Annotated in this window: 46 protein-coding genes (1 of these 46 only partly in view); 2 read left to right on the forward strand and 44 right to left on the reverse strand. The window is 37.7% G+C overall.

The genetic code is table 11. The features are described from left to right. Positions 1–12 precede the first annotated feature (12 nt). The 3 genes from BMX21_RS07700 to BMX21_RS07710 are packed head-to-tail and all read right to left on the reverse strand — an operon-like array spanning position 13 to position 2938. Positions 13–891 (reverse strand): alpha-1,2-fucosyltransferase, encoded by an 879-nt coding sequence (locus BMX21_RS07700; RefSeq protein WP_092043070.1) that lies wholly within the window; start codon positions 889–891, stop codon positions 13–15. Beyond that, positions 888–1970, reverse strand: coding sequence for a glycosyltransferase family 2 protein (locus tag BMX21_RS07705; protein ID WP_092043073.1), 1083 nt, complete (start codon positions 1968–1970; stop codon positions 888–890). The genes BMX21_RS07700 and BMX21_RS07705 overlap by 4 nt, the downstream gene beginning before the upstream one ends. A gap of 17 nt (positions 1971–1987) precedes the next feature. After that, on the reverse strand, positions 1988–2938 hold the full coding sequence (locus BMX21_RS07710; RefSeq protein WP_092043076.1) for an NAD-dependent epimerase/dehydratase family protein: 951 nt from the start codon (positions 2936–2938) through the stop codon (positions 1988–1990). A gap of 147 nt (positions 2939–3085) precedes the next feature. On the opposite strand from BMX21_RS07710, the gene BMX21_RS07715 reads away from it, so the two are divergent. Further along, on the forward strand, positions 3086–4336 hold the full coding sequence (locus BMX21_RS07715) for a glycosyltransferase (protein WP_092043079.1): 1251 nt from the start codon (positions 3086–3088) through the stop codon (positions 4334–4336). A gap of 3 nt (positions 4337–4339) precedes the next feature. Here the strand turns inward: BMX21_RS07715 and pseI are convergent, their stop codons facing one another. From pseI to BMX21_RS07795, 16 genes are all read right to left on the reverse strand, one after another. Continuing rightward, positions 4340–5395, reverse strand: coding sequence for a pseudaminic acid synthase (gene pseI, locus BMX21_RS07720; RefSeq protein WP_027203333.1), 1056 nt, complete (start codon positions 5393–5395; stop codon positions 4340–4342). A 29-nt stretch (positions 5396–5424) separates the two neighbouring features. Beyond that, positions 5425–5862 carry a GNAT family N-acetyltransferase gene (locus BMX21_RS07725; RefSeq protein WP_177173969.1) on the reverse strand — a complete coding sequence of 146 codons (438 nt, stop codon included), beginning with the start codon at positions 5860–5862 and terminating at the stop codon, positions 5425–5427. Between the two features lie 50 nt (positions 5863–5912). After that, positions 5913–7958: an asparagine synthase (glutamine-hydrolyzing) gene (asnB, locus tag BMX21_RS07730; protein WP_092043085.1), complete on the reverse strand. Its 2046-nt coding sequence runs from the start codon at positions 7956–7958 to the stop codon at positions 5913–5915. Positions 7959–7974: 16 nt separating this feature from the next. Continuing rightward, on the reverse strand, positions 7975–9858 hold the full coding sequence (gene asnB, locus BMX21_RS07735; RefSeq protein ID WP_092043088.1) for an asparagine synthase (glutamine-hydrolyzing): 1884 nt from the start codon (positions 9856–9858) through the stop codon (positions 7975–7977). 4 nt (positions 9859–9862) lie between these two features. Beyond that, positions 9863–10954, reverse strand: coding sequence for an SGNH/GDSL hydrolase family protein (locus BMX21_RS07740; protein ID WP_242952893.1), 1092 nt, complete (start codon positions 10952–10954; stop codon positions 9863–9865). Beyond that, a complete protein-coding gene (locus tag BMX21_RS07745; RefSeq protein WP_092043091.1) occupies positions 10951–12495 on the reverse strand; it encodes an MBOAT family O-acyltransferase in 1545 nt (514 codons plus the stop codon). The genes BMX21_RS07740 and BMX21_RS07745 overlap by 4 nt, the downstream gene beginning before the upstream one ends. A 5-nt stretch (positions 12496–12500) precedes the next feature. Beyond that, positions 12501–12905 (reverse strand): VOC family protein, encoded by a 405-nt coding sequence (locus BMX21_RS07750; protein WP_027203327.1) that lies wholly within the window; start codon positions 12903–12905, stop codon positions 12501–12503. 17 nt (positions 12906–12922) lie between these two features. Beyond that, positions 12923–13162, reverse strand: a complete 240-nt coding sequence (locus BMX21_RS07755) for an acyl carrier protein (RefSeq protein ID WP_027203326.1) — start codon at positions 13160–13162, stop codon at positions 12923–12925. A gap of 67 nt (positions 13163–13229) precedes the next feature. Continuing rightward, complete coding sequence (locus BMX21_RS07760) at positions 13230–15020, reverse strand: HAD-IIIC family phosphatase (protein WP_027203325.1); 1791 nt, start codon at positions 15018–15020, stop codon at positions 13230–13232. Between the two features lie 18 nt (positions 15021–15038). Next, on the reverse strand, positions 15039–15791 hold the full coding sequence (locus tag BMX21_RS07765; RefSeq protein WP_027203324.1) for a polysaccharide deacetylase family protein: 753 nt from the start codon (positions 15789–15791) through the stop codon (positions 15039–15041). Between the two features lie 2 nt (positions 15792–15793). After that, positions 15794–16906, reverse strand: coding sequence for a glycosyltransferase (locus BMX21_RS07770; RefSeq protein ID WP_092043094.1), 1113 nt, complete (start codon positions 16904–16906; stop codon positions 15794–15796). A gap of 8 nt (positions 16907–16914) precedes the next feature. Next, complete coding sequence (locus BMX21_RS07775) at positions 16915–17847, reverse strand: methionyl-tRNA formyltransferase (protein ID WP_092043097.1); 933 nt, start codon at positions 17845–17847, stop codon at positions 16915–16917. Positions 17848–17911: 64 nt separating this feature from the next. After that, a complete protein-coding gene (locus BMX21_RS07780; RefSeq protein WP_092043100.1) occupies positions 17912–19114 on the reverse strand; it encodes a glycosyltransferase in 1203 nt (400 codons plus the stop codon). A 9-nt stretch (positions 19115–19123) separates the two neighbouring features. After that, positions 19124–20569, reverse strand: a complete 1446-nt coding sequence (locus BMX21_RS07785) for a glycosyltransferase family 1 protein (protein ID WP_092043103.1) — start codon at positions 20567–20569, stop codon at positions 19124–19126. 164 nt (positions 20570–20733) lie between these two features. Next, positions 20734–21519: a DUF2334 domain-containing protein gene (locus BMX21_RS07790; protein ID WP_092043106.1), complete on the reverse strand. Its 786-nt coding sequence runs from the start codon at positions 21517–21519 to the stop codon at positions 20734–20736. Between the two features lie 132 nt (positions 21520–21651). Beyond that, the gene (locus BMX21_RS07795; RefSeq protein WP_022752707.1) at positions 21652–22626 is read right to left on the reverse strand and encodes an SDR family oxidoreductase; all 975 of its coding nucleotides are present in this window, start codon (positions 22624–22626) and stop codon (positions 21652–21654) included. Positions 22627–22754: 128 nt separating this feature from the next. On the opposite strand from BMX21_RS07795, the gene BMX21_RS07800 reads away from it, so the two are divergent. After that, positions 22755–24281 (forward strand): hypothetical protein, encoded by a 1527-nt coding sequence (locus BMX21_RS07800; protein ID WP_027203320.1) that lies wholly within the window; start codon positions 22755–22757, stop codon positions 24279–24281. On the opposite strand, the gene BMX21_RS07805 is transcribed toward BMX21_RS07800, so the two are convergent. The 25 genes from BMX21_RS07805 to BMX21_RS07925 all read right to left on the reverse strand — a co-directional run. After that, positions 24237–26852: an O-antigen ligase family protein gene (locus BMX21_RS07805; protein ID WP_092043109.1), complete on the reverse strand. Its 2616-nt coding sequence runs from the start codon at positions 26850–26852 to the stop codon at positions 24237–24239. The two genes, BMX21_RS07800 and BMX21_RS07805, sit on opposite strands and share 45 nt — an antisense overlap. Positions 26853–26856: 4 nt before the next feature. Beyond that, positions 26857–28656: a DUF6020 family protein gene (locus BMX21_RS07810; RefSeq protein WP_092043112.1), complete on the reverse strand. Its 1800-nt coding sequence runs from the start codon at positions 28654–28656 to the stop codon at positions 26857–26859. Positions 28657–28682: 26 nt separating this feature from the next. After that, complete coding sequence (locus tag BMX21_RS07815) at positions 28683–29999, reverse strand: nucleotide sugar dehydrogenase (RefSeq protein WP_092043115.1); 1317 nt, start codon at positions 29997–29999, stop codon at positions 28683–28685. A 143-nt stretch (positions 30000–30142) separates the two neighbouring features. Beyond that, positions 30143–31654, reverse strand: coding sequence for a hypothetical protein (locus tag BMX21_RS07820; protein ID WP_092043118.1), 1512 nt, complete (start codon positions 31652–31654; stop codon positions 30143–30145). A 93-nt stretch (positions 31655–31747) separates the two neighbouring features. Further along, positions 31748–32854 (reverse strand): glycosyltransferase family 4 protein, encoded by a 1107-nt coding sequence (locus BMX21_RS07825; RefSeq protein ID WP_092043121.1) that lies wholly within the window; start codon positions 32852–32854, stop codon positions 31748–31750. A gap of 11 nt (positions 32855–32865) precedes the next feature. Then, a complete protein-coding gene (locus tag BMX21_RS07830; RefSeq protein ID WP_092043124.1) occupies positions 32866–33498 on the reverse strand; it encodes an HAD family hydrolase in 633 nt (210 codons plus the stop codon). 33 nt (positions 33499–33531) lie between these two features. Then, positions 33532–34506 carry an ATP-grasp domain-containing protein gene (locus BMX21_RS07835; RefSeq protein WP_092043127.1) on the reverse strand — a complete coding sequence of 325 codons (975 nt, stop codon included), beginning with the start codon at positions 34504–34506 and terminating at the stop codon, positions 33532–33534. A 60-nt stretch (positions 34507–34566) separates the two neighbouring features. Beyond that, positions 34567–35187, reverse strand: coding sequence for a sugar transferase (locus tag BMX21_RS07840; protein WP_092043197.1), 621 nt, complete (start codon positions 35185–35187; stop codon positions 34567–34569). A gap of 6 nt (positions 35188–35193) precedes the next feature. Then, positions 35194–36483: a DegT/DnrJ/EryC1/StrS family aminotransferase gene (locus tag BMX21_RS07845; protein WP_177173970.1), complete on the reverse strand. Its 1290-nt coding sequence runs from the start codon at positions 36481–36483 to the stop codon at positions 35194–35196. A gap of 107 nt (positions 36484–36590) precedes the next feature. Further along, on the reverse strand, positions 36591–38540 hold the full coding sequence (locus BMX21_RS07850; RefSeq protein WP_092043129.1) for a polysaccharide biosynthesis protein: 1950 nt from the start codon (positions 38538–38540) through the stop codon (positions 36591–36593). 23 nt (positions 38541–38563) lie between these two features. Next, on the reverse strand, positions 38564–40213 hold the full coding sequence (locus BMX21_RS07855; RefSeq protein WP_092043132.1) for a DUF6020 family protein: 1650 nt from the start codon (positions 40211–40213) through the stop codon (positions 38564–38566). 11 nt (positions 40214–40224) lie between these two features. Beyond that, on the reverse strand, positions 40225–41235 hold the full coding sequence (locus BMX21_RS07860; protein WP_092043135.1) for a glycosyltransferase family 2 protein: 1011 nt from the start codon (positions 41233–41235) through the stop codon (positions 40225–40227). Between the two features lie 6 nt (positions 41236–41241). Then, complete coding sequence (locus BMX21_RS07865) at positions 41242–42981, reverse strand: hypothetical protein (protein ID WP_092043138.1); 1740 nt, start codon at positions 42979–42981, stop codon at positions 41242–41244. A gap of 84 nt (positions 42982–43065) precedes the next feature. Further along, positions 43066–44211 carry a dTDP-4-amino-4,6-dideoxygalactose transaminase gene (rffA, locus tag BMX21_RS07870; protein WP_092043141.1) on the reverse strand — a complete coding sequence of 382 codons (1146 nt, stop codon included), beginning with the start codon at positions 44209–44211 and terminating at the stop codon, positions 43066–43068. 4 nt (positions 44212–44215) lie between these two features. Next, positions 44216–44686 carry a GtrA family protein gene (locus BMX21_RS07875; protein WP_092043144.1) on the reverse strand — a complete coding sequence of 157 codons (471 nt, stop codon included), beginning with the start codon at positions 44684–44686 and terminating at the stop codon, positions 44216–44218. Between the two features lie 32 nt (positions 44687–44718). Continuing rightward, positions 44719–46509, reverse strand: coding sequence for a hypothetical protein (locus BMX21_RS07880; RefSeq protein ID WP_092043147.1), 1791 nt, complete (start codon positions 46507–46509; stop codon positions 44719–44721). Then, entirely contained in the window at positions 46499–47626 is a 1128-nt protein-coding gene (locus BMX21_RS07885) for an acyltransferase (protein WP_177173971.1), read from the reverse strand. Before BMX21_RS07885 ends, BMX21_RS07880 begins: the two co-directional genes overlap by 11 nt. Before the next feature lie 51 nt (positions 47627–47677). After that, positions 47678–49429 carry an ABC transporter ATP-binding protein gene (locus tag BMX21_RS07890; protein WP_027203304.1) on the reverse strand — a complete coding sequence of 584 codons (1752 nt, stop codon included), beginning with the start codon at positions 49427–49429 and terminating at the stop codon, positions 47678–47680. A 10-nt stretch (positions 49430–49439) separates the two neighbouring features. Further along, entirely contained in the window at positions 49440–50486 is a 1047-nt protein-coding gene (locus BMX21_RS07895; protein ID WP_092043152.1) for a glycosyltransferase family 2 protein, read from the reverse strand. Positions 50487–50603: 117 nt separating this feature from the next. Beyond that, positions 50604–52244 (reverse strand): MBOAT family O-acyltransferase, encoded by a 1641-nt coding sequence (locus BMX21_RS07900; protein WP_092043154.1) that lies wholly within the window; start codon positions 52242–52244, stop codon positions 50604–50606. Then, the gene (locus BMX21_RS07905) at positions 52244–53182 is read right to left on the reverse strand and encodes a UDP-glucuronic acid decarboxylase family protein (RefSeq protein ID WP_027203301.1); all 939 of its coding nucleotides are present in this window, start codon (positions 53180–53182) and stop codon (positions 52244–52246) included. Before BMX21_RS07905 ends, BMX21_RS07900 begins: the two co-directional genes overlap by 1 nt. Before the next feature lie 84 nt (positions 53183–53266). Continuing rightward, positions 53267–55408, reverse strand: a complete 2142-nt coding sequence (gene pseG, locus BMX21_RS07910) for a UDP-2,4-diacetamido-2,4,6-trideoxy-beta-L-altropyranose hydrolase (RefSeq protein WP_092043156.1) — start codon at positions 55406–55408, stop codon at positions 53267–53269. Positions 55409–55411: 3 nt separating this feature from the next. Beyond that, complete coding sequence (gene pseF / locus BMX21_RS07915) at positions 55412–56110, reverse strand: pseudaminic acid cytidylyltransferase (RefSeq protein ID WP_092043158.1); 699 nt, start codon at positions 56108–56110, stop codon at positions 55412–55414. A 13-nt stretch (positions 56111–56123) separates the two neighbouring features. Next, entirely contained in the window at positions 56124–57224 is a 1101-nt protein-coding gene (locus tag BMX21_RS07920; RefSeq protein ID WP_027203299.1) for a glycosyltransferase family 52, read from the reverse strand. 2 nt (positions 57225–57226) lie between these two features. Further along, positions 57227–57671, reverse strand: partial view of a hypothetical protein gene (locus BMX21_RS07925; RefSeq protein WP_092043160.1) — the final stretch only. The gene runs 1238 nt beyond the window's last position; the window shows 445 of its 1683 coding nt (coding positions 1239–1683); its start codon lies beyond the right edge, outside the window — the gene reads right to left on this strand; the stop codon is at positions 57227–57229.

Consider the following 57671-nt stretch of genomic DNA (forward strand, 5'->3'; position numbering starts at 1 on the left):
ATCCATCCATGCTCAAATTCTGGTCATCCATGAGGCATAGATATCTTTCATCTGTCTTGTATTAGTCCATTTAGATGGAACTATGTTAAGCCTATCGCGATCATCTGCTGATCCCAAAAAAGCTGCCCACCAGCTAAAGCTTGAGTTAGCAAGTATATGGTGTCTGCACTCTGACATAAGGAAGAATTCCATAATATCACTGTCATCTCCTGAAATATTTACAAAGCTTATATTGTCTGTATCTTTATACTTAGCTCTGCACCAGTCTATATCATTGGAAAAAATATAAAACTGTGCATCAGGATAACTAGATCTTACAAGTTCCATAGCCTTGGCATAATAGTCATCTGTGCATATTCCGCCATAGGTCTTTCTGGAAACAGGTGTCAGATAATCACCTCTTCTGATATGCATGGAGACAGAATTGGAAGATCTTATCGCGTTCCTTATATCTGTCACATCCTGATCGCCAAGATACAGATCTTTATTCTTGCAGATATCAGCTATAAGTTCCTGCCTGACCTCATCATCTTTAAAATAATCATCAGACTGGAAATAACCATTAAGATAAATATCATCTGCCTCAAGTACATGCTCATCAAAATTCCCGTCAAGAGCCTCATAATAGTCTTTATTCTTCCGACCGGTAATCTTTCTTCTAATGCGGCTCAATGGATCCATATAGGAGTCTCGCATAGTCCTAATCTCACCATCTTCTGCTATATCATATGATATTCCAAGCTTATAAAGAGAAGGACTTCTCTGAGGATCATCTTCAAATCCGGAGATGTTATCCATTTTAACTTCTCTCCCAAGGTATAGAAGTTCTTTGTAAAGGCCATACAGAAACAGCTGGTTGCCAAGACCTCCCTGCATCTTAATTATAATCATACGTGTCCTCTTAACCTTCTAACCTTATAAGGAATGATAAATCTGTCATTTATAGCCATGACAATAAGGTATATCCTTGGTGAAAAGAGGAATATATCCATCTTTTTCTTTTCATTAGGATTAGCGCCATTACTGCTAAAAGCGGCATTAAAATGATCCTTTTCACTATAAATAGCAGCTTTGATGCGGTTCATCTTGGACCTTTTTATATCTCTTTGATCAGGGCCTCGATATGCCTGAGTATAGTAGATCATCAGCCTTTTATAAAAATAATAATTGTGTGTATCCGCAAGATCATCTCTGCCTATCGACCTAAGATAAGCTGTGCGTTCCTTGTAGATAGGGATAAGATCAGTGATAATACGCTCACTTATTCCCTGATTCATATAACTTCCTGATCTGTCACAGATATAATTGTGACTTGCATGATCAAGGAAGACAACCTTGCTGGCTTTTGAGATAAGCTTTGTAGTAAAAATAACATCCTCATACCACTTGCTTTCATCAAAACGAAGATCTCCAAGAAATTCTTTACTGTATAGTTTATTCCAGGCACAGTTCTGAATCTGTATATCATCATTTTCATGAATATACTGTTCAAGGGCTTCCTGATCTTCCATGATATAAGCCTTGTCAGTAGACGGATCCTCCGTTCTGTCCTCATAAACCCAGCGATATCTTGTTATAGCCACATCTGCCTTATGCTCTCTGATTGCAGCCATAAGGCGCATATACATATCCGGATCTACCCAGTCATCGCCATCCATGAATCCAAGATATGATCCTGTTGCTGCTGCTATCCCGGCATTTCTACCGGAAGCAAGTCCACCATTTTTCTTATGCACAACTTTTACTCTGGGGTCTTTTTGGGCATACTCATCACATATAGCCGGACAGCTATCTGTAGAACCATCATCTACAAGTATCACTTCTATGTTCTTATAAGTCTGAGCCAGAAGTGAATCAACACATTTATTAAGATATTTCTCTCCGTTATAGACAGCAACTGATATGCTGATCTTATCTGTCTGATCAGCTTCAGGTATTATCCCCGGAGTATATTTTTCAATTATTCTCATTTATCAAACCTTAAATATCACAACTGCGATTTTAGAAACTGCGCAGTAAGCTGTATTCCTTCTTCAAGAGACAATAAATGCGGATCTCCAAAATCCGCTTTATACCTGCTGATATCAAGTACATTTACAGGAACATCCACAAGTCTGGCAGGAACCCGGTTGACTATAGCTTTCTTGCCGGTAATCTTCTCGATTGTCTGTATAACTTCAAGGACACTTGTTCCCTGACCGCTTCCAAAGTTATAGAGTTTGTTGGAAGCATCGTCCTGTGATATTCTAAGGATTCCTTTAACAACATCAGCTATATATATATAGTCTCTGACTACGCTTCCGTCTCCGGCCAGTGTCAGCGGCTCATCCTTAAGTACTCGGTGGAGAAAGTTAGTAACTACCCCCTGTACGCCATTGGTTCTCTGATATGGACCATAAGGATTAGCAAGTCTTATGATACGATAGTCTATACCATGAATATAATTGTAAAGATACAATAATTTCTCAATGGTCAGCTTCTGAATTCCGTATGACGAAATTGGGAATGCATCATCATCTTCTTTACAGATACCCGTATGATCCTTGCCATAAACAGTCCCCCCTGAAGAGAGGAATATCACACGTGAAAGCGAACCTATACTAGCATCAAGCAGCCTTGTTGTAGGCAAGACGTTGTCTGTATACTCAGCTGCTATATTCTGATTAGAGTTAGTCGGACAGGTAGTGCTGATAAGGTGGAAAATAAGATCCTGCCCCTTTACAAGATCATCTGCAAAATCAGCTATTTTGGAAAAATCCCCGGTTACAAGCTTTGCACCATTTTCTTCCCATCTCTTAGACCTTGTTTTTTCAAATGAAGCATCAAAAAGAGTCAAAGAAGCACCACGGGATATAAGCTCATCAGTTAGATTGGTTCCAATAAAACCACCTGCTCCTAATATCAATATTTTTTTGTCACTATAATAATTATCTGCCATTCGGCCTTGTATTCTCCAGATATTATAATATGGTTGTAATTGGCATATCGGGACTTGTGTTCACAAAAAACACAGACTTCCCCTTATAGCCTTTAACATTATATCCTAACCAATAAAAAAAGTCGAATTATGTGATATACTGATTCTATGAATCAGAAAAACACTACAAAAACAAAACATATTGCTTTATATATTGGATCTCTGTCAAAGGGCGGTGCTGAACGAGTATTTGTGAATCTTGCAGAATATTTTGCCAAGAGAGGATACAGAGTCAGCTTCGTTACTATCTTCAGATCATCTAATGAGTACGATCTATGCGGAAGGCAGGCTCCAAAAACGGGAGATGAAAAACTGATCTCCGGGACTGATATTCGATATGTTCCTATGAACGAAATAGCAGAAAATGCCCTTTCCACTTCTATATGGAAAGGAAGCGTAACAAGATACTATTCAGACATCAATGATAATGCTGCGCTTGAGATAACATCGCAGGGCGGCGGATCTCGAATATCTGATTTTATAAAACGTACAGACAAGCTTCGCAGGATCTGGAAGATCTTAAAACCGGATCTGATTCTCTCCTGTAATGGCAAAAACAATCTTATGGCTCTTGCATCTGCAGCAGGGCTTTCTATTCCAGTTGCTGCATATGTTATCGCCATGCCTGAGCTTGAATATCCGGGACGCGTGATGAGAGCCGGTGTTAAAATCCTTTTTCCAAAAGCCAAAGGTATTATATTGCAAACTGAAAGAAGCCGTGCCTTCTTCCCAAAATCTGTCCAGAAGAAAGCTAAGATTCTTCACAACATGGTTCGTGATGAGTACTTAAACGGCGATATACCTGACTATGAATCAAGGCAGAAACTCATACTTGCGGTTGGACGGGTCGATGAAAACAAGCGTCACGATCTTATGATCCGCGCTTTTGCAAGAATCAGCAAGGATTTTCCTGATTATAGACTCCTTATCTGCGGAGATGGTCCTGACAGGCAGAAGATGCTGGATCTTGCTGCATCGCTTAATATAAGCGATAAGATATCAATGCCTGGTGTTGTTACAGATATAAGAAGTAAGCTCTGCAGTGCATCTCTATTCCTGCATACGTCTGATACAGAAGGTATGCCTAATGCTCTCTTGGAAGCTATGTGTACAGGGCTTGCCTGCATAGCTACAGACTGCCCATGCGGCGGTCCTGCAATGCTTATTGATAATCATAAAAATGGAATCCTCATTCCTGTTGGAGACGAGGATTCCCTTGTACATGAAATGTCTGAAGTTCTAAAAGACGTAAGCTATGCAAAGTCATTGGGCCGTGAAGCTCTTAAGATCCGGGATGAGTACTCGGCTCAAAATGTATTCAAAGAATGGGAACACTATGTTGAGGATCTCATGAACTAAGTCTTATCTGATCAGGTCCCAGCTTAGAGGAGTTCCCTTCTCAATATCATTAACTGCAGTCATTCCAAGGACCTGGTCATAATACTTGGTATGCATTCCATTTCCGGGTCTAATGGATCTGACATTATCGGCAGTAAGCTTCTCTCCTGCCTTTATATCCTTGACTACAAATAAAGATCTGCTTAAATGTCTTTCTGCAGCTTGCTTGTCTGAAAGAGCATATTCTTTACTTCCAAGTGCCTGTTCCATTATTCTGACGTTTCGAACCATTTCTGCAAATTCTTCCGGCTCCATTGAGAATGCATCATCAACTCCTCCGGCTTTCCTGTCCAGAGTCAGATGTTTCTCTATCATCTTGCCGCCAAGAGCTATACTTCCGGTTGCTACTACGCTACCAAGTGTATGATCAGAAAGTCCTACAAGACAGTCATATTTCTCAGCAAGATCCTGCATCATGCGAAGGTTGACCATGTCATAAGGAGTGGGATATGCGCTTACACATTTTAGCAATATAACATCCTTGTTGTCCTCTTCAAGGCAGGTATCAAGCGCAAGCTTAATATCCTCTTCATAAGCTATACCTGTAGCAAATATAATAGGCTTATGGAGTCTTGCAACCTTCCTGATCAGAGGAATATCATTGATCTCAAAACTTGCTATCTTATAGGCAGGAACGTTAAGATTCTCCAAATAATCAACTGCTGTAGGATCAAACGGAGATGAGAAGCATTCAAGACCAAGTTTACCAGCTTCCTTCATAAGATCTTCATGCCACTCCCAAGGTGTATATGCTTCCTTATAAAGATCATATAGGGTTCTTCCTTCCCAAAGACTTCCATCCGAAGTCATAAACCACGGCTTATTACAATCTATTGTAATAGTATCAGCTGTATAAGTCTGAAGTTTTACAGCATCAGCTCCAGCCTCGGCAGCTGCATGGATTATCTCTATGGCTCTGTTGTAATCACCATTATGATTGCCGGAAAGCTCTGCAACAATAAATGTTTTTTCATTCTGACCTATTTTTTTGTTTCCAATCCTAAAGTTCTTATTGAACATATCTATCACCATTCCTGATATACTAACTTCTATATATTCTTGATATAACAGTAAATATCACCAGCAGACAGCTTGGCATAGCGATTATTTTCAAAACACTTAGCTGACGCATGGTTTTCGCCTATTACAAAGCCTGCCATTGTCTTTATTTCAGAATTGTGCAACTCCTCTTCTGCAAGTTTTAGACTTTTAGTACCATAACCTCTGCCACGCCTTTCAGGTGCAATCATATAACTTACTTCACCAACATCTTTGATAACATCCACTCTTACGCAGCCAGCAGGTCCCTCTTCATCTTCAAGTATAAAAAAACGACATGATTCATCAGTTAGTTTCTTCTTAAACCACCTGATATGATCTTCCTTAGATATAACTTCATGATTAAAGGAATTCATCCTTGCTGTTTCGTCGTTTCTCCATTCTAAGACCAAGAGTGCATCATCCATATCAGCTTTTCTTAAATGCATAAAAATCTCCTCAATTAAAGCCTGGTTCCATAATGCCATTTCATACCTTATTACAGTCCGACATTTTCAAGCCATTGCTGGAACATGAGAATATACCATATCTGCGGACGCCACTCTTTCTTAGTTACAAAATCCTTCCAGAGCCTTGTAACTTCATTCTCATTAAGGAATCCTTGATTTTTAATCTTTACAGGATCCACAAGATTTTCCGCCCATTGTCTTAGCTGCGGCTCTAGTAACCATTTCATTATAGGAATCGAAAAACCCTTTTTAGGCCTGTCCATCAGTTCTTTGGGAACATATCTATATAATACGTTTCTAAGAACCTTTTTGCCTATCTTATCATCTCTCAAGTAGTCTATAGGAAGCGTCCATGCGAACTCAACTACATCCCTATCAAGGAATGGAACTCTGGTCTCGAGTGACACCGCCATAGCAGTTCTGTCAACCTTAACAAGTATATCATCAGGATGATACATGTTCATATCAAGAAGCATGATGTTATGATTGACTTCACTAAGATAGTTTCCTTGTGTATTACCTGCGTACAAAGTTCCTTTAAAGTGTCGATTACATGGTCCTGACCTATCTATAATCGGAATCCTTCTGCCATATCCATAAGGGTCCTGCTCTATCATATGAAGATCAGCCGAATCAGAAGCTCTAAGAAGGGCTGCTCGTACAGCGTTATCTCCACTTGCTATAGAAGAAAGAACTGCTCCGGATGCTTTACGGATAGGTGCAGGGATCCTACTTGTCTTATTCCAGATTCTCTCTATAGACCTATATGATGTGTAACCGCAAAAAAGTTCATCTCCTGCATCCCCTGAAAGAGATACAGTTACATGCTGACGTGTCATCTTACTTACAAGATAAGTAGGAATCTGACTGCTGTCTGCAAATGGTTCTCCAAACATATCTGCAAGTTTGGGGATTACAGCCTTAGCATCATTGTCATCTATATACATCTGCGTATGTTCTGTTCCTAGAATACCGGCTATCTCACCTGCTATATCAGCTTCATTAAAGCCTTCCTCATGCATTCCAATAGTAAAGGTCTTAACCCTGCCAGGTGCTACCTGCTGCATAAGTGATACTATAGTACTGGAATCTATACCTGCGGATAGGAATGCTCCAAGTGGAACATCTGATATCATCTGTCCTTTAATAGATTCCTTGATAAGTCTTTCAAGTTCATATGCAGCTTCCTGCTCTGATCCTGTAAAAAGATTATTCTGGCCCTTGCCTGCGACTTCTTTCATCGACCAATATATTGTATATGCATGGCCAGTTTCACTACATAGATCACCTGTATTCTTTTCTATATCTTTATAGTTAGAAGCATCGAGATAATCAGATGAATTAAAACAAAAGCCTGATCTTCCACACTTATAATACGCAGCAAGATCGCCGTCTGATATAGGGTTAAAATATGCATACGGATCATCAATTGTCAGGATTGTTCCCGGCATGAGTTTATAAACATCTTCATATATACTGTAAGGTGCAGGTATATATCCATGTGCGAAATAAAGTGGTAGTACAGCTCTGTTTACATTTTTTTCAAATTCAGGAATACATGTAAAACAACCTATATCAGAAGCAAATGCAAAGCTGTCTCGTCCAACAAAGCCGTAGTATAAAGGCTTTTCTCCTACTCTGTCTCTTGCAAGCTGAAGCCTTCCTGTGACAGTATCATACACAGCTATCGCAAACATTCCCTTGCATACAGACAGTGTTTCATATACCCCATAAGCTTCGATACCTTCTAGCAGAATCTCTGTATCTGAAGTTCCTCTAAAATCTGTATCTTTACAAAACGACTCTTTAATAAGGCGTTCTCGAAGAACTGCTGCATTATAGATTTCTCCATTATAGACCATCCAAAAGCGTCCGGAATGAGATCTCATGGGCTGGGCGCCATTGGCAGACAAGTCGCGAATCGCAAGTCTCCTATGCCCCAGTGCAATCTTGCTATCAGGACTTATCCATATGCCCTCTGCATCCGGTCCTCTGTCCTTCATATGATCGTTCATACCTGATATAACTGCACGAAAATCGCCTTTATAATTAATTAGCCCTGAAATTCCACACATATCTACGTCCTATTCATCACAATCCAAAGTACTGATACCACTGCTGAAATACAAAGAAACTCCATGCTATTTTGGAATAGTTACTTCCTGATGCCCGTCCTCCATCTCCGGTAGCTATATAATCACCTATAAATTTATTGACATAGGCAGCATCAAATAATCCCTGTTTTTTTAGAAAATCCTGATCTGCATAGCTTAAAAGCTGTTCTTTTAACGGTCCTCTCATCCACTTATCAAGCGGCACTCCAAAGCCAACCTTTGGCCTGTCAAGGAGTTCACGAGGAATATAATCATATGCTATATCCTTTAGAATATGCTTTTTGTCTCCCTTATAATATTTAAACTCATGAGGGATTCTAAATGAATACTCCATTACTGCTGTATCCATAATAGGGCATCTGTTTTCAAGTGAATATTTCATAGATGCTCTGTCCATCTTGCATAGAATATCTCCGGGAAGATATGTATCCATATCAAGGAGCATGCGCTTTATCTGCCAGTTACTTCCTGGATATGAAGTTTCAATAGGATACTTACAAGGAAGCCCTTCTTCATTATTCATAAAAGCCCTAGCTGCTCTAACGTATCCTTCTGATGAAAGCTGGCATTTAGTCTCCTTGTTATGATTCTCTGCAATTGCTCTGACTTTGAAAGGATACTTATTTAGAAGTTTATTGCCTGATCCTAACGGTATCTGGCCTATCCCGTATGCTATATTGCCAAGAAAGTCCAGCTTTCTTGCAAGTGCAAGATCTGCATAGATATTGTATCCGCAGAAAAACTCATCACCACCATCTCCTGACAGAGCTACTGTAACCTTCTGTTTTGCAAGCTTGGATACAAGCATTGAAGGAATCTGCGATGAGTCAGCAAAAGGTTCATCATAAAACCTGGCCATACTATCTATCTGATCAAACATCTCTTTTTCATCGATATAGAGTTCTGTATGATCAGTACCAAGATGAGAAGCTACAGCTTTAGCAAATTCTGCTTCATTATAATTTTTTTCGTTAAAACCTATTGAAAAAGTCTTAACCGGTTCAACTGAATTGTCCTGGGCAAGAGCTGTTATAAGGCTTGAATCAAATCCGCCTGACAAGAATGTTCCAAGAGGTACATCTGCTATCATTCTATCAGCTACAGCCTTTTTAAGAAGGTTTTTGAGTTCCGCCTTAGCCTGATCATAATTTGTTACAGGATTCTGGCTATTTGCTGCATAAGCCTTTCTTATATCCCAGTACTTCCATATCTGCCTTTTCCCTTTAGAAAATTTAAGAACAGCTCCGGGCTCTAATTTGTATACATCCTCGAATATACTATCAGGAGCATTAATATACTGCTGATAAAGGTATCGTGCAATAACTTCACGTCTTATCTTTCCTTCAAATCCGGGACATTTCATAATAGGCTTTAGTTCTGAAGCATATACAAGATTGTCTCCATCCAGCCAATAGTAAAGGGGCTTTTTGCCTATTCTGTCTCTTACAAGATATAAATCTTCTGTCTCTCTATCATAAAGGGCTATTGCAAACATACCATGAATATGATCTGTAAAGTGTATGCCCCATTTTAAATATGCAGCTATTATTACTTCAGTATCACAAGTCGATTTGAAAGGATAATCCGAAAGCTCTTTTTTAAGGTCAAGGAAATTATATATCTCTCCGTTAAATACAACTGTTACTCGCTTATCTGCAGAGTGCATCGGCTGATGGCCAAGCGGAGACAGATCAACAATAGAAAGCCTGCGCTGAGCCATTCCAATACAATATCCATCCGGGCCATCGTATATCTCTACTCCATTATCATTGGGGCCACGATGTATCATCGTGTCATTCATGATACGAAGTTCTTGTTCATTTATTCTTTTTCTTGATACATATCCACATATTCCGCACATGGTGTCATTCCTCAATTTCCGGTTCGTACCAGTTCTTGTCCGCTATTGTCTGATCTATAGTTTCCTTGGCATTAGTATATTCTTCCTGCCAGAGTTTATAGGCATCATCCCATGAACTATAATTACCATCAAGCCTATGATCATCAATGAACTGATAATGAGTTACAAGATACTCTTCCAGATAATCTGTGACCTTGACTGCGCCAAGAGCATTGGTATGATTGCCGTAATCACGAAAATCAGTTTCAAAGTCAATACCGATCTCCTCATAATAATCGTTCATGTTAAGGAAGTTATAACCATAAGACTCAATAATGGTTTTCATATAGTTATATTTCTTCTGACTATCTTCTGTCATCAGTTCAGGTAACACTATAAAAAGCCCCTGAAGATCATTATCCGAAAGATATTCAAGAAGATCACGAAGTGCTTTCTCCTGCTTGTCCTGAATAGGTCTATCTCCTTCGATATCTGATACATCCACAGACTGAGTAGGTCCAACCTGGTCATATACAACATACCCTTTAAGATCATCTGGATATTCATAATTGAAGTCCCTAAGCTGAGACCACATAAATAGTGTCTTCCAGTTAGAATGATACTTGAATATGTCAAAATAGTAAGTCAGCCTTTGACTCTTATCATCTACCATTGCATTGATCGTATCTATTCTGTTCATGGAATATTTCATGTTGTCTGTAACTTCTCTTGTATGAGCCATATTGCCGATAATGTCTTCTTCATTGGCTGTATACATTCGCATTTCGAAGATATAGAGCTCTGGAGACTGAGTCTTCTGGGCCTCTTTGACAAGGTACATACCTGCAACCGGGCGCTGCATATTACTGGACAGGGGATATACTGTAATACCTGTATCTCCATAAATCTTGGGTGTAACAATAGCAGGATATACAGGGCTAGAACCAATCACGACAGCATCAATAGAGTTGTCTGGTTCAGCATAAAATCCCGTAAATCTATCTTTTACATCACCATTGGTCCTTAATACATAGGTGACAGATCTTATTAAGAATATGAATATGATGGCAAATACTGCCGCTTTTAAAATCTGCTTTTTATTCATAATATCAATCAAAAGCCCTCGTAAATAAATTCAGCCGCGCTATATCCAGGGCCGTATTCTCCAAGGAGTATAACATACATAATAAGCGCAAACCATATAGCCCAGCGAAGAATAAGGTGTTTTGAAGCTATAAGCTGTCTTACATTCCTAGGCCCTACGTAGTTCTTATCGGCTTCTGCTTTCTGATCCATTTTGTACTGAAGTACTGATACTACTATCAATACTGCTATGGATACAAATGCAACTGTCATCTCTACAAAATCAAGTCCCAAATCAAATATATGACCATTAAACAGTTCTGTAATATTAAAAGTACTAACACCTGCTACCAGAAGTTTTATAGCATGGCCTGTTGAACTAGCTCTAAAGAATACAAATCCAAGGTTTACAAGGAAAAATGTCCTGATAACTCTAAACGCATCTGCTGCCTTACCTTCCATGTTGATATGTAACTTCTCTCCAAAAAGCCATGTAAAAAAGGGAAGGGTTGCTTCGCCAATAACTATATAAGACCAGTGAAGTATACCAGATCCAATCACATACTTAAGGTCTCCACCATGCCACAAACCAACAGCTGTCCATAAGATCAGCATTGCTAGCCAGGTATTAAGCTGTTTGCCAAGTTTTTTGCCAAACTTCTTTTTAAATTTCTTGGCCTGATTCATGAAAAACTTAGTTCTAAGCAGAGGATAAAAAAGGTTGTCCTTCATCCAGATTCCAAGAGTTGCATGCCAGCGTCTCCAATACTCTGAAATGTTTTTGGCAAGGAAAGGCGTTCTGAAGTTCTCAGGCATTACTAGTCCAAAGGTCTCTGAAAGACCTATTACTATATCCATGCAACCTGAAAAGTTAGTATAAAGCTGAAATGCAAAACAAGCTGTTGCAAACCAGACATATATTCCGGCATAACTAGAATCTTGTGCATATACAGTATCAACAACCTTGCCAAGCCTCTGGGATATAACAAGCTCTTTGAAAAATCCCCAAAGCATTCTCTGCATACCAAATGTTATATTATTGTACTCAAGCTCATGCCTTTCAAAAAACTGTTTTCCTCCTTCTCTTAATTTTACGATAGGGCCGGAAGTCATAAGCGGAAAATACATTCCATAAAGGCAAGTCTTTAGTAGATTGGTCTGTGGCTCACATATTCCATTGTATACGTCAATAAAGTAGCCAAGGAGCATAAATGTATAAAAAGACAGTCCTAGCGGTACAGCAAGACTTATAGTATCAACATATACAAATCTTATATATTTCAGACCTACCAGGATTCCGAGAAGTATGAATAATTCCAGAATCAGCACGCTGCGCCTTGCAGCAATCTGCTTCTTATCAAGCTTGGTCAGTACCATAACAAGGGTCCATGTAACAAAAGACGCAAAAAAAGGGTACAGAAGAAGCTTCCCGCCTTCAGCCATATAGTAATAACTTACGCTGGCTGCAAGCAGTACCACCCACTGTCCCCTGCCTTTGAATATTACAGGTACGATATAATACAGTATTAAAACTGCAGCATAGAAGCACAGAAAGTAGAAAGATGTAAGTTCCATAAAAATCAGGTTGCCCTTTCAAGTAGTTCAACAATGCCTGCTGCTGTGTTGATCATAAATACCACCCTGCCATTTTCTATACAGGGGGCTTTTTCAGGGCTCTGAAAAATAGTATAGCCCTTATTCTCTAGTTCCTTAGTTGCCTCTTCAAGATCTTCTACTTCATAGCAGAAATGATAAGGAGTATTCTTATATCTTGAAAGAAGCGGATACATAGGTGATTCCTTATCAGACGGCTGAATAAGTTCTACTCTGTAGCCACTGTTCACAAGGAATTCTATATATATTTTTCTGATGTCATCGAAGGCTTTCTCCTGCTCAATAGAATACCCGAGTTCCAAAAATTTAGCTCTTGATTTCTCAAGATTCTTGCATAGAAAGCCAACGTGATGAACATTAAATTTTATCATAAAAGTCCTATCCCTATTTACAGCTGTGCCATGATGATATTGACCATCTCACCAACATTCTTCATGGAAACAATCTGTCCCATATCAAACTTTACGCCAAATTCCTGTTCGACTGCGTTTACAAGGTTAATATGCTCGAGTGAATCCCATCCATCGATATCATTAGATGTTGTTTCATCATTTACAGTAATGTCTTCTTCATCAAAAACATCGCGGAACACTTCGTTAAGACGTTCGTATACTTCTTCTCTTGTCATGTTAGTACTCTCCTATAATTACACTTATGCTATTGTCTTGTCACTTCATTTTAATAGTCACGACCGCTTACTTCAAGTCGTTATCTATAGCAATATATCTGTTTTTATTTTCATATCCTGATGATATGTCAAGTTTCCATATTGTATTGCCATCAGCATCTTCTTTTATTCTATCAAAACCCTGTATGGAATAAAAATCTCTGACCATTTTATTCTTAGCTGTTGGATAATAATATCCTATGATAGTTTTGATGCCACGTTTTATGCATTCATTTACAAGTGCATCCATCATGGCAAATTCCATATCGCGCTTTAATACTCTGCAGCTCATGAGCCAAAGATCTACATGGCACTCATCATTCTCAAGATGTCCCATAACAAGCGATACTATTCCGTTATCACCAAACTTGTCCATAAGACGGCCATACAATGTAATATTAGATGCATCAGCTGCTGCCTTTGCAATCTCTTCCTGCGTAAAACGCTTAGTAGTCAGATTGAACTGATTACTCTTATTGGTAAGCTGAGCAATCCTGGCCATATACAGATCTTCAAACGGTCTGATCACAGCCTTCATATCTAGAGATGACAGGTACTGTCCGTAATCTTGAAAGCTTTCTTCGAGCTTTTCGCGTTCACGATTAGCCTTGTACATATCATTACGCTTCTTATCATCTTCAGACAGATTTGTAACTTCAAAAAATCCGGAATGATCTATAACTCTTATATAATCTTCGGGCTTGCCTATTTCAGGAGCCGGAGCACCTATAACCTGCTGCTTTATGATCTCTCTTTCTGCCGGGTTATCATCAACAAAAACCATGGACTCCGGAAGGATATTCATACTCTTAGCAATTGCCTTGAAATTCTCACTTTTAGGTTCCCAATTGGCTTTGATGTATATAAAATCATCCGGTTTAAGCACTCCATCAGGATGATTTAAACCTGCGATAGCATTCTCTTCATCATTCTTGGAATCTACGTTGAGCATAACGCCGATATCCTTCTGGGCTTTAAGGTATGTCTGTATCTCAGAGTATACCTGGCCGAGATTGGTCTCTTGTCCTATCTCAATACCATCTACTCCATCGTCTCCGACAACTCCGCCCCACAACGTATTGTCAAGATCCAGAACCAGAGCCTTTTTGTTCTTGCCATAAACTGATTTAATAATATTGGCAACATTAAATGCCAGATACGGAATAGCCGGAACGCACAAGCAATACTTGTACATATGCCAGTACAAGGGATCCGACCAGGCATCAAGTCCATAACAGGAAGACAGATAATTAATATCGTTTATATAAAAGCCCTCATGAGCAGCCGCATAGTCACACAGTTTCATATTAAGCGCATTAACAAAATGGAGTCGTCCATGTATATCGAATACATCACGATTTCCAAGCAGTCTGTAAAAAGGCGCTTCAAAATTGTTCTGTATTATAGGACAGTTAAATGTTGCTGCCAGTTTATCCCACATAGTTGTAAAGTGTGAGTATTCATGGCTAAGCTTATCTTCTATCTGCGCTTTATCATCTGACATTACAGGATAATCTGTAATGTTCCTGTTTGATGTATGAATATATACAATATCAGGAGCAAAAGAAATAAGCTCATCTGAAGGAAACATTGCATCCTGCCAATACTGACCATACTCTGACTCATAAAACTCAGGTTCGATGCCATTATCAAGAAGAAAAAGCTCCATAATACGGATTATATCATGAGTAGTAGAGCCGCCAAGAACAGCAATCTTCTTATGTATGCGTGATGAACCATCTTCCAGGAGCTGCTTTTTTATTCTTTTTGATCTTTTCAGTATATATGCTGAATCAAAAGGGTATTCTAATTCTTTCAAATCTGCCTCTTTTTCACCTTAGTGTTTACGCTCAAACTTGTCACGGAACTCTGCAAAGTCCTTACACTCGTTATCTATAGAGTCAACCATCTCATCATATTTCTCATCAATAAGGGTTCTGTAATTATTGAAATTGTCGTAACCTTCCTTGGTCCAGCCAAACGGATGAACTAGAATCTGTACTTTTTTATTGTTTAAAATGTTCTCTTCATCAGGGTATCCATATCTCCAGATGTGGTTAGCATCTGACATATACTTAACATCAAGCTTTGCGCCTTCTGAAGCTTTTGGATCAAATGTAAAGAACTCATCCTGATATGCATTGATAATACCGGGAAGCTTAATATTCTCTGCAAGTACAGCAGGTGAAGGTCTGTGGATTGAGAATGTGGTTATCTCAAAGCCAAGCATATTACTAAGCATGTCTATCTCCTGCCTGATTCTGTCTCTGATAAGATTCATATCCGTCATACCGTTGAGGGCAAAATGAAGTCCGATTTCCTGACCTCTTTCATGCATATCTGTCAAGATATCTCTATTCTTTCTTGAGAGAATATTGTATGAATTATTGGTCCACTGGAAAAAGAATGTTGATCTGAAATCCATACTTTCCTCAACCTTAGAAAGCTTATAGGCTCTTTCAACAGAATACTCCACATCATGACGCATTATAATAAAGTCATCTTTATTGAGAGCTTCCTGATATGTAGCCTGACGGCCTGACTCTTTTATAATCTTCAAGATCTTTTTATAATCATCGTAAGAAAACATCGTTAATTCCTCCCGCATCTTTTTAGGACAAGTTCTATATAATCCTTCCATTGCTCAAATACCGCATCGGCATTGGCACGTTCTCTAATCTTTGAAGCCTCTCTTCCAAGACGTTCACAAAGTTCCGGGTCCTCAATCAGCTTATTAAGCCCATCTACCAATGCATCTTCATCTTTGATAGGGATAAGAAGTCCACTTACCCCATCCTCCATAACTGTTCTGGGGCCGCCGCATGGGCAATCTGTTGAAACAATAGGCATTCCAAGTGCCATCGCTTCAAGAAGAGAATTGGGGAGTCCTTCCCAATCGGATGTGAATGCGTATACTCTGCCTTTGACTATCTCCTTCTCAAGAGTCTCACTATCACCCATAAGGAATATATAGTCTTCAGCGTTATTTTCGCTGATCAGGCTCTTAAGGATTTCAAGTGTTCCATCATGTGAATCATCGCCGTAGATTCTAAGTACCCAGTCAGGATGCTTCTTGTGAACTTTTATAAACGCTCTTATCAGCATTGGCTGGTTCTTGAAATCCACAATCCTGGCATGATGTACAACAGCCTTTTCACGTTCTTTCGGATAAGGAACATCAAAAAACTTAGGATTTATCGGATTTATAATTATAGTTGAATTGTCTTGAAGGTAAGGTCTGAAAAACTCTTTCTGTCCTGTTGTCTGAAATACACATCCTGCAGCTTTTGGGAACAGCCATTTTATCTGAATCTTGTCAGATATAGCATCATAATGTCCTGTAGGATTGGTTCTTATGGATATAACAACAGGAACATCCGTACCTTTTTGCGCTGTAAGTGCTCTATAATTGGCTCTTTGCGCAAAAGCTATCAAAAGATCCGGATGATACTCCTTCATAAACTGCCTAAGGTATTTAATCCTAAGAAAGAACTTCGTAATCCTGCTTTTGTTCTCATCCTCCTTACGAAGACCTACATGGACACGGGTTACGCGCTCATCTAGTACAAATTCATTCTCATCATACCATTCAGTTGCAACATAAACTTTATAGCCTTCCTGGGCAAACTTGTTGGCAAGGTTGCTTACAACCCTTTCAGCACCGCCCTTAACAAGGCAATTTAAATGAAATGCTATCGTTCTCATATACTATCTCAGTGAAGTACTGTTCCTTTTATGACTTCTATATTACACTCATATTTATCTATCAAAATCGATCCATCTACTGTTCTGATAACAAGCTTATCATCAAAGATATCAATAACCTCTCCCGGTTCATATGCTGAGAAATCTATCATCTCATCAAATGGATGCGCTTGCCAGATCTTCATTTCATGACTTTCGCCTTCTCCCACATAACATACAGCTCCAGGGAAGGGCGCCGCAACACCTCGGATAAGATTATAAATGTCGCGTGTTCTTGCATGCCAGTCAACTTTACCGTCAGCAGGGGTTCTTTTTTCATACCAGCTGTCAAAGTCTTTGGAATCCGTCCTTATTTTGATCTCCTCACCTGATAAATAGGTTGTCACCAGTTTTTTGATGAGTCGTTTTGAACATATCATGTTCTTGTATTGAGCAGTTCTTATGTCATCATGAGGATTTATAGAAAACATCTCGGTTCCAAACACATTAGGGCTATCTGCCTTCTCATCATATCTGAATAGATTAAGATTAAATCTTGTATCTCCTAATATCATGGACCAATTAAGAGGAGATCTTCCTCTTCCAAACGGAAGGTATCCGCAATTACCGTGGAATCCATATATTCCCTTAGAAAAAGCATCAAGAACATGCGCCGGGATAAGCCTCTGCCATCCCATCACTATGCCTATATCAAAAGTATTCTCACTTATGAACTTAATAGTCTTCTCATCTTTAAGATAGTAACTGTCTGCTTCATATACAGGTATTCCATACTTATCAGTCAGAAAAGATAGTCCCTTGAAGCCCGAAACCTGATTTTTCTCAGTAACTTTAGGTGCAATTGTTATAACAAGATCAACCGGGCAGAGCTCCTTTTGTATAAAATCTATTATATTCTCAGAGGTATCTTTAACTCCGAAAACAACTAGTTTATAATGCATATTCATCCTCTTTCAGGCAAAACTGGCCATATTATTTTACTATGTTTTACTAATTAATGCCACCTTAGTGGAATTTACGTAAAATGCCGGCGAGTTCTTCGCGGTATTTTAGTGGCTTGTAGCCCTTGGCTCTCTCAAAAGCTCTTTTTCCATAATCAGATAGTCTGTTATTATCTGAGAGCATTTTCAGTATCTCACCGGCAAGGATTCTCTCTCCTTCTTCTATGTTAGAAGCTTCAAGATTAACCTCCTGGCTCATATCTGGAACGATAACACCAAACTCGCCCTCTATCACAACATCTGTAGAGCTGCCATCAGGAATTCTTGCAATAAGATCGTCGTAGCTTGATTCTGACAACAGGATCTCTCTTGGGCCAGTCTTACAATCAGCTGCCACACATGGCTTGGCAAGAGCCATAGCCTCTAAAAGCGCATTCGGAAAACCCTCATGATTGGAGGAAAGTACATATAGATCTGATGCTGCAACATAAGGAAATGTATTCTTTTTAAGTCCCATAAATGCTACTTTATCGCCCACTCTAAGGTCATTTGCAAGCTTCTCATATCCTGTCCAGTCGCCTGTTCCTATTATCATGAGCCTTGCATCCTTATTGTCTTTTTCAACTATAGAAAATGCCTTGATAAGATGCCAGAACCCCTTGATATAGTCCTGTCTTCCAACAGAAACTATAAGTTTTAAATGATCATTCCTGCTTTGATCAAGACCAAAGGGCATATCATTTACAACATCTTTAGCTTTGTCATTGATCATATCAACATCAAGAGGATTATAGATATAACTGCTTCTCTCATAGCCGAAATCACGTTTCAATTGTCTCATGATTTCTTTTGAGCAGGACAGAACCTGATCTGCCTTTTTACAAAATAGCTTTACCTGATCAGGAGCTTCCATATCTGTGGAACAGCGAAGTCCTGTAAGAACTTTCTCCTGTCTTCTTGACAAGACATTAACATAATTGGCAGATGAACCAAAGCTGTAGCTAATATCGATTCCGAGCTCTTTTTTAACCTTTCTGGTTTTAACAATACGTTTTATAAGATTTATAACTTTAGCCAGTTTGCTCTTCTTACTAGGAACATTGATATTAACAACATTTAATCCTGTAATATCATAATTGATGTCCTTGTCAGAGAAGATAAGAATAGTAACATCATAATATTCCTGCATCAGTCTGGCTGTTGTTACGCATACACGTTCAAAGCCGCCCTGATGAAGCATTGGTGTGATCAACATCAGTTTTTTCATAATAATCCTTTATGGAACTTCCCTAAGATGTTTGTTGGCATTTTCAGGAAAAGTTCCGTGTTTATAAAAATATGTCATCATTATGGATTGGGCGCTTATATCGAAACCTGCACGTCTTATAGCATCTGCCAGATAGCCGGAAGTATGCGCTCTGTCATAAGGATGCTCCTCAGGAAGGTCTACAGGCACTTTCCCCATTCCATCTGAGATTCTTCCAAATCCCTGATCTTTATCATATATTCTGTCAAAAGCATTATCAAATCGCTCATCCGGAACTTCGTGAGCATATACATCCATCCTTGGAACGAGGTCGTCTAAGACCTTCATCGCCCACTGCCTTGGATCAAGCTCTATGGACATACGACTTACAAGCCTTGTAATATCAACTTCAATAGTTATGGAATCCGATACAAGGCACTGAAGGCCTGCTGCCTGCGCTTCCACAACAGTACCCGGAAGTCCTTCATAGCGTGAAGGGAAGCAGAAGTAATCCATAGCCTGATAGTAGTCACTTACATTGGATTTATTCCCTAGAAAAATAACTCTGTTGTCCATTCCAAGTTCATGAACAAGCTTTTTGGTATCCTCCATGAGTGGCCCTTCTCCAAGGAGCATAAGGCGAAGTGGTAGTCCATAAATGAGAGTATATCTGCCCTTGTCATCCTCTCTTATAAGCTGAACCATCTGAGCAAAAACTCTAATAAGAAATTCATGATTCTTGGCATAATGAAATCTTCCAACATGACCTATGACTATTGCGTTGGATATCCCTAGTTCATTTCTTATTTTGTTCCTTATATCTTCACTATACGCAAACTTATCAACATTTATTGCATTAGGTATGATTCTGACTTTGCCTGCATCTACCAGCTCATCGCCATAGACATGCCTTGCTGCAGCCTCTGTACATGAGAGGTAATAGTCGCAGACCCCTTCTTTCTTAAATGGGCGTCTCAAAAATTCTGTAAGCTTGCCTTTAAGCCCTGGGTCTGTTCCTCCACTTCTAACGTGAGAGGCCGTGATACCTGCACCGTATTTCTTGGCTATAGGGAGATATATAGCTGCGGTACTTGTCATATGTCCCTGTACTACAGCCCACTTGCCTTTATTGGCTTTAAAAAAGCTCTCTATATAGCTCTTATATGAGAGTACGTTCTTGGAGTTAAGTCTTGGTACCACGTAGATATTGCCTCCAAGCCTTTTTATCTCTTCATCAAAGTACTCCGGCTTTCTGACCTTCATAAGTTCTGCTGATGAATACTTAACTCCTTTGGGAAGCTGCGCATCACTGTGTACGAGAAAGTCGAACTGGACCTGGCTTTTATCAATGTTCCTATAAAGGTCCATGATGCGGCTTTCTGCACCTCCAAGTCCTAGACGCCCGAATACATGCAGGACCCTGATGGGCTTTTCTTTTCTTTCCGGTATGCTGTTTATATCAAAATCCTGCGGCATGTATGCCTCCTGTTAATGGGTGTTATGTACTACGTTGTGCCGCACAGAAGTCACTGATATAATCCTCGGGCTACCTTGTCTCTCGTCGTAGGGGCTACGCCCCTGAGCACTCCTCGTACGGATTACGCCCGAGGATTATATCAGTAACATATGCGTTCCAGGTTCTAGTGATTCTTTAATACACGTTTTTTAATGTATCGTTTTATATTACTACTGATTCTTAAAGTTTCCCTTAAATGAAACTTAGTAGTTGCCATGAGTTTTTCTTTGAAGCGGTCTGTTTCTGTTGCCTTTACCGGCTTTAGCTTAAGCATCTCTGAATAGGATACTATCTCTTTAGTAGCAAGGATCTTCTCATATGCTTCAAAGTCTCTATCTGTCATGGTGTTGGTGTGAACTACGAAGGTCACAATGCCGTCTTCTTTGGACTTAAGTGTCTGACTCTTTTTGAAAGATATTGGATAAAAGACCATATCCTCCCACATATAAGGGCCATTACCAAATCCGTCTGTGATACCTGTAAAGCCGTTCTTCTTTAGAGCTTTGATGGTATTCATGTCATAGGAATGGGACGGCGCCATGAAGATATCAGTGGTGATCCCGTTCTTTTCAAGAAGGATCTTGCCACTTCTTATCATTCTGTCCTGCTTGTCAAAAGGAAGTCCTGCAAACTCAGAATTCCTGTTAAGAGGAAGAAGGCCTCCATCATGAGTTGTATATTCATGATGGTAGCCATGCATAGCCAGTGTCCAGCCATCTTTCTCTAAGTCTTTGATATACTCCCAGAAATCTCTCTTTGGAAGATTGATCATAAGCTTAGGATCGCGATTCTCCGGAACTATGCCCAGAAGAGCTTTAATATTATATTTATCAAGAAGGCTTTTAAAGCGTTCAAAATTGCTCCAGTTCATGTCCGGAGTTATGTCATCAAGCCTGATGGCGATCTTCATTAGTAACCTCTAATCTCTAGAGTATAATTTTTTATCAATTATAGTCTAAAAAAATATATCACTCGTAGTTACAAATACTTTGTCAAAAGAGTTATAGATATCAACCTATAATTATCTTTGTACAGACCTATTTTATAGATTCTCTTTATACCATTCGATAGCAAGCTTGATACCCTTAGCAAAATCATAAGAAGGATCATAGCCAAGCTTCTCTCTGGCTTTGGAGATGTCTGCATTCGAATCACGGATATCGCCTGCACGTGCAGGTCCGAATATAGGTTCTACCTTCATTCCAAGAGCATCGCAGATGTCATTGTATACGTCAATAAGGTACTCTCTTCCACCTGCGCCTATATTGTACATCTCGCCGGCTGCATCTTCCGGAGCAAGGCATGCTCTAAGGTTACCCTCGATTACGTTGTCAATATATGTAAAGTCACGGCTCTGTCTACCATCTCCGTTGATGGTAGGACGCTCACCATTAAGGAGCTGCTTGATGAACTTAGGGATAACAGCTGCATAAGCGCCGTTAGGATCCTGGTGACGACCGAATACGTTAAAGTATGACAATCCGTATGTGTTAAGTCCGTAAAGCTTCTTATAAAGCATTCCATACTTCTCATTGGTCTGCTTGGTAAGAGCATATGGAGAAAGAGGATTGCCTTCCTGATCTTCTCTCTTAGGAAGCTTAGTAGAATCGCCGTATACAGAAGATGAACATGCATATGCAAATCTCTTAACGCCGTTCTGACGGGATGCTTCCATCATGTTAAGAGTTCCTCTAATATTAATATCTTCATAGAGAAGCGGCATCTCGATAGAACGAGGAACTGATCCCCATGCTGCTTCGTGACATACGAAGTCTACTCCATCTGTAGCTCTCATACATGCATCAAGGTCTCTGATATCATCCTGGATGAATGTAAAGTTCGGGTTATCCATAAATGGATTGATATTCTCTATATGTCCTGTCGAAAGGTTATCAAGTACACGTACCTTGCATCCCTTCTTAAGAAGAGCTTCTGTGATATTGCATCCGATAAAGCCCGCACCACCGGTAACAAGAAATGTACTTCCCTCTGGGAAGACTAGCTGTTCGTAACTCATAATATACCTCTTAAAATATTTATTTTTGCGCAATCACTAATTCATAATAGCACTTTTCATTAATATTAACAAAAATATGATAGAATATTGGAGCAAAGATTCTATAATTCAGTTCTTGGAGGTCATGCATGAAGCAGACATTAAATATTTTTAAGATCATTGTTCTAATATTTGCAATCCCTATATTGTTATACCTTTCAATAGGTTCTCTTTTTATCAATGCCAGACTGGAAGTATCTCAGGTATCTGAAAAGACTGTATTCGTTCATACCTTATGGTTCCTGCTTCTGCCTGCACTTATCATCTTTGTTGCAGTTATTTATAAGTTAAAAGATAAAATATCTTCCTTAAATACCGGCAAACTTGCAAAAATCCTAATAGCTTATACCTATGTATTTACTACCTGCTGGATAATTATAGCCAATGTACATGAAGGAAGCGATCAGGGGCAGGTTTTCAAGGCGGCACAGCAGATGCTTAATGGTGACTTCTCCACTTTTAATGTTGATGGTTATATGGGAATGTACCCTTTCCAGCTTGGACTTGCGCTTTTGTATCAACCATTTTTCCTCCTATTTGGAAACACAACAGCATTTGTTTGGCAACTTATCAATGTTTTTCTCATCTGTTTCATACAGTTTTTTCTATACAAAATAACTTGTATGATGACTGAGGACAGATTCAGTATCAATCTGTTTCTTATACTTGAATTTTTGGATATACCGCTTCTTTTATTTGTTTCATTTGTATATGGCACTATCATAGGGCACAGCCTTGCTCTTACCGCTTTATTTTTCCTTATGAAGGCTTGTAAGAACGAAGATCACACAATCCTCAATATCCTTGCATCTGTATTTTTTATTACTTTTAGTGCACTTGTAAGAAACAATAACCTTATTATCATTATCGCCATGTGCATTTTGGTAATAGGATGTTTTCTTGATTCTAAAAGAGGAAAGCTTTTACTGTTCATTCCTCTGGTAGTTATATCATTTTCTATTTCTCACAAGGCTGTCTTTGAATATTATGAGTGGGCTTGTCAGGGGCAATACACAAACATAGGCTCCTATGGACAGCCTACCGCTTTGGCTGTAGCAATGGGGCTTTCTGAAAATGATGAACTTGCCAATGGCTGGTTCAATGGATATACCTGGGACAAGTATATCGAACTGGGATGCGATCCTAAAGTTGCCGAAGAATTCGCTATCGAAAGAATATCCGAATCTCTAGGTAGATTCGCAGCTTCACCTTCGTATACTTTTTCATTTTTTGCAGAAAAGCTTAATTCTATGTGGCTCAATCCTGATTTTCAATCATTATGGAACAGTGGCAGACATGGAAATTATATAGGAGAGTCCCCTGTTATTTACAATCTGTACTATGGCGAACTCAATATACTTATAGAATCTATAATGTCAATCGTGATGTTCATAATATATTTGGGATCATTTCTGTACATATTACTTGGAAATAAAAAAATATCATGGCAAAATATGATATTTGCCATGATACTTATAGGCGGCTTTCTGTTCCATCTTTTCTGGGAAGCCAAAGCCCAATATACTATTGTTTATTACGTTATACTATTTCCTTATGCAGCAATGGGTTATTCACTTCTTATCTCTAAACATGACAAAAGGCAGAGTCAACATTAGGGCAATTGTCATAGGATTGCACAACTGGAAATTCCATTCTGTAAGTGCAGCTATTGCAAAACCGGATATTATTGCAAAGGGCAGGAGTGATAATATCTCATTCCTGTTCTTTAGATAGCGTAATATTGAAAGAACTATCCCACATATGATCATCAGCAAAAATACTATTCCGGTTGGTATACCATGATCAAATGCAACCTGAAGATATGAATTATGCGCGTGGATAAGATTTTCTCCATTCTCTGCTACTGCAGACATGTTCTCATGTCCTGTCATATTAAGGCTGCTTACATATGCTTTCCAGATATCAAATCTGCCATTACTGTATTCTTCAATACTACTTGTATCCTCTTCAGGATTGTCAGAAGCAGCAACCTCCGTTTCGGTTATTTCCTCTGTGTTTATAGCTGTATCTTCGCTAACATCTTCTATATACTGCACATCTCCTGCTTCAGAAAACTGATCATTGCCATCTGACTGCGAATTTACAATAAGATTTCCATCTGCATCATATAACAGATTTCCATCTTCATCGTAGTTCATCTTATCTTCAGAATAATCATAATCTATTCCATCTGTTCCAAACATCTTCTCACTAAATACGGAGATAAAGCGTTCTATAGACATATAACTGTAATCGTCCCAGTCTTTGGAACCTCGTACATCTGGGACGGCATCTTCTATCTCGATAAAATAGGGATAACCTATCATGACCGGAATCATCCTCTGAAGAGTAAATGCAGGTGCAAACATGATCACTGCAGCCATGATACAGATCACTACTAATCTTATAAAGCTACGTACCTTTTGCTTCTGAGTTATAGAAGTTATGACTATCATTGTAAGAGCAGTGATACTTATTGCAAGGAATCCAGTTCTGGAGGCTGAAAAGAACATATACGCAGAAACAAATCCAAAAAGCACAGCTTCTTTCCATATTACAGCCAATTTATCCCAAAAGCCTTCTTCGTCTTGAGCTTTGACCATCTTACCAATAAGCAGCGCACAAGATGCACACAGCATTATAGTAAGGTACTCCGCTGTTACAGTAACTGTATGGAACTGCATGGAATATCTTCCCATTATAAATCCATAGAAATATCTGCAATACAGGCAATAACCTATGGTATAAACAACATTTAGTGATAATCCGCCTGACAGAACTTTAAGCATCTTTTTGGAATCACTTGATACATAATATCTAAAATATAAAACTGTATATATTGCGGCAAGGGCTACTCCCCATAAGCGTTCGAATCTGAATATGATGATAAGGGCAAAAAATCCAATTACCATCACAGCATACCAAGACAAGGTAAGTTTTTTGTTCTTCCATTCAGATCTATTACTAATCTTAAGACATAATAGTCTGATAAAATTCAACAAAATGATAAGGCATTCTAATAATATAACGATAAGAAGGACTAGTATAAGGTTATGAAGGTCATATTCTTTTTCAGTTTCAGCCAATTTATGACCATTATAATAGATAAATCCTGCAACAGCTCCTATAACTACTACAACAGCATTATATACATTAAGAAGTTCTCGCTTAGAAAAAGTAAGAATTACAATTCCGAGCAAACATACGGCCATCTGTCTCTCTGATATCGTATGGAATATGTTGGCAAGACCATTCATATAGTCACATCCATACCAGATGGCCATGGCTATAAGAATCATCTGGCCATAGTGTCTTATGCTATCATATACACTTCCAAACAAAGTGAATACTTCTTCAGAGTTGTCTCTGGATTGGTGGTTGATGCCATAAATCAGAACAATAAATGAGATCAAAAGTCCAGCTTCATAAAATAAGATGTCAGAAATCCTGTCATCAAAAAGCTTCATAGGAAATACCATGAAAGCCAAAGCCGCATAACTCACACATGCCACAGGATTAAGAGTATACTGCACAAGTTTATGTACCGTTGTATCTCCAAAGTTTTTGCTTCTTCCTATGCATTCAACAACTACCAAAAGGACTATACATACAGCAGCTACAATACCCATGTATATAAAACTCTTGCCTTTAGATATTGGAAGCTCATAATTGTATTTTGCAGCAAGGTGATAGCCATCTATAGATGAATCATTATAATAAAATGTACCTATTGCTGCATTAGCATTTTCTGTAATATTCTCAGTTCCTACTGTAAATGAGGCATTTTGTACAGTTATGAATACCCTGTAAGTTTTTCCGACCTCAAGATCTATCCCCATAGGAATTTCCACATACCCCGGAAGAGTCTCTTCTCCAAGGTCGATTAGATCCTGATACATTACAACCCACTTTTCATAATCCCAAAAAGCGACGCGCATATATCGCCCACCAACAAGCTCATCAACAAAAACTGATATTGAATCAAGCCTGTCATACTGTGCTATAAAGTCCTGAATCACGTCATGAGTGGAATCAACATTTTCAGTGCTTCCTACAATCTCTCCACCACCTGATTCTTCTTTTATTGTACTCCACATACGAAGCGGAAATATGGAGATAATAAGGAGTAGTGAAATGACAAGAATTACTGCTTCTATTCCTTTGATTTTACTGATCTTTTTGTTCATGTAATCACTCCGTTAATTTATAGTCTGTAAACGCCGGATATATAACAATAATCGGCAACAGCATAGTCAGAAAATATGTATATCTAAAATCGGCAGCTACAGGAGTAGCTATAAGGACTGTACATACCGCAAAAAATGGTAGTAATAACGGTAATATTTTTCCTTTTTGTTTTTGAGTTAATACTACTCCAATAGATATACATTCTATAAAGAAGGCTGCTCCCATACAGAATAATACACCATATAACGGAAGCATCGTACTAAGCTTAGTCCCTATTTCTCTTATCTTTTGCCACAGCCTTGCACAGATTCCTCCTAATAGCCATCTTCGCTCTATTCCCAAGCCATTATTACATACTCCATCATTATCCGCCACAGTATAAGTACCTTCTCCTGCCGGATTATCCGGATACCAGTAGCCATATGTCATGTTTTTATATTCATCAATATATACACTCGGATACTTAAGCCCTGTTCTGATCCAGAGACTAGCATATTCAAAGATATGCTCTTCAAAATAGTCAATATCTCCCGCTCTGAATAGTTCCTTCATGTTATCGGCAAAGTCCGGCGCATACAATTCGTGAATATATGTAGTGTCTATGACTTTGTTAACCATCATAGTATCTTCCATGCCAAGATCTTTGTCCTCAACAAGGACTCTGCAAAATAGCTGTATGGGTATAGATAACGATTCAATAATATCTGGCTGAATAACCCCAAATGCACTCATCACTGGGAATCTTATAATAAGTATAACTGCAAGAGACAATCCCCACGTGTATATCATGCGTTTTCTAATCCTAAACGCCTTGAATCCCCATATACACAATAAAGGTATCATAAGTAAAAAAGCATATAACCCATTACTTCTAAAAAGAGCAGTTCCCACACATGCGATAAAATGAAGAATGAGGTCAGTGATCTTTATCTTTTCAGTACCTATTACCAATACTCTGATAAGCGTTGTTACAAACAGCATTATAAACCCTGCAAACAAGACATCTTTCCATACTGTTACAATGTATACCCATTGGAAAGGTATTAGTACATAAAATGCCAGAGACAGATATACCCATCTGAGCTTTAGTCCTATAAGCTTTAATGAATTGATACTATATGAGACTATCAAAGCCATTAATACCATTTGAACAAATGTATAAAAACCTATAGCAGTAACCAGATCTCCCGTAATAGCAAATATAGGTCTAAGACAAAGTCCTATAAGTAAAGTATGCATCAGCGGATGATGATTGGATAAAGGAACAAGGCCTAAAACCTGCTCTATCTGATTAATGCTGTCTGGGGTTACGATTCCAGGAAATTCATACAAGTATCCAGGCATCCAGAAGATCATGCATATTACAAAGGATATCAAAAACACTTTAGATTTGATTCCATTAGCATCATTCATGCATTGAGTTCTAAAAAGTTCAAGAGCATTCAAGCTCAAATACCATTTATATACAATCTTAAGTCCATGATAAAAAAGAATAAAAAGGCCTGTAAACACAACAAACAGTACGATAACCTTAAATAAAAGGTTATCGTACTGCTTTGTGATACTACTCATGTTATAAAAAGTATATAGTCCGCTGAAAACAATTGCCGTTACAGGTACTGTCTTAGTACTCAGTCCTGCTGTATATTCTGAACTGAATCTGTACAAAAGAATTACAGCAGCCAAAAGGATAAACCAGATTATATTAGATGCTCCTAACATCCCAAGACATTCGAAACTCCATATTGTCACAAATGCCTGTACTAATAAGATCAAATCGGCCCATCTTTTAATATTAGTCATTAATCCAGCTTCTCCCAAGCATATAATTACAGTCTCCAGTAATCAAATTCCGGCTTTGTAAAGTCATTTTTATCAAAAATGCCTTTGATATCGAGGAATACCTTTGTAGTGTGTTTTGGATTGAAGAATGCTGCAATATCTTTAGCTGATAATGAAGTAAAATCTTCATGTGCAACAGCTACTATTACTGCATCCATATCCTTAACTGAATCCATAGAATCAAAATCAATATCGTAAAGACGCTTAGCTTCATCTGCATCAGCCTGTGGATCAACTACTACAGGAGTGATTCCATACTCACCAAGTTCTTTGTAGATATCGATAACCTTGGTATTACGTGTATCAGGGCAGTTCTCTTTGAATGTAAATCCAAGGATAGCAACTTTAGCACTCTTAACTGCTATATCATTGGCGATAAGCTTCTTAACACAGTTCTCTGCGATATACTTGCCCATATCATCATTGATGCGACGACCTGAGAGGATGATCTGTGAATGGTATCCAAGTTCCTCAGCCTTGTATGTAAGGTAGTATGGATCTACACCTATGCAGTGACCACCTACAAGACCCGGTTTAAAGTTAAGGAAGTTCCACTTGGTTCCTGCTGCCTTAAGTACTGCCTGTGTATCAATTCCCATACGATTGAAGATCATTGACAGCTCGTTCATGAATGCAATGTTTATATCACGCTGGCTGTTCTCGATAACCTTAGCAGCTTCTGCTGTCTTGATGTTCTCTGCTTTATATACGCCGGCAAGAGCAACAAGGCTGTAAACCTTAGCAACTACTTCAAGAGTCTCTTCATCCATACCTGATACAATCTTAGTGATGGTCTCAAGTCTGTGAACCTTATCACCGGGATTGATACGCTCCGGTGAATAACCAACCTTAAAGTCTACGCCGCACTTAAGTCCGGATTCCTGCTCAAGAATCGGTACGCATACATCTTCTGTAACTCCGGGATATACTGTTGACTCGTATACTACGATAGAGCCCTTGGTAAGGTGTTTACCAAGTGTATGACTGGCGCTCTCTACAGGTGTAAGATCAGGAGTATGATCATCGTTAACTGGTGTTGGAACTGCTACGATATGAAACTTACACTCTTTTAATTTCTCAGGATCAGCTGTGAATTCTACAGTTGTATCCTTGATCGCATCATTACCAACTTCTCTGGTTGGATCGATTCCTTTTTTATAAAGATCAACCTTAGCAGCGTTGAAGTCATATCCAACAACCTTGATCTTCTTAGCATATGCTACTGCTATAGGCATACCAACATATCCAAGTCCTACAAGAGAAAGTTTCTCTTCTCCTGAAAGGAGTTTTTCATATAAATCCATGATTTAAACCTCCAAGATTCATTATAAATATATTATTATGAATTATTTTTTACATATGAACGTGACCATTATAACTCAAATAGCAAAAATCTCCAACTATTCATAATCTCCCTGTAGTTAATCAGCCCCAACAGCTAGAGTATTTATTTGCAGTCAGTGCGTTTATCTGGTATCAAAACAACTATACCAAGCAGCAAAGCCAAATAAAAAAGCCCCATTCCATAACACATATACCTTGGCTGTGGGAATATCAAAGCGCCTGTAATAAAACAGTTTATAGCAATTCCTGCCATTACAATAAACATTAACCGCAAAGTAAAGCTGCGTATTGGAGTATTTTTTTTAAGTAAAACAGCAATAAACACTATAAGAAAGACTGCATATATAACCGCTGATATCTTTATCAAAACTTTCGGTAACATGTTTGCATTTGAGATAACAAAGGCTTTCAGTACATTAGCAGTAAATACATATACTGCGCCTTTATCCGTTCCGTTTAACACTTTTCCAATCTTATTTTTTAGCAGTTTTTTGAAAAGTAATCCTTCAACTTCATCCTGCATCATCATAGAATGAACATCATCAAATTCGGGATAATAACACAATACATATGTTTGCAGGATCGGTCCTACAATATCAAATCCTATTACGTCATAGCACTCAGCATAATGATCTACCATAGCCGGCCAGTCAGAATTAAATACATTTGAATTTTCTTTAAGTTCATATCCCGGAGCAAAATCTATCATAAGTTCCTGCTCCCGACATGCATCATATATCTTGATATACAAATCTTCTATCTCGGGATACTTTTCAGAATCTATATCAGCAAATACATCTGCATCTTCTAAACTTGCAGTATACATCATAGTATCAAGGCCGCCCTTACTATTTCCAATATGCGTAGTAAAAACGCCTCGATCCAGATTCTCATATACTTCATCCACAAAAATAATAGATGCATAAGCAAGTATCAATAATATACAAGTCAGAATAAATTTCTTTAAGTTACGGCTCTTCTTCACCAAAAGATGATATACAAAAGATACAAATCCCCATGTGATAAGTACTATAAGCATCTGCTTTCTGATACTACAGATAATAACACCAAGGGCAAAGAGTTTGCATATTGATCTGCCAGCATAATTGTCTATACTCTTTATAAGTACTATCGTAAATATCACATACAATGGCATTGCCAGTGCCTCAGTCATAAGACTCTCTGAGTACATAGAACCACGGTTTGCAACAAAGCGATTTATTCCTGCAACACCAATCTGAAATAGCATCGCCATTGCTGATAAACATAAAGATTTTTTATTTCCAAGAGACCTTGTAGCATCAAGGATAAATGCACCTAGATAATATGCAGTAAAACTCCATAAGAGACTTTGAATTATCACAGCAGCGGTCAAATAAGCCGGTAAGCCGTAGGGTTTTGCTGTAATATGAAGTATTTCAAACAGACAACGTAGCCCCAATAAAAACAATGGGTAAACCGGCTCTCTTGAAAAGTCCATGGTTACATAGCTATACGTATCTACACACCATACCGGTCCATCAACCATTGCGATTCCCAAATAAAACCAAACAAGTAAAGCCAGAGATATAAACTTAAATTTAACTGTTCCTGTGCTACTTTTATTACTAAACATTACTTCTCCTTTAATCAGTTGTACATTTGCAGTTTTTATGCTATCTCATTAACTTATGCTCTATCTTGTTAAAACATATTCTATCTTTTTAGCTTATGTTCTATTTTTCAAAATGTTCTTTATCTCACCAGCATATGCCCTAACTATGATATGTCTGTCATATTCCTTCTCCATCTTAATACGACCGGCGTCTCCAAGTCTTAGCCTTTCTTCCTTCGAAAGAATGATAAATCTATTCATGGCTTCGTACAACGCCTGACCATCCCCCGGTTTAAATACAAAACCTGTCACACCATCATCAACAAGCTCTTTACATCCACTTATATTCGAGCAAAGAACCGGCCTTCCTGCTGCTGCCGCTTCCATGATAACATTGGACATCCCTTCATGATAAGAAGGTTGAACCAATACATCACACTCTGCATAAAATGGACGTACATCCTTGTGGAAAGGAATCACCGTTACAATTCCATCTTCCTGCGCCGTTTTCATTCGCTGTGTATAAGAATCATCATCATATCCAAGCGTTGAAAATAAGACTCTATCACCATATTCTTTTCGCATTTTCTGAGCGGCATATAGGTATTCTTCTATTCCCTTTTCCTTCATAAGTCTGCCAACATACAAAAATCTGATCACATCTCCATGATCATTAACATCGGCCTTTTTATGATAATCAAGGTTTACTCCAGATCCTCCAACCAAGGCGGTTCTTTTCCCTGTGATTCCAAGTTTTTCAAATAATGCTTTATTCTCAGCATTTTGAAAAAAGAGACATGAACATTTCTTCATAGACGTTCTGTACATGACAGTAACAAGTTTTTGAACAATTCCACCTTTTTCAAAGGCACTTCCAAGACCTGTAATAGTACTAATAAAAGGAATCCCTAATCGTCCACATACATAGCCACCATAAATATTAGGCTTTATTGTATATGTCAGGACAATATCAGGTTTTTCAGATTTCAAAAGCTTCTTATATTTTTTTATAAGCTTGAAATCTTTAAGAGGATTCATCCCTCTCCTGTCAAGGTCTGTATGTATAACTCTTATCCCCTCTTCTTCAATATCTGATCTGTGTTCGTCATCAGGGATACTAACAACTACATCATATCCATCATCTTTTAAAGATAATAAGAGCTCATTTCTAAAAGCATAAAGACCGGTAGAATTGTTAGCCAAAAATAAAACTTTAGACATCACGTTGCCCTTCATTTAGAATAATATAATCCATCAACATTTTTGAAATGAATAGCTCCCATTCCAAGTTCAAGTGGAGCGATAAAATCTTTATGCATGTTATCACCTATGTAAACTAGTTTCTCATATGGCACTCCCATGATCTCATGCATTTTTTTAAATGCAACAGGGCAAGGCTTTCTAAAATCTATTCCACCAAGTTCATCTGTGATAATAATATGATCGACCATTTTTTCAAGGCCAAGTGCTTTTATTTTGGCTCGCTGCCCTTCCGGTCTGCCATCTGTTATAATACCTATCTTCTTACGAGACTTTCTGATAGCAGCAAGTAAGTCATCGACGCCTTCATACAAGTTGATATCAGGTTTCTGGTAACGATATTTTTTTAGACATAACGCCTTAACTTCTTCAGAGTCAATTCCAGCTGATGCTAAAACAACATCAATTGCATTTTCATGTCTCAAAAAAGCTTCATACAGCTTGTCATATGCTCTATCAACCTGTGGGATTACTGACGCTACCTCTTTATATCCGCTTCTTACATATTGTTTTTCGCCATAAAGTGTATCATCAAGGTCAAAAATAATCCCTTCATAATCATCTATATAATCTTGAACTTCTAAAATACTATTTATTGTTATCATTTTTTATTCGTACCTGTATCATATCTAAATAGTTTATGGATTAATACAGATGCTCTGATCAAATCTGCTGTATATAGCTCCATCTCTTGCAGCGCCTTCACTATAGCTAAGGCTCTGCCCCAAAAGCATTCTGATTACTGCTTCTGCACTATCAGCTCCTGCCTTTATAGAAAGTGGAGCTCCACCTCCAAATCTTGGATTTATCTCTATGTAATAGTCATCCCCGGTTGATTCTTCACGGATCAGCTGAACAGTAATTTGTCCGCAAGGCTTGAAATCAGCGCAAAGGACTTTCATCTCTTCGATCATCTTGTGATCCTGCGTGATCCTTGTCTTTAAGACTTCACCTGATCTTACTGCAAGTCTCTCTCTGGGAGTTATAAATACAGGATTCCCTTCATAATCTCCGAATATATCTATTGTATATTCTCTGCCGCTTATAAATGGCTGTATTATATAATCACCTATCTTTTGGGCATAAACATTGAGATCCTCTAAATTATTAACCTTATATGCATCAATTGAGGAACTTCCATCTTTGGGTTTAATAAATGCCGGAAAAGACACTTGCCCCTGCATCATCGCTTCCTCAAACTTTTCTACACTGTTTACGGGCTTTGGCGACTTAAGTCCAAGTGAGATAAAATAGTCTGCAGTATAATTTTTATCTCTGCAAAGTTTAACTTTATCAACTGCACTAATCAAAACCTTAGTTCCAACAGCTTCAAATTTATGCTTGTTTATGGCCAATAAATTTAAATCTGTATCTATTGTTGGAATCAAACAATCAATCTTATTCTCAGCACAGTACTCAACAAGATTCGGAATATACAACGGATCGCTTATTCTAACAACCTGAAGATGTTCATCACAAAAATAAAGAGCAGGTGCATCAGTAACAAGATCTGCTCCAATTATCGTAATGTCTACTGCCAGTCTCTTGGCTGCACTTCGAAACGCCTGTATTAGTTCTACACGACGTCCAACAGAAGTAAACAATATTTTCATAAGATAATCTCCCATATTTTTTAATTATCCCAAATGACATATCAGCTTCTCATAACAGAATCAGTTATGTCCGTTAAAAGGCTCCATTGTCGCAGATGTAGCACTGCTTATACCTTCTTTTTTTATAACAGTTTTGATCGTATCAATTATTATCTTCACATCCGTTACAAAACTAATATGATCAACATACCAGACATCCAGCTCAAATTTTCTAGCCCAGCTGATTGCATTGCGTCCATGAGCCTGCGCATATCCCGTAAGTCCAGGCCTTACGTCATGACGTCTTGCCTGTTCAGGAGAATACAATGGTAAGTACTGGACCAGAAGAGGTCTTGGTCCAATGAAACTCATGTCGCCTTTAAGGATATTTAAAAATTCAGGAATTTCATCAAGACTTGTTGATCTAAGCCATTTTCCAAATTTAGTAAGTCTTATCTCATCAGGAAGAAGATTGCCCTCAGCGTCTCTTTCATCTGTCATAGTTCTAAACTTGTATAGTTTAAATACCTTCCCTTTATATCCCGGACGATCTTGTTTAAAAAGAACCGGTGAGCCAAGTTTTGTCCTTACCAGTAGCGCAAGAATAGCATACAACCAGCAAAGAAGTACGATAACCATAAGTGATATCACTATATCCAGAAATCTTTTCACATATGTAGAATAAAATGAATTATTTTTCATACTCATTTACTTATCAAAACACCTTCTAACTATCTCAATGATCACATCCTGCTCATCAGGTGTCATCTTGTTATCTGAAGGAAGGCACAGGCCACGCTCAAAGATATCATTGCCAACATCAAGAGCTTCTCCCTCATCGATATAAGCATTGGTTACGGCTCTTCCATTACCATTTGCTGTAATAAAAGGATTGTTTCTATAAATAGGCTGCATATGCATAGGCTTCCAGATAGGGCGTCCTTCTGCATTGAACTTCTGGATTGCTTCAAGAATCTGCGTAGGACAGGACTTACCTTCTTCGCTTATATAAAGAGCTTCTTTCTCGCCTCTTACCTGTTTACACATTGCATCCTTGTCTATAAGCATGCAGCTAAGCCAGAAGTTAGGGGTAGAGCATGTCTCATCATAAGGATTCATCGATACAGGAAGATCCTTAAAGCCTTCTTTATAGCGTTCATATATAGCCTTCTTCTGAGCTATGTGCTCATCAAGATGGTTGATCTGACCTCTTACAATACCTGCTATGATATTACTCATACGGTAGTTGTATCCAACTTCTTCATGCTGATACCAGGGAGCATCCTCACGGCTCTGGGTTGACCATTTGCGGACTTTGTCACAGTCGTCCTTACTATCTGTAAGGAACATACCACCTGATGAACCTGTGATTATCTTATTGCCGTTAAAAGAGATCGCATTGTAATCTCCAAAATTTCCTGTCTGTACTCCCTTATAGGTAGCTCCAAGGGATTCTGCAGCATCCTCTACAATAAGAGCTCCGTGCTCATCGCAGATAGCTCTTATCTCATCAATCTTACCAGGTGTTCCATACAAATGAGCGATAACAACTAGCTTAACATCAGGATATATCTCAAATGCCTTCTTAAGGGCAACAGGATCCATATTCCAGGTATCGCGCTCAGTATCTATAAATACTGCTTCGCCGTCTTCATAGGCAACAGGATTAACTGTAGCGTCGAAGGTCATGTCTGAACAAAAGACCTTGTGACCTTTTAATGTACCTTCATTAGGCTTGGCCATGCCGTAGAGCTTCTCTCCGGCAAGCTTCACACACAGGTGTAAGGCTGCAGTTCCTGCGCTTAGTGCTACTGCGTATTTGCAGCCTACATACTCTGCCACCATACGCTCACACTCATTTATATTCTTACCAACTGTAGACAGCCAGTTGGTATCAAAAGCTTCTTTGACATATTCAAGCTCTTCTCCATGCATTGTAGGAGATGAAAGCCAGATTTTCTTTTCAAAAGGTTTTATGCCTTCAAAATTCTTAGACATATATGTATCCTCTTTTCATAATTTATTAGTTATAGCCCAAGAGTTATAGTTTTTTAAATCAGATTCGTTACAAATCCATAAAATATCAAAAAACTAAATACAGATTCTTAATCAGTCGCATTGATCTTGGCAGCTACGCGCTGTAGCTCTCTTACATGCTCCGCGGAGTGCTGCTCGGCGTCATTAATATTAGGATGATAGGTTGTGACTATCTCCTGTACGATATTCCTTATATTGGCAGATTCTGCCTTGGATGCATGATTGAGCTTCTCAAGGTCTTCAAAGAACCTGCTCTCATCTACGTCAATAGGCTTACCGATGTGGATCATCTTGTTGGCTGTATCCTGAAGTCCCTCTTCATCCATAAGCATCTCTTCGTAGAGCTTCTCGCCCGGGCGAAGGCCAGTGAACTCGATCTTGATATCTTCTCCTACCTTAAAGCCGGAGAGCTTTATAAGGTTCTCCGCAAGATCCAGTATCCTTACAGGTTCTCCCATATCAAGGACGAATATCTCACCGCCTTTAGCATAAGCCCCTGCCTGAAGGACAAGGGATACAGCTTCAGGTATTGTCATAAAGTATCTGATGATGTTAGGATCAGTAACTGTTACTGGGCCTCCTGCTGCTATCTGCTTCTTAAAAAGAGGTATAACACTACCATTAGATCCAAGTACATTACCAAATCTTACTGCAACAAATTCTGTATCATAATGCCTGTTGAAGGTCTGTATGATCATCTCGCAGATACGCTTACTTGCACCCATTATATTAGTAGGGTTAACAGCCTTATCTGTGGATATCATTACAAACTTCTCACAGCCATTCTGAGCTGCTGCCATGGCAGTCTTGAAAGTACCAAATACATTGTTCTTGATAGCTTCGTTAGGGCTATCCTCCATAAGCGGCACATGCTTGTGAGCTGCCGCATGGTATACGATCTGAGGTCTGTAATGCTCGAATATCCAGTTGACTCTGTTGGTATTACGAACTGATGCTATGAGTACCTGAAGATCAAGCTCGGGATACTTTTTCTTAAGCTCCTGCTGGATGTCATAAGCGTTGTTCTCATATATATCAATTATGATGAGCTGTTTGGGGTCATGCCCTGCAATCTGCCTGCAAAGCTCACTTCCTATAGATCCACCACCGCCGGTTACGCATACAACCTTGCCCTTCACGTATCCAAGGATAGAGTCTATGTCAACTGTAACAGGATCTCTTCCTAGTAGGTCTTCAATCTCAACATTGTGAAGTCTTGATACATTAACATCACCATTAACAAGCTGGTATACACCGGGAAGGGTTTTGAGTTCGCAGTTAGTCTCTTTACATATATCGAGGATCTTACTGATCTCTTTCCTTGGAGCAGAAGGAATTGCAAGTATGATCTGATCTATCTCAAAAAGGTCTGCACATTCCTTGATCTTATCTCTTCCGCCAACAACGCGGACTCCCTGAATGTATCTGCCCCATTTATTGGGATCATCGTCTATGATGCACTTAACCTGCATTGTAAGATAGAGGCTGTTTACGATCTCTTTGATGATGACATTAGCAGCTTCTCCTGCGCCTATTACCATAACAGAGGACACATCCTGACTCTTTTCACGCTTATGCTTTTGTGTTCTTAAAAACCTATATGAAAATCTGCTAACAAATATAAATATTACAAGCAGAAATGTATACAAAAAGTAATAGCTCTGAGGAACAGGCTGTTTCTCAATCTTGAAGAACTGGAGTCCTATCGCATTGACCACTCCGGAGATAGTACATGATACCACAAGGTTCTGAAGTTCCATCTCACCTGCAAATGCCCATAAGCTGTCATATAACCTAAATGCTGCAAATATCAAGATAGTGATAACAATATTTATAGCAAGAAACTCATTAATAGGAGTTATGAAATGTTCAGGTACACTTGTAATATGAAAATCATACCTTACTAAAACTGCCAGATAACTGGTAGCAATAATGCTTATAATATCGTAGATTATAAGTACAAGACGTCTATAAAATTTAGCTTTATTAAAGCCTGTCTTTATCTTTTTATCTCCCATTTATAGGTAACCTCTGCATAAGTCTATAAACTATTATTTTTTATCCTGTTATAGATAACCGGCATAAGCGGAATAATATACCACAAGATTATCACGTATCTCACAACGTAAACAGGTCCCAGAAGAACTGTTAGCCATACCAGCACAACAGGAGTAAGTGGTATTACGGCTCTGAGTTTTCGATTACGTAACGCATATACTAGTATAAATGCCCATACCCAAAAATAAAAGGCTGGTGCAAAAAGTAGTGAAACAATTGGTGTTACTTGTTGGAACGGGGTAAGAGACATCTTATAATATAATCTGTCAATCCATTTAATCAAGACAACTCTCTCTCCCGGAGGTTCAACTTCGTATTCAAAATAACTGCTGTCCTCATAAGTAATATTATAGAGTTGATGTCCTTTGTATGAGTTAAACACCGCAAAAGGATACCAATATCCATAGCTTGTCATAAACCAAGCATTCACATAAGTAACAGGATGCCCCTTAAGCATCTTAAACCATAGTTTCCAGTAGGATGCTGAATCTCTATCATATGTATCATTATTGAAAAATGATTTCATATAATCTGACACTCTTGGTTCATACGCCAAAAGTGCTCTTTCAGGAATATAAGAGAACAGCGTTTCTTCATCTTCTGCCGAAAAAGCTTCAGGACTACTATTCCACGTTCTTGCCAGCTGTGTTATTGAAACTGTAAGCATCTCCTGATGTTCACCACTATCCGCATCAAAGACAAGTGTCATTCCACTATCTAATATCACGCTTACAATTGCCGGAAGCAATAGCAGTATCAGCATCTTTTTCCAATACTTCTTAAAAACAATTAGCGCGATAGGAATAAATACGATATATGCATAAAAACCGTTATGTCTAAACAGGCATACCATAACAGCCGAAAACATCATCACACTTATCCCTATTTTGTTTTTAAAGAAAATCTCAGGTTTTTCTGATAATTGTAACAGTTTTAAAACAAATAATAATAAAAAGGCAGAGAACAATCCATCTTTTGTGGAACACCAGGTATACATTACTATTGTCGGAAAAAGCCCCATAAATAGTATTGATATGATCCTGCAAGTTTTTGAAACTCTACATCTTTTAATAAAAGTTATAAGATAGGCAAATATCGCAGTCATAATAAGTGCCTGAAATATCATATACATGCATATTCCGGCATTCCAGGATCCTGTGACCTTATGTCCAAAGGCAATTGTTCCTCCTAGTAAAAGAACATGAATCAAAGGATGATGATTGGAAAATTCCCTTGTAAGAACCTGGTTGAGCTCATCTGCTGCATCATAGCAAAAAAAGCCTGGAAAATCCGCAATAAGCACTGGCAATTGTATAGCAAACAAGATAAGCCATATTTTAAAGAAATATGTAAGTTCATCGCTCCGTTTACCAGTACTATCTAAAACATCTGCGTCTAAAGGCATGATAGGCTTGTCTGAGTCTGATTTCTTCCGGTCCATCATCTTATAAAAAGAATTAACTATAGTTCCAATTACCACCGATAAACCTGCAAAAATCAACAGATCCGATACCTTACCAAGAGTCAGATGATCTTGTGATTCAAGCTGATATCCAAATACAAGTGCCAAAGAAAGCAATATGCCATATGCATAAGCCCATATTTTTCTTCTTTCAAAAGTCTTTTTTGACATATTATCAATCCTTAGATATCGGTACCTGCATCAGATTCATATAACTCTGATTTCTTGTCCGTAACATTCTCAGTACTTCCAGCTCCTTCTATGTCTCGTATGACAAACTGAGGATCATTATTAAGTGATATATAAGATCTTCCTATATATTCACCTGCCATTCCCACCATGAGCATCAGGATTCCACCCATAAATACCATTACTGACATAAGAGCACTAAAGCCAAGTGGGAGCACATCCAATTGATCACCAAGAACTAATTTCTTAATTATGGTATATATGCCATAAACAAAACCCAGCACAGCAAAGGCACTGCCGGAAAAAGTTGCAATTCTAAGAGGCTGAATAGAAAAGGCTGTAAATCCATTCATCCAAAGTCTAAGGAGCTTTATCAGATTATAACCACTTGTTCCTTCTGTTCTTGCCCTGTGGTTTATATCAACATTAACTATATTATTTGTAGTACGCAGTACGAGACCTATTACATAAGGATATGATCCCTTATATTTACACATCTCATTAACAACAAATCGCCTAACAGCAAAATAACTAGACACAAACAGTTCATTAGGCTTATTAAGCATGATATGAAGCATCCATTCATTCATCGCAGAGCCAAAATTTCTAAAAGCTGAATGTTTCTTATGTTCATATCTTGCATAAGCAGCATCTGCTCCCTGTTCTATTGCCTTGATAAGCTTATCTACTTCACATGCAGGTGTCTGGCCATCATCATCAAGGCATACTACAATATCGCCTTTAGTCTTATTAAGTCCAGCCATCAGCGCAGCATGCTGGCCGAAGTTTTTAGCAAAATTAATACCTGTCATATTTTTGTTAAGGCTACACAATCTTCTGATAACTTTCCAAGTTTCATCAGGAGACCCATCATTTACACAGATGATTTCATAGTCATATTCATCTGTCATTTTTTTCATAGCTTCATTAAGTTCATCTATTACACCTGAAAGTGTATTTTCAGATCTGTAACATGGAATTACATAGCTGATAAGTTTTTTCATTAGAGTTCATCTCTTTTCATTTACTTTTATAATCTTGAAGGTATCAGCAACCATATCAATTTCGCTTAGCTCTATATCAATACCCTTATTATTATAATATGACACAAGCCAATCAGTCGAATACTCACTTTTTACCACAAAATATACATTAGATGATAAAAGTGATGACTGAATATCTTCAAATCCAAAGGCTTCGAGCTTTGTAGTCTGCAAAGGGCTCTTACACGCCCACCCACCTAGTATATCAAAATTATCCAGGCTGTTATCTGTGTTTGCAAACATCTTCTCAGAATATGATACTGATGAATACACATCTATCCAGTAAAAGTTTTCCGGTTTATCATCAATATACTTATACAGCTCTAGATATGGCTCATTGACCCGTTTTCTGTCTACAGCTTCCATCTGTGATATAGTCATATTGTTCGGAACATATATTGCAGAAATTACGGACACGAATATAAGTCCTGTTCTTATATGTACTTTCCAGGAATTACTCGAAATATTATTCATCATAATTCCAAGTAAAAGAGCCATCTCTGCAAACATTAGACCATGTGTGATTCTTATAGGATCTCTTTCGCCCACCAAAATGTACATCCACAGAAGTGATCTAACAACAAATAAAGCAATAAGAAAAGCAATTTTAATAAAACTATCTTTTTTTCTTGATAATGCAGAAATACAGATGCTAAGGTACATGATAAGAATGATAATATTCCACGGAGCATCTGTCTGAGGATATTCAAAGCTTTCCTGTAAGCTAAAATGATGTAACCTGTACAAATACTTCGAAAATGCTGCTTTGATTCTCTGCGGCATTGGTGTCTCTTCTTTTATCGACTTTGCATACTCTGCTACCTTCAACATGGTCTTTGAATCAATCTCTTCATCAAGGCCGAAGTTGTAATTGAACAAAAGTTCAACCTCTGCCTCATCAAGACCAATCGACTCATAAAAATCCCTGTTAGTTTCATAATCCGGGATGGTCTGATAATCATACAATTCAGTTCGAGAATCAAACAGTTTTCTAAACTCAGTCCATCTGTCAGAACTGTAAGCAAGTACATCAACACCTTTACATATTATCAATCCGGTAAAAAGAACCAGAGCCCAACGTATATAAATAGTTCTTATCTCTTTCTTTTTTTCTTCTCCGAAATCACTGATAAATCTGTAGCCCCAAGCCATTCCGGCAATAGGAAGCATTAAAAGAAGCATCTCTGAGCGTACCAAAAAAGAAATCCAAAGAATGATACATACTAAAGCCCTGTTTTTCTTACCATTTCCAGTAATTACCAGAAATGCTGCCGTTCCTGCCATCATAGCAACTGTAAAGGTGTACTGAACATATATCAGATGTCCGGTCAGACATCCAATATACATAAGTACCTCAGCAATAACAGCAATAAACTTTACAATCGTATCTTTTTCCAGGTTTATAGTCCTATGAAGGATCATAAACATACATGAACATTGACATAGGCATAAAAAGATGCCGTATACATTAGTTTTTCTAAAAAGTCTGTATATTAGACTTATCAGAGCACTGATAGGATACAGCATCTGTATATTATGTGCTGCAGGTTTCCCTATATAGCTTCCGCTAAGCAGGTCCTTCATTAGCACATCATCATTAAGATCAAAATAGTAATCAAATAATGCCGCAATCATCAGCATTATTACTGCAGTGATTCCAGCTGCTATGCATATATTTAAAAGAACTCTCTTTTTATTGCTTTGCAACCTTTATCCTCCACAACAACTATATATATTGATCGTTTTTTAATATCTAAATTTGATATTATATCATTTTCAAACAATGACTATTCAGCTGAACTTATAGTACAGCTTCACTCTGTTAACAACTTCGTCAATCTCATCGTTTCGAAGCTTGTAATACATAGGAAGGCGAAGGAGCCTGTTGCTTTCCTTGGTTGTATACACGTCTTCACCATGAAATCTTGTATATTTAAGACCTGCTTTTGAGGAATGAAGAGGCACATAGTGAGAAGCTGGGAGTATACAGTTACTCTTCAAATATTCAATAAGTCCCTGTCTTTCTTCAAAATCCTTACACTTAATATAGAACATATGGGCATTATGTACACAGCCTTCAGGAACTACAGGAAGTTCGATAAATCCCTTTTCTTCAAGCGGTCTTAATGCTTCAAAATATCTGTTCCAATGATCCATACGTGCATTATTGATCTCATCTGCCATCTGAAGCTGTGCATAAAGATATGCTGCGTTCATATCACTTGGAAGGAATGATGAACCTGGCTCAATCCAGGAATATTTATCAACCTTACCAAGTTTATAAAGAGTACGGTTAGTACCTTTCTCACGTATGATAATAGCATCATTAACATACGTCTCATCGCGAAGTAGAAGCGCTCCGCCTTCACCCATGCTGTAATTCTTGGTCTCATGGAATGAATAGTTACCAAAATCCCCGATAGCCCCAAGAGCTTTGCCTTTATATGAAGCCATAACACCCTGCGCTGCATCTTCGATAACAACAAGATTGTGACGCTTTGCTATATCCATGATAGTGTCCATCTCACAGGCTACACCGGCATAGTGAACAGGGACAATTGCTCTTGTCTTAGGAGTGATCGCTGCTTCTATCTTATTTTCATCAATATTCATTGTATCAGGTCTGATATCAACAAATACAACTGTAGCGCCTCTAAGAACAAATGCATTAGCTGTTGAAACGAATGTATATGAAGGCATGATTACTTCGTCGCCTTCTTTGATATCACAAAGAATTGCTGCCATCTCTGTAGCGTGTGTACACGAGGTTGTAAGAAGTGCCTTAGTTACACCCGTCTTCTTCTCAATCCATTCATTGTCTCTTGCAGTAAATTCACCATCACCGCAGATCTTCTGGTTATCCACACATTCGCGGATGTAGTCCATTTCTTTACCTGTATAAGGAGGGATGTTAAAAGGTATAAAATTGTCATTCATAAGCTTATTCTCCTTTTTTGAAAACAAACAACTTGCTTATAACATAATTAAGTACAATAACTACGAAGGTAGCTACAAGCTTTACAGGCATTTCCTTGAAACCCAGATTTGTAAAGAAAATGAAAATTATTGCATTTTCAACAACAAGTGTAAATACTCTTCCTAAAGTAAAATCTTTTGCCTGTTTTAAGAACTCTTCTGTGCTTTCAACTTTGCCATCGAATACCCAGGTTCTGTTAGTAAAAAACTGAAAAGCTACACATATGATCCAGTCTATAGTGTTATTAACTAGTGCGTTAAGATGCATAACAGCAGACATAAACCAGTAAAGAAAGATGCTTAAAAAGAAAGCTAATCCTCCAAAAAACAAATATAATAGTGCTTCCTTATACTTTTTATAAAAGGGTTCAAATATATTAAGAACAGGAAGTGCCATGATCCTGTCAAAAATATCTTTTTTCTTTGTTGTTTCCATGATAATTAAAAATACTCCTAATTTTACTGTTTTTACGATATCGCATATACCACATATTTTTCATCTTCAAAGATAATATTATAATCATTCGAAGCAATATAGTCCATCAATATGTCCAATTTATCGCTAACACCGTATCCTACACCATCTATATCAGCATCAGTTACTATTACAGGATAATCTGTCATATTCATAAGCGCATGATCAAAGTCCTCTATCCTGTTACTTGCCAGCATGGGCCATGTTGTATAAATAGCTGGTTCCATATCAAATAGGTAAGACATCCCCGGAGCATTACCAAACTGCAAAAGCTTATACTCTAAAAGCCCATTATCTTTCAGCACATTATACAACTTAATAAGTTCAACGGCATTATCTGCTGTTGTTTCAAGTCCTGCTGCCTTGGGAATTTCTGATGACATTCTGATATCTCGTCTTGTTCCATCCATTCCGTCTATAAAAGAAAATCCATACTTAAACAAAGTACCTTGAATAAGCAATACTACTACTACCATCAAGGCCATTGCATGCCATGGAAAATGTACAGCACCGCCCCTTGATCTTCGTATCACACGCCTTAACTGAGTAAGAGTTATTGGCGCCACCAAAATCAGATTATTAACAAGTGGAAATGTGTAATTATCACTTCCAAGCGGTGTTATCAATATTATTAGAATTGATACCATCGCAAATATTCTTTCACCATTTGTTCCCGGCATAAAAGATACATAACCTAGTCTATCCATAATACCTGAAATTATATCTAAAACGTCCATTACTCCGCTCAGTATTATGAACATCATAGCTGCCTGAAACATAGAATCATAATAATAGTAATTAGTCGTAAATACGCCTTCTGCAAAATAATATCTTACAAGTACGAATATACCTATAATATATAAAATTTTAGCAAGCCTTAACATCCATACTTTTTTGAATCTAAGTTTAAATAGTATCACACCTGCAACTATGCACGGAATCATAATAATCATGACATTAAATGTATGACCGTATGCTTCTATAGTAGTCCTTAGTGTATATGATGTCCCATGAGTACTCTGTGAATCATTAGCAATTCCAAACAACCAGTTTATCATAGCTCCGTAAGAAGCAAGGCCATAAGCCAGCACTGTTCCACAGATGCATACTCCTGCCCCAGTCACATAACCACCTATGCAAACAATGGTACTCCTTACAGAATCTCTTAATTTCTTTTTTTCTAAAAAATCAGCAAACCATAAAACTAATATAAATCCTGCTTCGAGTACATTGGGAAGTCTTACTGCCACATTTATTCCCAATAATACCCCTGCAAGAAATAATCTTCTTTTCTGCTTGGCTCCTTCTGCAGTCATAATAGCCGAAAGTAAAAAAAGTATGCCAAATGTCATAAAAAAATACGTCATGTAATTGTAAAGAATTGCACTAGGACACCAGCATACACTTTCAGCAATCCATTCACCAGTAAATAACATCCATCCTGGAATTACAGTCTTAAGACCATAATAAACCAAAAGCGCCATAGCGCTTATTACTAAGGTTGTATAAATCTTCATTCCAAGAACAGTTCCCGCTCCAGGAAGAAAAGTCAAAAGATGTCCAAAAGCACTCGGAATGATTATAGAGAGCTTCCAATTTGTATCCATCAGTTCATAAAATTCATAATTACCAAGGCTATAAAGGGTATCACTGATATCAAGTCCCTGATCTATGGATACAAAAGGAAATATCAGAAGCAATATTGGAAAAAGAAATTGTTCTGATATAGGTTGAAACTTTTTTAGTTTTGAATATACCTTATCTCGTAGCCTGTCATTTTTCATCAGCCTTAAGCTCCTTGTCTATATCCATTAGCTTCTTCCAGAACTTTGTATTAACGCATACTCTTTCTACAAATTCAAATATCACACTTCTGATCCAATCTACAAATACACAGCTTACAAACAGTGTCAGTATGCATGATATCAAATGGCCTGCCATTCCCGGAATTGTTGCAGGTACATTGCCATATATCCCCTTCATCCACTCTACCCATCTATCTCTTATTTCAAGATGTTCATGAAGAAGATATATTCCAAAACTAAATGGAGCCAGGAGCCTTGCAAACTTAGCAACATATCCCTCTTTAACTTTAATATATCTAAATGTTGAAAAAAGGCCCAATGCACCAATAAGGCAGAGAATGAAATTATAGTGAAAAGTAACGCCTGAATAATAGATAAATCTTCCGGTTTTATAATTCAATTCATGGAAAAAAACAGCTACTGCGAAGCTTAAAACGGATGCACCTACATAAAGTAAAACGCTTGTTTTTGGACTATTAACAATTCTTACATTATATTTTCTAATATATGCTGCAATAAGGTACAGACATATATACCAGTCAAGATTATATCCCATCATATCAGTTGGAAAATTAACAGGTATTATACTCTTAATAAGACAAAACATAATAAGAAGGCCTATTATAGACGCTTTGAGCTGTTTTCTTGTTAAATACAAAACACCTTTATTAAGAATCGGAGCTATAACATATAGAAGTATATATGCCGTTGCAAAAGAATAATGCTCCGAAGATATCGGAAATAGGAACTGAGTTGTTTTAAAAATTCTGTCAGTCCTAGCAACATTAGCAGTATTAACAACCTGCATCGCAAAGGTTACTAAAAGCGTGTAGAAATAAACCTCTGCAATAAGCTGAAGTATCCTGGTAAGCTTAAAATCAGATTTTGAAAGGAAATAACCACTTATCAGAACCCATACATTAACCGCTACAATACAAAATGATTCTATAAATTGCCCTACAAGCTGAAGATTTGTAGCCTTTTCACCGGTTTTAAGCAGAAGGTCTGTATGAGAAAGATAATGCAACGTTAATACCATAAGTATGGCAATAACCCTCAATATCTCAAAATTGGCATCTCTCTTCCTAGTTGTCATAAAGTCCTCCCCCATTTGCAAGGTGTCTTTTTAAACGACAAAGCTTTTTTATCAGCGCTCCTTAATAGCTTTGCCATTTTCAATTCTATAAACCATATCACACTTTTCAATAGTCTGAAGTCTGTGTGCGATGATAATAAGTGTCTTTCGACCATGAAGGCTATTAATAGAATCCATTACTGCCTTCTCCGTTTCGCCATCAAGAGCAGAAGTCGCCTCATCAAGAACAAGCACTTCAGGATTTTCAAAAAGAGCACGTGCTATTCCTATTCTCTGACGCTGGCCGCCTGAAAGGCGTATTCCTCTTTCTCCTATAGTAGTATCCAGACCTTCCGGAAGACTTCTTACATAGGTATCAAGCTGAGCCTCTTTAAGAGCCTGCCATACTTTATCATCATCAATGTCTTCATCCTTAATTCCAAAAGCTACATTCTTACGAATAGTGCTGTCTATCATAAAAATAGTCTGTGGAATATATCCGACATTCTTAAGCCATCCCTGATAATTACTCTGTACATCCACTCCATCTGCTGTAACTTTGCCGCCTTCTATCTGCAATAGACCGAGCATGACATCTACGATAGTAGTCTTTCCGGCTCCGGTCGTACCTACTATTCCGACAGACTTTCCAACCGGTATTGCCATATCAGCATTATCTAAAACATAGTTTGTTGAATTAGGATAATGGTATTTGATTCCCTCAAGCTTTATTTCTTTTTCTACAGGAAGTTTTGAAGCTTCCATAGCTCGCTTATACGCTGTTGGATCATATTTTATGCTTGTATCATGAATCTCATTACTGAGATTGTTCATAACGTTATCAAGGAAGGGTTCAAAATATGCGATTGATGTCTGGTAGTTATTGATACGATTTGCACTTGGCAGTAATCTTGATGCCGCACCTACAAGAACGCCAAGTTGAGGAACAATATCACTCATACTAGTCCCATTAAGAACCATCACTATAATATATCCCACCATCGCTACAATGCTAACAGTTTCTATTAAAAGACGCGGAGTTGCTGTAAAAAGATTATAACGCTGCACAGCCTGAACGTAACCATTACCACACTTTGAATATTCATCAACAAAATAGCCTTCTTTTGATGCTATCTTTATTTCTTTAATGCCTATAACTGCTTCACTTATCCATTTAAAAAGACCACTGTAAAAATTCTGGTTCTCCTCTCCGGATCTCTTCATGACTGGTTTGATAAACTTCCTTATGGCAAGAAGTGTCAATACAAGAACCGCTCCTATAAAAACAGTCATTATAGTATCCTGTATCAGCAGAATAACAATAATACAAGCAAATACTATTAATTCACTTATAAGCTGAAGTACTGCCAGAATAAGGCCATACATATTTATAACATCAGAAGTGATCATCCTCTGAACAACAGATGTATCAGCATTAAGATAATACTCATAAGGCCTATTGATGAAGTTGACCATCATGCGCTGAGAGGTTTCAAACTGATTGGTAAAAACGAACTTAAGCTGTATCTTGTTCATAAAGAAAAGGAATACATTTTTTATTACGAATACAGCTATTAAAGCTCCTAATATAAGCGCTGCAAATCTAGTGACATCAGAAATATGGAGTCCATGATATACAATTCTAAGAAACCATTTCTTTTCTATTGCTTCCGGATCCATGACCACTGTCATGATGGGCGAGATAAGTGCTATACCCAATGATTCCAATATGCCACCAATAAGCATCAGTATTATTATCCCAACCATTTGGTGTTTCTGCTTTTTTGAAAGCAAAACCATTAGTTCTTTCCAAATTTTACGCATATGATCCTCTTTAACGATTTATCTTTTTTCTTAAATCTCTGTATGCCCAGAGCATCCTGTAATAAATATAAAATAGCAAATGACTTTTCATCTGCATCGAAATAAGCTTCTTTTCCTCTTCACCTATTCTCTGCTTATAATATATATTGTTCTGAAAATTCGGAAACGTCCGCTTCATCTCTTTGGCAAGATCTCTGGAAAAACTATAACATCCTCTTATATGCTGAGACCTTGGCATGGCAGAAAAAAGTGTATTTATATAAAATAAAACCGTATATTTAAATTCTATTTCCGGTCTGAAATCTTCAAGATATCCTTGTTTCATAGCTTCCATGAGTAACAAACGTCCGGCAACTTTACGATCCTCAAGATTCTTCCTTGAAATCGTATGGACTGTAGATGCATCATGTTGGTAATAATAATACATCGGCTCCGGGATATATTCAAAATGCTCAGCCCTAAGCATCCAAGTATTGGCCACAGCATTATCTTCATAGAATATATCTTCCGGAAATATCTTTCCAGATGTACCTTTCAGGATTATATCCCTTTTATAGATTTTGACAACAAGACTTCCCGGATCAAGAATAAGTTTTTTGTATTTCTCCCTATCAAGTATTCCTGTCTGAGCATCATTATTATTATGAACTACTTTTCCAATCTTGTCGCTATGCTCCGGCGTAAGATGATAATCACATCCCACCATGTCAGCCCCGGTTTCCTCTGCTTTTCTTAAAAGTCTTTCATAAAAATCGGGTGTGATCCAATCGTCTGCATCTATGAATCCGATCCACTCTCCTTTTGCTATAGCCAGACCGATGTTCTTAGCGCCTCCCTGATGATGATTGGTTTCTGAGTGTATAGCATGAAAAAAAGAGCTATTGCTGCGCTCATATTCCTGCATTATCTTAAAAGAATTGTCTGTAGAACAATCATCAATTGCAATTATCTCATACTGATCCTTGGGAAGAGTCTGAGATACCAGACTGTCAAGGCACCACTTAAGTTTATCATCTGCAGCCTGATTATAAACAGGCACAATTACACTTAACTTCAAAGATTCCTCCTGTTTAGATACCTATAAATCTCCATAATACTACTATTTATAAAAGTATATGCTTACCTAAAAGTATCAATAAAAACGAGAATACATATTTAGAATATTTACATCATCTTAGAAACCAAGATATATATATGTACTAACATTGGCAAACTTAATTATAGACCACACCATGAGCACTGCCAGTATAATAGCACCTGGGACATTCACTTTATGTTTATCAGCAAGCTTGGCGGCATTGGGTGATATAAATGCCAAACCAGCGCTTATAAGTATTATAAACCACATGCATACCTTGGGTCCCCAAGTCATGTGAGCGATAGGCGTAATCTTAAATATATACCAGAGTTCGTCTATCTGAAAGCACTTTATAAAACCATTGCTTATCATTAGTGCTGCTGCACCGTACTCTTTAAATCTGGTCATTGCATATACTAGACTTATAGCATCCTGCAGCGTTTCTGCTCTAAAAAACACCCATGCAATCGTTACAAAAATGAATGTAAATATCATTGCTATAGGATATGGAATAAACTTTTGGGTGCGCGTGTTTTCTATAGCCGCTTTTTTACCTGTAGTAGCTCTTGTAATTACATACAATAGTCCATGCATAATTCCCCATACTATAAAGGTAAAACCTGCACCATGCCAGAACCCTGACAATATGAATACTATCATAAAGTTTATATAGGTTCTTATATTTCCTTTTCTATTACCACCAAGCGGAATATATACATATTTGGTAAAAAAGGTGGTAAGAGACATATGCCATCTTTTCCAGAAGTCATCAATATTTCTTGCTTTATATGGACTTTCAAAGTTTACGGGCAGGTCCATCCCAACCATTTGGCAGATACCTCGCCCCATATCACAGTATCCACTAAAGTCAAAATATATCTGAAATGAATAACATATGGCTGTAAGCAAAGCATCCATAGGGGTAAGAGTGTGGATATTACCATATCCGTAATCTACTGCGATTGCCAGGGTGTCTGCAATAATAACTTTCTTGGTCATTCCCAATACAAAAAGCATCACAGCCTGCATAAATATATCAGTATTCCATTTTAGGTCATGGATTTTTGTAAACTCTTTTTTCATGTCAGTGTATCTGACAATTGGCCCTTGCAAGATTTTAGGAAAAAAAGTTATATAAGATAGATATTCAAGTGCAGATAACTCCATAACTTCGCCTGTGAATACATCTACAAGGAGTGATATCTGGGAAAATGTATAAAAACTTATAGCTATGGGTAATAGTATTGACGCGGTTAAGTTACTTCCTGAAATATAATTTATGAATTCCGCAAAAAAAGCTGCATATTTAAAAAATAAAAGTAATACTATATTACCGCAGATAGCTATTATTAATAACGCTTTAACTAAAGTACCAGATGTTTTTTTCTGAGATTCCAGTATTTTATTATTGTTATAAGCAGTATTTATACCAGATTCATTATAGCTATCTTGACTCTTTTTTTTATTTGTAATCAGAAGCCTTATAAATAAATAATTCCACACAAGGCTGAGTATCAAAACTCCAAATACTTTGATTCCAAAAAATGCAAAAAATATGAATGACATTATAACACAGTAAAGCTCGACTGCGCTTTGTACGCAGGCGGGCTTTTCGCATGTCAGACCATCAGCCTTATTCTGCGAACAATAGCTTTGGGTCAAATATGAAACAGTGTAAACACCGCCAACAAACAGCGGTAAGAATGCAAATACAAATGCATATGAATTAAATAGCATCAGATAACACCCTTAAAGTAATCTATAGTCTTTTGAAGTCCGTCACGAAGAGCAATTGTAGGCTCCCAATTAAGTTCTTTCTTTGCAAGTGTTATATCCGGCTTACGCTGCGTTGGATCATCAACAGGAAGATCTTCATAAATTATCTTAGAACTTGTTCCTGTTAATTCAACAACCATCTCAGCAAGCTGCTTGATAGTGAATTCACCAGGGTTACCGATATTAACAGGGCCTGTGAATCCTTCTCTGCTGTTCATGAGTCTTATCATACCTTCAATAAGATCGTCAACATAGCAGAAACTCCTGGTTTGGCTTCCATCACCATATATTGTGATATCCTGTCCTCGAAGCGCCTGAACAATAAAGTTGGATACAACTCGTCCATCACCTATGTCCATACGAGGTCCATAGGTATTGAATATACGCATGACCTTGATATCAACACCGTGCTGTCTATGATAATCAAAGAAAAGAGTCTCTGCAACACGCTTTCCTTCATCATAGCAAGAGCGCGGTCCTATAGTATTAACTCTGCCTCTATAGCTCTCCGGCTGAGGATTGCATTCCGGGTCACCATACACTTCAGATGTAGAAGATTGAAGAATCCTAGCTCCGGTTCTTTTGGCAAGTCCAAGTGCATTAAAAGCTCCATATATTGATGTTTTTGTAGTGTAGATAGGATCTCTTTGATATTGAATAGGACTTGCAGGGCAAGCCAGATTATAAATTTGATCACACTCTACAAAAATAGGTTGTGTAACATCATGTCTTATAAATTCAAAATAAGGATTATCGAGAAGATGACGGATATTATCCTTACTTCCTGTAAAAAGATTATCAACACATATAACATCATTACCTGATTCTATAAGTCTGTCGCAAAGATGTGACCCAAGAAATCCAGCACCACCAGTAACAAGTACTCTATTCTTACGCATTTATCGTCCTCCTAAAAACAATTATCTATCGATTGTCCTCGTTGAGTATAGTTTAATTCAAAATTTTTCGCAACTTTTGCACATTTATTTAGGGTATCTGGCAAATAACGACTCGTAATCATAGTTTTTAACTATTTCACGAAGTTTATTCATATCAGCTTCAATATCATCTTTAAATATCTCTTCTTCTCCGCTATTAAAACATCTGACCATCCACGCGTTATACTCCGGTTTATAGTGAATCGTATCCGCATAATTGGACAGATCTGTTATGATCTCTTCATTGTCCATAAAATCAAAAAGTCTGACATTGTCATATTCTAAAAGCGTATCTGCTATTAGCTGTACCTGTGCAATTGTTGCTTCCAGGTTATTATCCTGCATTACATCATACCAATAGAGCACGCTATATGGAGCAAAGAAAATATAAAAGGTTGTCTCTTGGTGTTCTTTGATGTATGGAAGAAAATTGACCTCAAGATTTTGGGCCGTCTGCGGCAAAAAAGCATCGGCATCAAGCTCTTCTTCATTGTATTCTGCCGGATAATAATTGTGCATTACCCACTGCTCGTTATAATACTCTGGTGTCCACCAACTATAGTAAATAGTTGAAAGATCTGACCCTTGTCTCTGGATTGTTGGTTTTAATATATATTGAAACAATACATCTTTATTGTAAAGATACTGGATATCATTAAAAACATTATTATCGTAAAGATACGTAGGTAGTTCATACTTTGTTGCATTAATATCAGCAGTCATTACATTTGGATCTATTACCATAAAAATGGCATCAACACCATTTTGCTTCCTTGAATATGAATTCTCATCATATATAAAAGATAATATGTTATTATCATCCCTTGGCAGAGCGCCACTATAGCTAAGTTTTATTGTGTTAAGCCCCATAATATCAGCAAAATCATTAGTATTAAAATTAACTGTCATAGATGATCCTACTATAGCACTGTTATAAATCATGTTTGTTGCCATACCGGGATTTTGTGATAGTTGATTATCCACTATATATGGGAAGCCATTTATGGGCTTATGGTAATGAAAAAAAGGATCTATTATCAAAACCAATATTCCTATTATCAGCAACAGTACAATTACTGTTGCAAAAAAGGCTTTCATAGGACCGATTCCTTGTTTTATGCTTTTTTGAAAGCCATCTTTACTGATAATAGAATGCATTTTAGATGATAACTTTTTTCTTGTAGTCTGATTTTCAAGCTTATCAAGTTCATCCATAATACTATCAAGGGTTTTATTTGTATCTGTCTGAAAGTTGCCGGCATATTTTATTCCGGCTTTTTGGCTAAAAGCTTCAAGATTTAACTTCTGGTTATCAGCTGTAATAAAACCTATTGTTGGGACACCCAGCCTGCATAATTCAAAAAGAGTCGAACCTGATGCAGCAATTGCAACGTCCATATCTTTCATAATACTCGCCATATTCGTGACATTCTCATGAATTCTGATGTCTTTGGCATCAATATCTGCTACCAGTTTTTTTAACTCTTCTCCGTCCTTACTCATAGGACCAACTATAAGATGCCAACATATGCTTTTATTATGAACAATTGCATGTTTATTGTCTTCTAAAAGTTTATGAACAAAAGCTTTTTCAAAATGAAGTCCATCACCGCCACCAGTTGTGATCATAATATTATTTATCTTATGTCCTATCTTAATCGGTTTTATATTTTTAAATTCATCTCTTACGGGAGCATACTCGGGACCTAAAAGGAGTTTTGTCTTTGGATAATCCTTCTCATACCCCATATCCGACGCATAGATAGCATAGTTAATAAGTTTATCACAAGGATATATACATTTTTTCAAATCATCAACAAGAGTAACTTTAAAATGTTTGCAAAGTTCCTCCATATACTTTGGAGTAATGAAATAACTATCAACTAATAGTTCAGTCTTAGCCAGATTCTTATCTTTTTTATGACCAATCTTAACATTTTCACTGAAAGCGCCATGCTTTTCATTCAAGATACTGATAAGATCAGGAATTTCTGTTTCCATATCCCGATAGTCTGTATCAAGGATTATGGTCTTAAAACCTTTTGTCAAGAGCTCCTTAGCAGGTCTGGGATCTGCAAGAATAAAGCAGATATCTTCATCCCCCCACATCTGCCGTGAAATGGCTTCACACCTCATGATGTGACCCATACCTATTATTTCATTTCCATCTGCACGTACATATTTCATAGATTAAATCCTAGTTTTATCTATCATAAGTTTATATTTTAATTCAGCAATCTGCCAATCCGTAAGATTATCAATATCCTGTACTTCCATCTCGTCTATAACCATGGGAAACACTTTTCCAAGCAGGAGATTACCACTTTCTTTAAAGTTCTTTGTTCTAAAGAAATAGAACTGTCCGGCATCATGATATTCTTTTTCCAGATCCTGTGATCTTGTATTAAGATATTCAGGATATTTAAAAGAAAGCATATTTTCTCTTATAACAAAACATCTTTGAGGCGGATACGAAAAGGGAACTACTGGTATAAGTGAATCAGCATCCGACTCCTTAAATTTGATTCCGGCTTCTTTTAGCTTATCGGAAGTTATGAACGGTGCTGTTGGGTAAATACAACATCCTATATCAAAACTCTGTCCTATTTTTTCATATTCATCCAGAACTTCAAGCAAAACATCACTAGTAGTAGCATAATCTCCAGACTGTTCCTGGCTTCTAAGGAATGGAACTTTCGCTCCATAGCTAAGTGCAATCTTAGATATCTCTTCATCATCTGTTGAAACCATTACTTCATCAAATATACCACTACCTATCGCAGCTTCAATCGAATATGCTATTATAGGTTTTCCACAAAATTCTTTTATATTTTTACGAGGAATTCGTTTGCTGCCCCCTCTTGCTGTAATTATTGCTAATGTAGACATATCTGATCATCTCCTATTCCAGTTTATCGTCTTCTTCCTGCTTGATTCCAGCCTGACGGTTCTTATTATGAATCTCAGGATCTTCATACTTATCCATAAATGTATGTCCGAGACGGATTTTTTTATCCGCAAAAGATATACCATTAAGATCAGTATATACCGTTACAACGTTTTCAAAATGTATATTATCAAAATAATCCAACATCTCCATCGGCATAGTCCCGTCAAATACTACATCATCAGGAAATACTAACCTATAATCCAGAAGATCTCTTGGATGAGGCTTAATAAATATCTGACCTTTGGCCTTAAATACTTTTGCAATATCCAAGAATATTCTTGTTCTAGTTTCAAGATCGCAAAGCGGATCTGTAAGTATCAATGTCCTTTCGCCAGCTTTCATATCAGACAACTTATCTGTAACATCCTTTATATCTTTTACAAAAGCTGACAATATAAGGCTCTTATCCTCTTTTGTGAGACGTTCAACAAGTTTTTTTCTTGGAAGCTCAACATAGTATGGACACGGCTTTTCTATAGCAGCTATATCATTAACTTCCATATCCGCACAATATTTGCCATACCCATTCTGGACAAATATCAGATTCATTTTTTTGGACATAAAAGCTTTAAGTCCAAAATGACCTCTATTATCAAATCTTGCAGCATCAAAATGTACAAGGCAGTTCAAGCCATCTTCAAGCGCATGATATCTGATATGTTTCTGATTCAGATAATATCCTATGGGATCAGAATCACAAAAAACATATACTTCCCTATACGCTTTAAGATTTACAGGTATGTATTGTGCTTCGAGTTTTGCAAACTTTTTTGTATATCTTATTCTTTGGATTAAATTAGCAATAATATTTCCTTTATCCTGCTTGAAGTTTGCAAGTTCCGGAAAAAACGTATCTTCTTTTTCGTCAAAGATAATGACTTTATCAAATAATCCTGTAAGTTCTACCCTTTTTGAAAAATCTCCAAAATTGTTAGACATTACTGATAGCATCAAATCAGCATGCCCTCTTTCTTCTTTAGGTAATGCAAGTTCTTTCAAAAAAGAAATATATGCGTGATAAAAAGTATGACATATATATATTCTATTACTCATATTTATTCTCCAAATCCGGTGAGCTCATAAGTGGTCCAGTTTTCTTCATGAGCCACTTCTTGGATTTTACTCAGGTTTTCATTAGCATCCATCAGCATATTTAGCATGTTCTGCTGATTATCATCATCTGCAGCATATACGATCAGCTTATTACTTGAGCAAATGGCTTCATCTGTGATAGCTTCGTCATTTTCCTGACTTACAAAATAGACTCTTGGGTATTCCATAAGTTCATTGGTGATCCACCAGACTTTATCAGGGGTGGCACTGTTGTACATTACAATTACACAAGCATCCTTGTTATCCCTTGCATACTGCACTTTGGCTCCTTCTTCCTGATACAAAAAGAGGATATTAGAGCCTGATATGTCGCATCCAAGTCCCCACAGGATAAGAAATGCGCAGAAGACATAAAGGATGCCTCTACTTATCATATCCATCTTTTCC

This window comes from Butyrivibrio sp. TB, from assembly GCF_900110805.1.
Lineage (GTDB): Bacteria > Bacillota > Clostridia > Lachnospirales > Lachnospiraceae > Butyrivibrio > Butyrivibrio fibrisolvens_C.

What these genes read in the sequence shown, in the direction of transcription:
- BMX21_RS07700 (WP_092043070.1), bottom strand. Translation starts at nt 891, where the DNA reads ATGATTATAATTAAGATGCAGGGAGGTCTTGGCAACCAGCTGTTTCTG.
- BMX21_RS07705 (WP_092043073.1), bottom strand. Translation starts at nt 1,970, where the DNA reads ATGAGAATAATTGAAAAATATACTCCGGGGATAATACCTGAAGCTGAT.
- BMX21_RS07710 (WP_092043076.1), bottom strand. Translation starts at nt 2,938, where the DNA reads ATGGCAGATAATTATTATAGTGACAAAAAAATATTGATATTAGGAGCA.
- BMX21_RS07715 (WP_092043079.1), top strand. Translation starts at nt 3,086, where the DNA reads ATGAATCAGAAAAACACTACAAAAACAAAACATATTGCTTTATATATT.
- pseI (WP_027203333.1), bottom strand. Translation starts at nt 5,395, where the DNA reads ATGTTCAATAAGAACTTTAGGATTGGAAACAAAAAAATAGGTCAGAAT.
- BMX21_RS07725 (WP_177173969.1), bottom strand. Translation starts at nt 5,862, where the DNA reads ATGCATTTAAGAAAAGCTGATATGGATGATGCACTCTTGGTCTTAGAA.
- asnB (WP_092043085.1), bottom strand. Translation starts at nt 7,958, where the DNA reads ATGTGTGGAATTTCAGGGCTAATTAATTATAAAGGCGATTTTCGTGCA.
- asnB (WP_092043088.1), bottom strand. Translation starts at nt 9,858, where the DNA reads ATGTGCGGAATATGTGGATATGTATCAAGAAAAAGAATAAATGAACAA.
- BMX21_RS07745 (WP_092043091.1), bottom strand. Translation starts at nt 12,495, where the DNA reads ATGGAACTTACATCTTTCTACTTTCTGTGCTTCTATGCTGCAGTTTTA.
- BMX21_RS07750 (WP_027203327.1), bottom strand. Translation starts at nt 12,905, where the DNA reads ATGATAAAATTTAATGTTCATCACGTTGGCTTTCTATGCAAGAATCTT.
- BMX21_RS07755 (WP_027203326.1), bottom strand. Translation starts at nt 13,162, where the DNA reads ATGACAAGAGAAGAAGTATACGAACGTCTTAACGAAGTGTTCCGCGAT.
- BMX21_RS07765 (WP_027203324.1), bottom strand. Translation starts at nt 15,791, where the DNA reads ATGTTTTCTTACGATGATTATAAAAAGATCTTGAAGATTATAAAAGAG.
- BMX21_RS07770 (WP_092043094.1), bottom strand. Translation starts at nt 16,906, where the DNA reads ATGAGAACGATAGCATTTCATTTAAATTGCCTTGTTAAGGGCGGTGCT.
- BMX21_RS07775 (WP_092043097.1), bottom strand. Translation starts at nt 17,847, where the DNA reads ATGCATTATAAACTAGTTGTTTTCGGAGTTAAAGATACCTCTGAGAAT.
- BMX21_RS07780 (WP_092043100.1), bottom strand. Translation starts at nt 19,114, where the DNA reads ATGAAAAAACTGATGTTGATCACACCAATGCTTCATCAGGGCGGCTTT.
- BMX21_RS07785 (WP_092043103.1), bottom strand. Translation starts at nt 20,569, where the DNA reads ATGCCGCAGGATTTTGATATAAACAGCATACCGGAAAGAAAAGAAAAG.
- BMX21_RS07790 (WP_092043106.1), bottom strand. Translation starts at nt 21,519, where the DNA reads ATGAAGATCGCCATCAGGCTTGATGACATAACTCCGGACATGAACTGG.
- BMX21_RS07795 (WP_022752707.1), bottom strand. Translation starts at nt 22,626, where the DNA reads ATGAGTTACGAACAGCTAGTCTTCCCAGAGGGAAGTACATTTCTTGTT.
- BMX21_RS07800 (WP_027203320.1), top strand. Translation starts at nt 22,755, where the DNA reads ATGAAGCAGACATTAAATATTTTTAAGATCATTGTTCTAATATTTGCA.
- BMX21_RS07805 (WP_092043109.1), bottom strand. Translation starts at nt 26,852, where the DNA reads ATGAACAAAAAGATCAGTAAAATCAAAGGAATAGAAGCAGTAATTCTT.
- BMX21_RS07810 (WP_092043112.1), bottom strand. Translation starts at nt 28,656, where the DNA reads ATGACTAATATTAAAAGATGGGCCGATTTGATCTTATTAGTACAGGCA.
- BMX21_RS07815 (WP_092043115.1), bottom strand. Translation starts at nt 29,999, where the DNA reads ATGGATTTATATGAAAAACTCCTTTCAGGAGAAGAGAAACTTTCTCTT.
- BMX21_RS07820 (WP_092043118.1), bottom strand. Translation starts at nt 31,654, where the DNA reads ATGTTTAGTAATAAAAGTAGCACAGGAACAGTTAAATTTAAGTTTATA.
- BMX21_RS07825 (WP_092043121.1), bottom strand. Translation starts at nt 32,854, where the DNA reads ATGTCTAAAGTTTTATTTTTGGCTAACAATTCTACCGGTCTTTATGCT.
- BMX21_RS07830 (WP_092043124.1), bottom strand. Translation starts at nt 33,498, where the DNA reads ATGATAACAATAAATAGTATTTTAGAAGTTCAAGATTATATAGATGAT.
- BMX21_RS07835 (WP_092043127.1), bottom strand. Translation starts at nt 34,506, where the DNA reads ATGAAAATATTGTTTACTTCTGTTGGACGTCGTGTAGAACTAATACAG.
- BMX21_RS07840 (WP_092043197.1), bottom strand. Translation starts at nt 35,187, where the DNA reads ATGAAAAATAATTCATTTTATTCTACATATGTGAAAAGATTTCTGGAT.
- BMX21_RS07845 (WP_177173970.1), bottom strand. Translation starts at nt 36,483, where the DNA reads ATGTCTAAGAATTTTGAAGGCATAAAACCTTTTGAAAAGAAAATCTGG.
- BMX21_RS07850 (WP_092043129.1), bottom strand. Translation starts at nt 38,540, where the DNA reads ATGGGAGATAAAAAGATAAAGACAGGCTTTAATAAAGCTAAATTTTAT.
- BMX21_RS07855 (WP_092043132.1), bottom strand. Translation starts at nt 40,213, where the DNA reads ATGTCAAAAAAGACTTTTGAAAGAAGAAAAATATGGGCTTATGCATAT.
- BMX21_RS07860 (WP_092043135.1), bottom strand. Translation starts at nt 41,235, where the DNA reads ATGAAAAAACTTATCAGCTATGTAATTCCATGTTACAGATCTGAAAAT.
- rffA (WP_092043141.1), bottom strand. Translation starts at nt 44,211, where the DNA reads ATGAATGACAATTTTATACCTTTTAACATCCCTCCTTATACAGGTAAA.
- BMX21_RS07875 (WP_092043144.1), bottom strand. Translation starts at nt 44,686, where the DNA reads ATGGAAACAACAAAGAAAAAAGATATTTTTGACAGGATCATGGCACTT.
- BMX21_RS07880 (WP_092043147.1), bottom strand. Translation starts at nt 46,509, where the DNA reads ATGAAAAATGACAGGCTACGAGATAAGGTATATTCAAAACTAAAAAAG.
- BMX21_RS07885 (WP_177173971.1), bottom strand. Translation starts at nt 47,626, where the DNA reads ATGACAACTAGGAAGAGAGATGCCAATTTTGAGATATTGAGGGTTATT.
- BMX21_RS07890 (WP_027203304.1), bottom strand. Translation starts at nt 49,429, where the DNA reads ATGCGTAAAATTTGGAAAGAACTAATGGTTTTGCTTTCAAAAAAGCAG.
- BMX21_RS07900 (WP_092043154.1), bottom strand. Translation starts at nt 52,244, where the DNA reads ATGCTATTTAATTCATATGCATTTGTATTTGCATTCTTACCGCTGTTT.
- BMX21_RS07905 (WP_027203301.1), bottom strand. Translation starts at nt 53,182, where the DNA reads ATGCGTAAGAATAGAGTACTTGTTACTGGTGGTGCTGGATTTCTTGGG.
- pseG (WP_092043156.1), bottom strand. Translation starts at nt 55,408, where the DNA reads ATGAAATATGTACGTGCAGATGGAAATGAAATAATAGGTATGGGTCAC.
- pseF (WP_092043158.1), bottom strand. Translation starts at nt 56,110, where the DNA reads ATGTCTACATTAGCAATAATTACAGCAAGAGGGGGCAGCAAACGAATT.
- BMX21_RS07920 (WP_027203299.1), bottom strand. Translation starts at nt 57,224, where the DNA reads ATGAGTAATAGAATATATATATGTCATACTTTTTATCACGCATATATT.